We start from the raw sequence: 57,671 nt of genomic DNA, 5'->3' as shown, positions 1-57,671 counted from the left end.
AAGCTGTCCTCGGACATCTCCGCGCCGGAGAACTGCAGGTCGAAACCCTGGATGATCTCGTGATGGGTGGCCTGAGGGGCCAGCACGACCAGATCAACCTTCAGACGAGGGTTCTTGGCCCGTACTTGCTTGGCCACGCGCATTGGCAGGACGGGATCGCCGTTGCGGTCCAGAAGCAGTACGCGGAGGCCGTCAAGCTTGTGGGGATAGGTCGTCAGGTATTCGGTGATGACGCGGACCATCTCATCGATCGCGGTCTCATCGACGCTGGAGAGCCATTCCTTTGACTCGTTGCCGCCATGGCGGACCGGTGCGTACTCTTCGTGTCCGGCTGATTCCCGCATCGGAATGGCGATCGTGCCGCCCGGCCCGACGAGGACCGCCGGTGTTCCGTGTGGGGAGATGCGGTCGATAGCGTCGAAGAAGAGATCCTCGTTCTCCTGGTTGAGGCTCAGACCTCCATCTTTGTTCAGGGCGGTCTCAATGCTGCGGGCGGTCTCCATGTAGTTCCGTGCCAGCCATCGCAGCTTCAGCGGGTGGGTGGCCAGCATCATCATTCGGTGATCGGCCAGCCCGATGACGTCGCTCAGGACGACGGCCTTAAGGTCCTCGTCCGGAGCGTTGTTGGGAACCAGGGTGGTGCGAGCTTCGCGGAGGATGTCTTCCCATTCGCGTACGTAATCGCTGATGTTACCGGCGTCAAGTCCTTCGGAGAGCCGCTCGAAGTGCTTCCGCTTGAGGCGCTCCAGCCTGCCAGCGAAGTGAGGTTCAGGGACAGGTGCAGGCTCCTCAACCTGCCATTGCCGGGGGTCGTTGAACTTCTCGAGGAAGGTGTCGAAGGTCAGATCGCTGGTGTGGCCTGGGGGGTTTCGCCAGCTGTCGATGAGGGCTGCCAGGGCTATCTGCCCGGGGATGCCCAACGGGTCCCAGCGAAAACGTCGCTGGGTGGCGCTGTCCATCTCGACCAGGAAGCGCAAAGGTGCCCACTCGGTGTTCACGTCGAATGGCTCTTGGGTTTCGTGGGCCTCCGGCACGGCCGGCTTCGTCACGTCCAGCAGGCAGCCTTTCACCTCCAGAGTCAGGCGAAGCCCGGTGGATTCCTGGATGTCTCGCAGGGTGCGTGCATACAGGAAAGCGAACAACCAGCGGCTCCACCGCCCGGCTTCCTGGTTGCCTTCAAGCCCGACGACGACGGTGCCTTCCTCTTCGTCGGAGAAGTAGGTCAGCTCGCGCAGCAGAGCACGCAGTGGGTCTTGGACGAACTGAGAGTCCGGGAAGGCAAGCTTCTCAACTTTGCGGCGCGAACGCTTGGACAGCAGGTCGGCCAATGCATCAGCGCCACCGATGGGAGCCTCGTCAAGGAAGCGCTGTGCGGATTCCTGGTCTCCGCGGTCAAGCCCCTCTTCGATCATCATGGCGTCGAAGTCGTCGACGCGGTCTGCGGCCTTCTTCTCGATCTCTTGCCGGACCTGCTGCCCAAGACCGATCTTCTTGGACTTCTGCTCGAAGACCTCGAGCCAGAGGGTCAGGTCGTGCCCACAACGCAGCTGACGAGGATCCTGCAGGTCAGGCCCACTGCGGTCGAGGTTGAGCACGAGGTTGCGCATCCGGGCTTTAACAGTCTCTGAATCTGCTCCGATGTGAGCCAGGGATTCCTCAGTGAACTCAGCCATTGCGATGCGGTCTATCAGGTCTTCCGCGGTGATTTCTTTGCCGTTGGGCTGCTTGAAGGCACTGACGCAGACGTTTTTCTTGATCCGGGCAGGCAGCGCGGCAGGCTTGACGAAGAGGTTTCGGTCCGGGAAGAGACCAAGAGCGGGCAAGGCTGCAGAAATCTTGGCACAGACGACGTCAGGCGTGTGGACCCGAGTGGCTACGACCTTCTGTGCCGTCTCGACCATGAAAGCTGACCAGCGGTGCAAGGAGCGGGAATCTTCATCGGTGACGGCACGCCAGATGGCGGGCAGAGATTCGGCCATAGGGGCCGGAACGGAGCCGCTGCCACCCGCCTCCCGCCATGCGTCGGCCATGAACCTGCCGAATCCTTGCTCGCCGGAGGTGTCATGGTGGTCGCCCAGGATCGCGGCATCGTCAAGGGCGTTCATGGCCGCTAGGCCCTGTTCGTCCGGAGACTGCCCCCACTCGAACAGCAACACCGCCATGCCCTGCAAGGAATTTCGCCATTTGGTCAGCTGGTCCCCCCGATTCAGCAGGAACTCATCAGGTACGCCGTCTATCTGCTCCGAGGTGCCGACCTTGACGACAACCTGAAGTTCCGGGGACTCCGACAGTCTCTGGGCCGTGTGACGGAGGGCCTCGGCTACGGTCGGCTGATCGAACCCGCTGACACGCAGGCCGACACGGGTCCCGCTGGATTCAGCGACCTTGCGCAGTGCTTCATCGGCGACGAACCGGCCGAGCGCTCGGATGCTGCTGTCGGTCACCGGGGCTCCCCTCGAACCATGCTGGTTGCGTCTGAATACTGAGTGAGCAGACCGATGGCGGCCAGCTTCTCTCGGAACGCCTTGCCGTTGCGAGCAAGGACTGATGAGTCGATCTCATGGGCCAGCGGGCTCGCAGACGCGACCTTGTTCTCCGCCACTAGGCCGTAGTTCTTGTACAGCAGGGCACAGAACTGGTCGAACTCCATCTCTGTGCCCTGCGGGACAGTGGCAGATGCCAGTGCCTCAAGCATGGGGGGCTTCATGGTGAAGTGTCGACGCCCGACCGTTGCGTTCAGGGCTCCCACAGCGGCGAGGGTCTCGCTGAAGAATGCTCGGGGCGATGCGACTGCGCTGTCCGTCTCCTTGGTGAATCGCTCGTAGCGGTCCTTCTTAGCCTCGTCGCCTTCGGCTTCGTTGATCATTTCCCGGGCCTGGATGTTGATCGCGTTGCCGATGTCGTTGCGAAAGTTGGTGAGATTCTTCTGCGACTCGCTGCGCAGCGGGGTCGCCTCGTTGCCGAAGTCCAACAGAAGCGACTCGCCATCGGTAAAACCCAGCTTCCTGCGTGCGAGGTGAAGCTGGTGGCGGGCCAAGCAATAGGGGACCCAATGCATAAGACTCTCGGTGCGTTTGGCTCTGGGCGTCGTAGTCCGGGCGACGATGTTACGAGCCCCGTTCCTCAGTAGGCCAGGCCACGGGCTGAGGTTTTCGTACAGGTCAATGTCTCGCTCTGAATCGTCTTCGTAGGGCTCTTCGTCGTAGTCGAAGTCGTGGGCGCTGAGTGCCTTGGCGAGGTTGCCCAGCGGGGTGCCGCTGTCTCGAACGAGGTCGTCCAGGCCCCGTCGCGTAGCCGCCTTGCGGACAGGATCAGGGTCGCTGCGCAGGACCTTGTAGGCCCAGCCCCCACCATCACGGAAAAGATAGCGCTCGATGCTGGGAGCCTTGATCTTGGCAGCTAGCTTGCGGGCTTGTTCACGCTTCTTGGGGGAGGTACCGCGTTGACTGACCTGTCGATCGACTGCGTCGTAGTGGATGAGTTCGCCGACGAACGGATAGATGTGCGCCCCGAACCAGCTGGGCTGACTGCGGCGCCCCGGAATCTCGACCAACAGGGACGAGAACAGGGCATGGAGCGTTTCCAGCGTCTCCGGGGAGTCCAGCTCGACCGCTTTACTGAGTTCCTCGTCGCCTTCAGCGATGGAGGCTTTGGTCGCGATCCGCCGAGCCAAGTCGTGTGAGGTCCTCGTGTAGGCGACTCTGTCTCCGTCGTCCAGGAGTCCTGCGTGCTTCTGTGGCTCTTTCTGATGTGCCAAGTAGACGCCGCGGGCGATCGCGAGCATCTCAAGCGAGACGTAAAAGCCGCGGCCCTGCTGTTCAAGATTCACACCGAAGAGACGACGGACGACCTCCGCCTTGGAGCGATCAGCCATTACGCCCGCACCGACCTGATCTTGTCGCCGACGTCGATCATGAGCTTTCTCATGACGTTGCCCACCAGTACCTGGATCTCGTCGTCCTTGTTCGACGAGTCAGCCAGCTCTGCCAGGGATCCGCTCAGTCCACGGATCTCGGCCTCGTGCTGGACCTCGCTACGCAGGCCTGCGGCCCATCGCGTCAGCAACTCGAAGCGCAGAAGATCTACTTCGACCGAGACTGCAGCCTGGTCGGAGTCGACAGCTGGGATACGGATATAGATGGAGCGGTTGAGCCACTCAACAGCGTTCCGCATCCCTGGGGTGTCGCCCGTGCGTCCTTCCTTCTGCCACTGGGTGACCTGGTCGACCACCTCAACGCCCTTGCTGGACACTCGTCGGGAGATCACGGCTGCGCGGGCGCGATGGGCGAAGAAGGCCGGGTCAAGTACGAGGAAGTCAGGGTTGCTCCCGGCCCGGTGGATACCCTGGACAGCTTCCAGGCCCTTGAGGAAGCGGTCTCGCACTGTGGTGTCTGCCGGGTCCCCATTCTTGTTCTGGACACTGACGAAGTCGTCGCCGGCCTGCAGGCCCATGCGGGCGAACCGGTCCTTGTTGTCGATGCTGTTGAAGAAGTCAGCCCGCCGCAGGAACGTGTACAAGCCCCGCAACTGTTCTGCCTGCTTCTGCGCATCCCGGATCGTACGGGCCTTTTGCAGGAAGCTCTTGGGATCCTCGGGAGGGAAGCGGCCGACTGCGTCTGGGTCAAGGCGGTCGTCGACCTGGCGACGAGAGACCTTGCCCGGGTCTAGCTTGCGCAGCGCGGAAAAGGCAGGCACCCGATGACGCTGTTGCTCGGTCAACGCGTCGCCGAAGAGCGCTTGGTGGTACAGGTGGGGCGCCTGCCACAGTTTGTTCGAGTGTGACCGCTGGTACTTGGTGTGAACGCTCTCGCAAGACAGGCCACCGGTAAGCATGTAGCTGGCCACTGATAGCGCTTGTCGGGTTGTGACTACGGCTCCGGTGCGCTCGGCCGCAGCGAACAGGTCCCGGATCGCAGCCCGGCGCTGGGGCCCGTGGGCGGCATCGTTCAGCTCGTTCCGGTTGGCCAGAATTGGGCAGACATCCTGTGCGTCACAGGTCTCACATGGCTTCCACCGCGACCATTGCGGGGTCGTCCACTGTCTTAGCACCCAAGGGACGAAGCCACCGTTGCCGCTTTCGGCAGCTACGGACTGGTAGTTGAGGTTGATGACAATGACTGTGCCATCGGGGCTGCTGACCTGCCCACGAGCAATGCCGTCCGTGAGGGTCCTCACCAGAACCTTGGCGCATCCCGTGCCGTCCTTGTCGAGGTTGTCGTCTTCGGCGACGCATGCACGTAGCTGGCCCTCGTTTGCGCAGATAATCGCGACGCCCTGGTCCGGAGGGTCGAGTAGCTCGACGAGCTTCTGGGCACCCGCTTGCGCATCAAGCTCACTGAGATCCCTCAGGATGTACAGCGGGCGGTCGCTACGGGTCCGGCCGAGGGAGCGGCTGGCGTCGCCGGCCTCAGTCAGTTCGTTGAAAACCGCTCTTTTGCGGACATCTGATGGGATCGTCTCGCCACCAACCCGCAGCTCAAACAGGAGGCTGGCACACAGGCTTGTCTTGCCATGCCCAGCGTCGCCGGTGAGGACGATGGTCTTTGTGTTCGGTGCCTCTATGGCGCTCAGCAGGTAGTCCAGCGTCGCGACGCGGAACAGTGACTGCGTTCGGTCTGCCCGCTCGTAGATCATCTCCGAGGTGTCGACGTCGAACGGCTGGTAACTACGTATCCGTTGGACGTGTTTGTTGACCTCGAGCGGCATGCGGCTGTCCTTCGTCGACCGGGCAGGGAGCGCTGAAGAATCTTAGCTGGCAGCATTGCTGACGGTAGATCAAATGTGTCGCCAGGGCGCTGAAGTACGCCTGATTCGCCAGCGGGGGACTGCGTCGGGGTCCTCAAGAGTCCCTGATCACTGTGGTTGGCGCTGAGGCACTCGACGCTGACTGCGGTCTCGTCTAGGGCCGGCCGGACGTAGGCCCTGCCGACGCCGCGGTAACAACAGCGCTCCTGGTGATGGCCGATGACGAGATGGTTCAGGGTGCTCGTGATGCCGGAAGGCGGGGCGCAGAAGCGTCGTGATGGGCACGTCAGTGCGACACTTGCCTACCGGTCTGCCGCGCGCGTTCATCCTTGATCGAGTACGATGACCGCTCGTTCCGCCGGTTCTACAAGCAAGGGCAGATGGGGGCGCACGTGGGTAAGCAGTACCCCCTGCAGGCTAAGCGGCGGCCGAAGTTTGAGGAGGGCGTCGGCTCTCTGCGAGTCGTGGACCTCTTCGCTGGCTGCGGTGGCCTCACCCTGGGTATAGCCCAGGCGGCCCACAAGCGTGACGTCTCGCTTGACGTTCGTCTCGCAGTTGACTTCGAGGCAGCTCCCACCAAGGTATTCAAGGCCAACTTTCCCAAGGCCAACGTCCAAGAGGGAAGCGTTGAGTCCTACTTCGACGGTGACCTCGGCGCCTCGTTGACCGCTCGGGAGACTGCGACGCTCTCCACGGTGGGTGAGGTTGGACTCTTGATCGGCGGGCCGCCGTGCCAGGGGCACAGTAACCTCAATAACCACACTCGCCGCGATGATCCCAAGAACCGACTGTACCTGCGCATGGCTCGTGCCACAGAGGTTCTGCGCCCTCGCGTAGTCGTCATTGAGAACGTGCTGGCTGTTGTCAATGACAAGCAGCAGGTGGTCTCCCGCGCCATCGTTCACCTTAAGAAGCTTGGATATGACGTTGCCACCAGTCGTATCGACCTACTCAAGCTCGGGGTCGCCCAGACGCGCAAACGCCACATACTGCTGGCCATCCGCGAAGACGCGCTGCCTTTCGGCTTTTCGGCTGCCGACCTGCTGCAGGTCGAAGACCACAAAGCCACACCCCATGACCTGCGTTGGGCGATCGGCGACCTGCTCGACGTCCGACCGAAGTCATTCTTCGATGAGGGTGCCGTACCCAACGCGGATAACCAGCGGCGTATGAAGTATCTCTTTGAGAACGACGAGCACAACCTGCCGAATGAAGAGCGCCCTGAGTGTCATCAGGGCGAGCACAATTACACCTCGATGTATGGCCGCTTGTGGTGGGACCGTCCGGCTCAGACTATTACCAGCGGTTTCGCTACGATGGGTCGCGGACGCTTTGTCCACCCTGAAGTTCCGCGGTGTCTGACCGCCCATGAGGCCGCGCGCATCCAGGGTTTCCCGGACTATTTCAAGTTCGTCGATGAAAGGGTCAAGCCTCGCTACGAGCTGACTCGCACCGAGGTTCAGGTCATCATTGGCAACGCCGTACCCCCACCACTGACAGAGGCGCTGACCTCCAAGCTCTTTGACGCTGAGGTACTGCTGGTGAAGGACGACGCGTCCCAGCAGCTCGAGGACGACTTCGCTGCCTCTGCTGTTGACCTCGCCTGCTGAGCCACCAACGGGCTGATTCCAATCGAGGTGGGGTACGTGAATCGCCCGCTGGTGGTTTAGCAGTTCCCTTGCCAGAACGGCCTGGCCTTTCCTGTTGTGAACTTGGTGAAAGTTGGGACTGCTGCATGATCGGGTGACAGCGGGGTTTTATGCAGCCAGAGCTGCGGGTGGGGTCATGATGGTCTCGTACTCGACGGGGGTCAATCGGCCCAGGCGTCGTTGCTGTCGGCGCCGGTGGTAGGTCCGCTCGATCCAGGTGACGATCGCGATCCGCAACTCCTGGCGCGTGGCCCAGATGCGGCGGTTGAGGACGTTCTTCTGCAGCAGTGCGAAGAAGCTCTCCATTGCGGCGTTGTCGCCGGCGGCCCCGACCCGGCCCGTTGAGCCGACCAGGCCGTGCCGGGTGAGGACGGATGCGACCTTGCGGGACCGGAATTGCGATCCGCGGTCGGAGTGCACGACGCACCCTGCACCGGGGCTGCGGCGGGCGACGGCGGACTCCAGCGCGGCCACCGCGAGGCGGGACTTCATCTGTGCGTCGATGGAGTAGCCCACGATGCGGCCGGAGTACATGTCCTTGACCGCGCACAGATACAGCTTGCCCTCGCTGGTCGCGTGCTCGGTGATGTCCGTGAGCCACAACCGGTTCCGCCCGTCTGCCGTGAAGTTCCGCCGCACCAAGTCATCGTGGACCGGCGGCCCGGCTTTGGCGTTCTTCTCGCGGCACCTGCGTTTGCCGAAGGCACTACTCCACCAGCCGTTGTCCCTGCAGATCCGCCAGGCGGTCCGCTCGGCCATCGACTCACCGGCGGTGCGGGCCTCGTCGAGGAGGAAGCCGTGACCGAACTCGGGATCGTCGCGGTGCGCGTCGAACAGGGCGTTGGCACGGTATGCCTCGGCCATCTCGGCATCCGTGACCGGCCTGGTCAGCCACCGGTAGTAGGGCTGGCGGGCCAGGCCGAGACCCGGCACGTCACCGCCATCGGCACCCGGTGAGGGGCAGCGGCGGCGGCCAGCTCGCGGACGAGCGGGTACATCATTTTGCTGGCAGGTTCGCCTGCGACAGATACGCCGCAGCTCTCCTGAGCACCTCGTTCTCCTGCTCCAGCAGCCGGATGCGCTTGCGGGCCTCGCGCAGCTCGGCCGACTCACCCGACGTCGTTGCGGGCCTGACGTCCTCATCGGTCTCGGCGCGGCGCAGCCACTTCGACAACGTGATCGGGTGGACCTCGAAGTCGGCGGCGATCTGTTCCAGCGTGACGCCGGGCTCGCGGCTGCACGCGACCTGCACGACGTCCTCGCGGAACTCCTTCGGACACGGCTTGGGCACTGCAACATCCTTCCAGGCCGCTTCTCAGCAAGCCAGGACAGGTGTCACCCAACCCTGCAGCAGTCCCGCCGGCGATCCCGGGCTATGCGTAAACGCGATGGCTCCAGGGGCGGCGTGGACTACCGTGTAGTTATGAGTCGTTGTACAGCCCCGGTCCAGGGTCATCGGACCGCCAGCGGACGTGCGGCGTGTCCCGCGTGCAGCGGTGGAGGCTACGGATACTCATCGTCCCGGTCCTACTACCCGCCTCCGGTTTACACGTCGCAGAGCAGTAGCGGGGGCAGGGCGACCAGTGGGGGCAGCTCCAGTAGCGGCAGAACGCGGGCGCCTTGGTCACCGAGCACCTCCTCCGTGACCTACACGCCTGCCGAGGTGAAGGGGCTGAGTCCTGTTCGCGAAGCCGCCGTGTTGCGCGCGCGTCAACAGCCTGCCCTTCGAGATGTCTTCCTCTGCCACGCATGGGATGACCGGCGCGGTGCTGCCAAGGAGTTGTGCGACCTGCTGGAAGCAGAGGGCGTGTCGGTCTGGTTCAGCGAGAAGGACATTGTGCTCGGCCAACCCTTCATGCGGGAAATCGACAAGGGCCTGGCGAGGTCGCGTACGGGTCTCGTCCTGGTTACCCCTGCGCTACTTACACGCCTTGAGCGCGGTGGCGTCTCTGACAAGGAGCTCTCGGAGCTCCTTGCACGTGACCTGCTGCTCCCTGTCGTGCATGAGACGACCTACGGCGAACTCCGGAACATTAGCCCCTTGCTTGCATCCCGAAATGGGTTGGACTCGGCGGATGATTCGATGGCAGTAATTGCCACCAAGATCGCCGAGCTGGTTGCCGTTGAGGACGACCTGATCGCACCGGCCACACCGGCGAACTAGCCGTCCGGCGGCGTGCCTGGGCGTCGCTCCCCATCGCTGGCGCCAAGCCCAAGGCACGCGAGTCGGTGGGGTGCTCTGCCCAGAGCGCCTCAGACCAAGGTCGGGCCGAGGCCTTTGCGCTGGTGCCCCCGGTAAGATTCGAACCTGCTACACCAGCTTTAGGAGTTCGATCCGGGCCCGCTTCGGCTGAGGTCAGTGACCGGTGCGGCGGCGGGACAGAGACGCTGATGTTCGCCGCCGTCTGGCGTCGTTGATGTCAGCCGTTGATGTCAGCCAGTGAGGAGCTTCGGGTACGGGCACGGTTCCAAACCGCTGTAGAGCCCATCCGACCACCTCCACCAGGTGTGTCGGCTGTCGCAGGCCGAGACCACGCGGCAGAAGCGCTGACCGTCTTCCTCGCGCTTGCTGAGGACCATGGCGCCAACCGTGAGGCGACCATCGCGCTGGGGGCAGGCGGTCATCGTTGGTCGTCCTTGGCCACTGTCGAGCAGCGTCGGACGGCCCAGGGACAGCCCAGCTCTGCAGCAGTCGACTGACGGCCGGCACCCGCGATACGCCCCGTCTGAACCTCAGCCGACGACAGTCAGCCACGACGGCGGGCGAGCCGACCGATCACGCACGCGTATGCCTCGCTGCACCCCCACCCGCCTCAGCCACGCTGCCGGTTCCTTCAACCAGAGCAAGCCACGAAGACCTCCAGCCTAGACGCAACGGATCGGCATCCGTCCAAATCGCGAGACGTTCCTCACAAAGCGTGACCGTTATACGCGCGGAGATTGGCACTCCGTGACACGGAGAAGCGCTTATCGATCTTCTGGTTCTAGGAATGCAGGATTCCACACAAAGTCGAGACACTCAGTGCCATTTCTCTCCGAAGTGCCGTCTCTAGCCGTGCCGTAACCTGACTGACGGCCATTCAGCTTCGAGTAAGCAGAACTTCGATCCCAGGAACGGACATGACCTCCTACGGCTACCGCCTTTTCACCTTCCAGGTATTCCGAGGCTCCAAGCGAACCCCTCTGGACCTCGCTGACTGCAAGGGGGAGCCGTACCAGGAGATAGCTGAGTCTCTTCTGAAGATCCTTTCTGTGGGTACGGCAGTAGGCGACCCCACAGATGACGGCCAAGCCGAGGTGGAGGCAGAAGGGACGTTCGGCAAGCCGGCGCTACGCGTCGAGGAGGTGCGGACCGTTGAAAACACCATCCGAGCCACAGTCTGGGCGGGCAAATTTGGCAGCCACGAGAAGGCGATTGGAGACGCCGCGGGGAGCGACACCGACATCAAGGAAAAAGCTGCAAGCAATCTGTTTCGTGTGATCTTCACCTTCCCCGAGGAAGGTGACATCGGAATTCTTGCTGTCGAGTCGATCGGTCGATCTTGTCCTGTAGCGCCACTCATCAGATGGATGACTAAGAAATCTCGCGACGAGGCCACTCAGGGAAACAATGAAGGCGTCTGGTGGCGAGTCTCTGCATCCCCCCTAGCTGATGAAGACCGTCTTGCCGAGATGATTCGCGAAGGACAGGCCCAGACCCTCGTACTGGTGCGGCATGCTATTACTGCCGGCAGAACCCGCACCGTGAAGGATGTGGAAATAACTGCATCCCTTGCCGTCTCGGGCCGATTGGAAAAGGCCGTACAAGTTGTGCAGGGCTGGTATCGGCGCAATAAGCAGGCAGAAGGTTTTGAAGAGGCCGGCGTCACCAACGAGCAGGGCGCTAGGCAGTTGGCGGCAATCGTCGGTCCACAGATTGCGGACATGGACATGGACGATGGCTGGGTACAGATCGAGGACCCTGACGGCCAGGTCAAGCGTGTGAAGCCCACGCAGATGACCGATGTTTTCACGTACCGCCTGTCCGAGGACCACCCGCCTGTCACACCCAGGTTCTATGCTGCGGTGAGAGAGACGGCATTGGGGATCCAGCCTGCGGCGAAGGTGGGCATCGACTGGCCCGTCTCCTAACCGAGGGGGAGGCGTGAGTTGTTTAGTCGGTTCAACTTCATCCCAGTCCTGCGCGGCCACTGGAAGGGTTTGACAGACGGCAGGTACGCGCCTCCCCGACCTGATATCTTGGCACGCTTGGCACTCCTCATCCCGATAACAGTCTTCCTCCTCATGTGGCTGAGGAAAGGGCATCTTTCTACACCTGGAGCACTGCTGACTGGCGTCGCTCTACTGGCAGGTGGAATGTTGAGTGCATTTACCCACCTGTCTACCCTTAGGCTTAAAGTCAAAGAATGGGTAGGTGCTTCCGAAGTCAGCCGTTATGAAGTAGAAAAAGGGATGCTCGACGAGACGGCGGCACACCTCCTTACGGGTTCTCTCTTGTGCGCGTTTGATGTAGCCTCACTGGTTATCGGGATGAATGTTAGCGTGACCAGACAAGGTCATCTTTACGGATTCTGGGCGGCTCTTTCTGCGGCGATTAGCTCCTACGTCCTCGTGATCTTCATTTTTCTCGTCCCGCGCCTCTACTCGGCGTACGTTGAGATCAATGACGTGGGCCCCAATCTCAATGGGTTCGTAGGTCGAAAGAGGAAAAGGGGGTAATCACCCAGAAGGCTAAGGACGGTGCACGATCATTGGAATTGCTTGGAGCTGCTTTGGTGCGAGTGATCGAGCTATCGATGCTTTCTCCAAAGTGGCTCCGTAAAGCCGTGAGGGCGACCGTCCCAGCGGCGATGTACCATTTTTCTGGCATCAATTGGCTGATTGCTGTGCGCGGCACGGACGGCGGCCGGGCTGGAGCGGGGCGGAGACAGGAGCGCAGGCCCGGCCGGGGGGCGGGCCGCGCGCGGGGAGCGGAGCGAGCCGCCTTGAACCCGTGAAGAAGGTTGTTACTCAGGCGCTACCTGGGATGTGTGTCCCGCGTCGGTTGAATGCGTGACGTAGTGCAGCGTCGAGTTTGGCGGGCTACCTGTAATGCTGGTCTTACGCTGGGTAGCGTTCCCTCATGGGATGGGGAGAGTTGGTCACCGCCGTCGTAGGGGTCTTGGTCGGCGTCGTTGCGACAGAGGCGGTCCATGCTCGGCGTGCCCGCATCGAGAATCCGGCGATCCGCCTCACGGTCCGCGTTGGCGGTAACGAAGCGACGTATGTGCTCAACAACCTTGGGTACGCCAGTGCTCACAAAGTAGGCGTGACGGCCGGTTATCTCCCAGAGCGGTCGCTATCGCCCCACCAGTCCGATCAAGGATTGGACAGAAGTGCCTCCTGGGGCCGAGTTGCAGTTCACGGTGCCTGCGGATCTTGCACGAACCGGCAGCGCCGTCCTCATGGTCGCGTGGCGCGAGGGTAAGGAGCCCACGACTCGCCGCCACAAGCAGCAATGGCCGATCGCGTGAAGGCCTGATGGGTCGGGATAGGCCTGGTCTCGTCAGCTACTGGAAGTACCAGAGTGGTGCCGCGTACTGCTCGGGGTGGCTGCTGATCAAGAGCTGGCGCAGGTCGTCGCGTTGCGCGCCGTTGAGGTTCAGGACCTCTGTGATGTGGCGGAACGTCGTGTGGGTGACCCCGCGGCTTCGGGCCTCGGTCGCGAACTCGTCGAGCTGGGACAGCACGGTGTCGGGATTGAGCTTCACCGCCGGCTGGTCCTTGAGCCATGCGGCCTTGTTGCGTTCGTAGTCGATTTCCGAGTAGCCGCAGACCTCGCGGCTGCGTGCCTCGACGTCGTCCAGGGTGGCAGTCGACAGGATGGCGCGAGCCAGCTGGTTGCGGTTCAGGGCCTCATCCAGGTCGACCTTGTGCACCGTCGGGCCCTCGTCCGTGAGTGGAATGAGGAGTCCCGCGTCTCGTACCTCGCAGCGGCCTCGCACCCCTCGCGCTGTTGCAGCGAGCATCCCGGTTGCTTCGGAGGGGTGCCATTCCAGCACCGAGCTGACCGGCTCCGTGTCCTTCGCGGTGAAGGTGTGGACGAGGGGACCGAACAGGCTGCGCACCTCGTCGAGCGGAAGCTCACCGTCCAAGCCGGGGCCTGCGACCAGTAGCCGTATAGGCGCGTTCACCTGGCAGCACGCGGCCAGGGTCAAGGCGTCGGCAAGTGGGCTCTTGAGCGTTGGTTCGTCGCCTCGCGCCAGAATGTCGCCACCCACGTCCAGGAGGTCGATCGAGATCGGCTCCAAGTGGCTCACCAACTCTTCGAGTTGGCGCGTGACACCTTCGACACCGTGACTCGGGTCGATCAGCGCGAAGGTGTGCGGGAGTTCTGCCGCAAGCCGGGGGAGGGTGGATCCTGCTGGGGAGATCGGGCGGGCCGCGGCCGGCACCGAGCAGACAGACGCCGTGAGTGGTTCGAGTCCGGTGAAGTCGGATGGGCCTCGGGGACCTGGGACCGGGTCGACCAACAGGCGGTCCCACGCGTACGTGAGGATCACCGCCTGGTCGTCGCCGCCGTAGATGGCGGCGTCAAGCATTGCGGCGGCGACTGCGTCGCCCCCTCCTCCTGCTGCGACGATCAACCGCGTCATGTGCTCAACATTACGGGTTCGGCGTCTGGCCACTCACCCTATAGTGGCTAGAGGCCATAGCCACTTGGATGAGGAGGGGACATGCCTCAGATCGAAGAGGCGCAGCCGAAGTATCTCCAGATCGCTCACTACATCCGCGATCAGATCCTTCGGGGCGACCTGAGGCCGGGGGATGAGGTCCCTTCGGAGCGGCAACTGGCGGCGAACTGGAAGGTGTCCAGGCCGACGGCAGCGCGGTCGTTGGAAGCGCTGAGCCACCAGGGGCTCGTCGAGAAGCGGCAGGGGTCGGGCACATATGTGCGCAGCCTCGAAGTCAACCGTCGGGCCCGGGAGTTGTACGGCCGAGCGAGGCAGACCGGGAAGATCTACACGCCTGGCGAGTACGCCGTGATCACCTCGGCTGGTTGGCTGGATGCTCCGGATCACGTTGCCGAAGCGCTGGGCCTGGTGAAGGACCGTCGGGCGGTGCACCGCCGGCGCGTGACCAACAACCAGGACGGGCCCATCACGCTCTCTACCTCGTGGTTCGCGCCGGACATCGGGCAGCGGGCGCCCAGGCTTCTGGAGCCGGAACGGATTCAAGAGGGCACGCTGATGTACGTCGAGACCATGACGGGACGGCAGGGGAGTTACGCCGAAGACCGCATGTGTGCCCGGCAGGCGACTGGCGAGGAGGCGGAAGATCTTCAACTGGATGCCGGATCCGCGGTGTTGATCGTGCACCGCGTCGTGTTCGACCTCCAGGACCGGCCGCTGGAGTTCGCCGAAGCCACCTACCCGCCGCACCGTTGGGCGTTCGAGCAGGGGTACCCCCTCGCTTGATGGTTCGTCATTTCGGCGAACCGCTTGCACAGCGTGAGTGGCTAATGCCACTATCCATTAAGTGGCTAAGGCCACTCGAAGAAGGGGGCGCGGTGTGACGAGTCAGCGGCCGGAACAGGGCGGGCACTTACCTTGTCGAGGATGCCGCGGGCGGGGCTGGAAACGAGTCGGCTCGCGTACAGCGCTGGCGCTCTCCGCCGTCAACGACCGTGCCCGTGCCGCATCGAAACGGCGCTGCCTCGACTGCGACGGCAGCGGCAAGGAGTGAGCACGGATGGCCTACAGCATCGACCGGTATCCCTCTGAGGACTCGCCGCGACTCGGGGCGATGACCTTGTATCCCGTCGCGGAGTCTGTGTCTCTGTCCCGACGGTGGTTCCGGAAGTTCATCGCCCCGTACAACCCGGCCTGCTCGGTCGATGACTGCGTGCTGATGATCTCGGAGTTGGTGACCAATGCAATTGTCTACGGTCAGTCCGACGAGGTCTGGCGTGTTCGGGTGGAGTGGTTCCGGGAAGGGGCCTCGCTCAAGGTTGACGTGCACAACGCCGGGTTTCCGGCGAGGGTGAAGCTGCGGCGGCCCGACGCTGTCGACGCGCACGGGCGCGGTCTGCTCCTCGTCGACTCCATCGCCGACACCTGGCATTGCGGACCCAGCCGTTTCGGCGGGACCGTCGTTTCCTTCGTGATGGCCGATGCCTGGCCGGCCTGAAGGGGTACCCAGGTTCTCTTCTATATGCACTGCCGCTAGTCTGGTTGACCAGTTGACTTGGCCAATCTCTGCGGGCGGCACTCATGGCGTATGAAGTGGAGGCACCTAAGTACGTACGCCTCGCCCAGACGATCCAGCACCGCATCGAGGATGGCACGTACCCACCGGGCTCCAAGGTCCCCAGTGAGAATCAGCTGGTCCAGGCATTCGGAATGTCCCGCCCGACCGTCGTGCGAGCCCTTGAGCTGCTGAAGCGGGATGGCTGGCTGGAGTCCCGGCAGGGGTACGGAACGATCGTGCGCGGGCGTCCCGCGGTCGTCGAGCGGAAGGACCGCCGGGGGAGCGAGGTGCTCGCGCGGGACGAGTCACAGACACCGGGGCGGCTGGTCGAGGTCGGCAGTGTGCCCGTGCCTCCGCGCGTTGCCTCCGTGCTTGGTCTGCCGAAGCGCGCCAAGGTGCTCATGCGTCGGTTCCTGGTCGAGGAGGATGGCGAACCCGTCGAGCTGGTCTCGTCGTACTTCCCCGCCGGCCTGGTCGAGGGCACTGAGTTGGAGAGCGCTGACCCCTTGAACGGCGGTACCCGTGCCCACCTTGAGGTACGGAAGAAGGTCCGCTTCGACTATGTGACGGAACGGGTCTCGGCTCGGCTGCCCGAGCGTGATGAGTCCGAACTTCTGGAGCTCCCGAACGGCGTGCCCGTCCTCAGTGTGCTGGTCGTTGCCTGCGATGCCTCCGGTCAAGCCCTGCAAGTCTCCGACGTACTGCTCCCCGCTGATCGGCAGGAACTCGAAGACACCTACCGGCTCAGCTGAATCTATGGGCCGGCCCGCTGCACGCCTCCCGTAGCTCGCCTCAAGCGCGTCGGTTGGCGAGCCGGTAGACCACGTATGTAAAGCCAAGAATGACGTCGACCGCCGCCCACAGAGCGACGACGAGTCCCACGCCGATGGTGGTTCCGACGTCGCTCGCGTCCTCGCAGAGCTTCAGGCTGTCGCCTGTCCGCCCTCGGCACTCTTCGGGCGTGCCGCTGGCGGTCGCGGCGCCCGCGATCACCCAGATCAGGAACAAGATCTGGACGGTCAGGAAGAGCCACAGGTAGACGCGGCGTCGCTTCTTCGGCTGGGGCGTCGTGCCGCCCTGTCTGAGGCCGCTTGGCGGGGGGCCTTGCGGCGGTGTCGGCCAGGTCTCCGGCGGTGGTGTGGACCCTTGTGAGCTGCGTGGACCCCATGACTGCGGCTCTTGAGCGCGGTGCTGTCTGCCCATGTCGCGCCCTCCTCTGGGCTGCTGACTTCATGGTGCGCGTGCGGTGTCGGTTGCGCTTGTTGGTCCAGCAACCAAGCGCCACTTGACAAGTCAACCTGGCATCCCTAACTTCGAACTTGCTAAGTCAACTTGTCAGGTGGCGAGTTGATCGATCTCAGAAGGAGAAATCTCTGTGCGTGTGATCCGAGTTGACGCCTCGACCGCGACGATCCTGCTCACCGAAGCGCCGGCACCGAAGGTGCGTGACCGGCAGACCGGTGAGATCGCCAAGGACGCCGTGAGCGGTGAGGCGCTGATGACCGTCGGCGTCGTCTTCATCGACGAGGGGGACTCGTCGCTCATCCAGGTCACCGTTCCCGAAAGCGGTGTGACGGACGGCTTGACCGTCGGTGCTCCGGTGTCCCTGCCGGGGCTCATCGCCCGGCCGTGGGAGAGCGTGTTCAACGGCCAGCAGCGGCACGGCATCGCCTACCGCGCCACCGCGATCGCGCCGGGTGCCTTCCCGGTCTCGGTCGCTCAGGCGGGCTGATCGTCGTGACCGTGACGGACCTGATCACGTTGGCCGAGCTGGGCGCGCCGCTCGCCGCGATAGGTGGCGCGGCCTACGTCCGGCACACCGACCCGGCGGCGTACTGGTCCACGGTCGGGCTGCCGGTCTCGGTGGCCCGACTGCTGGCCTCGTACTCCTCGACCATGGACTCGTGCGGCCTGACCGTTGCGCCGTCCCGGTTGCGGGTCTTGGCGATCAAGGCGACCAGCCGTCGGGAGATCCGTCCCGTTCCGCCCCGACGGGGCATCATCCGGCCCACGACGACCGGCCTGCGCGTCCGGCTCCGCCTGGCACCTGGCCAGGAACCCGCGGACGTCGCCGCCTCGGCGGAACGGCTTCGCCACGCCTGGGGCGTGCACGCCGTGTACGTGAAGGACGTGAAGCCCGGTGTCGTCGAACTGCGGCTCATCGGCTTCGACGTCCTGCGCAAGGTCCGGATGCCTCGGCGGAGCGAGGGCGAGTTCCTCCAAGTGCCGGTGGCGCTGCGGGAGGACGCGACGGCGTTCTTACGGGACTACCGCGCCGTACCGCATGAACTCGTCCTCGGCGCAACGCTGTCGGGCAAGTCCATGTACCTGCGCAACCTGATCACTAGGCTCGCCCGACAGCCCGTCGCCCTGGTCGGCATCGACTGCAAGCGGGGCGTCGAGCTGGCGCCGTTCGCCTCCCGCTTTGCCGCGCTGGCGACCGACCCGGACGAGGCCGCCGAGCTGCTGCCGGTCCTGGTCAACGAAATGGAGGACCGCTACGACCTGATCAAGGCCCGGCAGGGCATCGCGCCCGGCACACCCGACGAGGAGATCACCTCGGACATCTGGGGCCTGCCTGAGAGCGAACGCCCCGTGCCCGTCGTGCTGTTCGTCGACGAGGTGGCCGAACTCTTCCTCGTCGCCACGCGCAAGGACGAGGAACGGCGGGACGAGATGGTCACCCACCTCATCCGGCTCGCCCAGCTCGGCCGCGCGGCCGGCATCTACCTGGAAGTCTGCGGGCAGCGCTTCGGCGCCGAGCTGGGCAAGGGCGCGACCATGCTCAGGGCCCAGCTCACCGGCCGCGTCTGCCACCGCGTCAACGACGAAGCCTCGGCCAAGATGGCACTGGGCGACATCGCCCCCGAAGCGGTCTACGCCTCCTGCACCATCGCCGCCGAGCTGCCGGGCCTTGCCGTGGCCGGTGACACGTCCGGCGGCTGGTCCCGCATCCGCACTCCCCACCTGTCCCTCGCCGCCGCTGCGGCCACCTGCCGCGACACGGCCCACCTCGCCCCGGACGTTCCGGCGCTCGCGCCCTTCCGGCCATACGTCCCGCCCGTCGCCCTCGACACCCCTAACCCGGTGCCCACCGCGCGCCTGGCCCGCGAAACAGCGGGGGAGTGAGCGATGCGCACCCACCGGATCCGAGTCGACCCGGTTCTGGTCCAAGCGGCCATCGCCGCGGCGCTCTCCTTCGCCCACCTGCACGACCTCGCCGCGGCGGCCGGACAGGACGGATGGAAGGCGTGGGCCTACCCGGTCAGCGTCGACCTGCTCCTCGTCGCAGCCTGGCGACGGCTGCGGTCCGGTACGGCGAAAGCCTCGGGCTGGTGCTGGTTCACCGTCGCCCTGGCCGCGTCACTCGGGGCCAACGTCGCCACCGCCGGACTGCTCGACCTCGGCGACGTACCGGCCTGGCTGCGCATCCTCGTCGCCGGCTGGCCCGCGGTCGCCTTCCTCGGCGGAACGCTCCTCGCCCACGGCACCCCGGACCGCGACCAGGTGCCGGAACCGGAACAGGACGAGGCACCCGCCCCGCCGGTCATGTCCACCGCACCTGAGCTACCCGCCGCCGACCCGTGGCCGTCCGCATCGCCGGCCGCCGCGCCTGTCCCACCCGCTCTCGTCGCCCTCGCTCGCAAGGTCGCAGACGACCACCGAGCCCGGACCGGGACGGACATCGATACGCCGACCCTTCGCGCCCGGCTGGGCGTCCCGCTCCCGCTCGCCGAAGCCATCGCCACTCAACTCACCTGACCCCGGAGGATTTTCCACCTTGCGTCCGTCCACGCTCCGCGCGCTCAAGCGTGCTGCCGAGCTGACACGTCAGAACCGCCTCACCGAAGCCGTGCTCATCGCCGAACCGGTGATCCTCGCCGCCGACACCTACGAGGGCGACGAGATCTTGCGCTGGCTCGCCGACCACGCCGCCGACTTCACCGGCGAGAACCACAACGACCCGAAGGAGCTGCCCTGATGCCCGCCAACCGCCGCTTCCGCAACGTCGTCCGCATCGGCCCCGTCCAGGTCGGCACCGCCTACGACGGCCGTGGACGCGAGAAGCACACCGCCGTGTGCACCGCCCCGCGCTGCGACTTCTCCAACGACTACGACACCCGCGCCGCCGCCGAACTCGCCGCCCGCACCCACCGCTGCCGCGTCCGCTGAGGAGAACCGGTGACCGTCTCGCTCCCGCTCGTCTTCGTCCTGGGCGTCATCGCCTGGGCCGCGATCAAGTTCCTCGGCGTCCGCATGTGGGTCGCCGTCGTGATCGCCCTGTTCGGCTTCTGGCTCTCCCACACCTTCCTCGCCCCCGCCATCGAGTCCGGCACCCGCTCCGGGGTCGGCGTCGTCAACGGCGACAACCGCTGAGAGGAGCTCCGCGATGTTCCGCCCCAAGCTGCCCGACGTCCCCACTCCGCCGTCGACCCTCGTTCCGCATCAGCATCACAGCCCGACGCCGATGACCGGCCGCTCGCTGAGCCCCTACGCGGGCCCGGTCGCGGTCGCCCTGGTCGGCGGGGTCGTCCTCACCGCGCTCCTCGCGGCCGTCGCCATCACGGCCATCTCGGTGGCCATTGCCGCCGTGGTTCTGCGCTCCCTCGTCAGCAGCTCAAACAAGCACTGACCGGCCGCCGGGGCGGCAAACGCCGCCAAGCATCCCGCCGCCCCGGAGCCGTCCCTCCCAACCGCGAAAACAGCCGAAAGGAACTCCCATCATCACCCGGCAGACTCCGCCTCCGCTGGCGGAACTCTCCATGCTGGCCTCCCTCGGCACCATGCCCGAGCTGGCCCGGCAACTCTCCGGACTGGGCGGCTGCACGCATCCCGTCCGCCTCGACGGCCACCGCACCGAGTACGCCGTAGACACGGCAACCGGCGAGATTGGCCGTACCGTGCACCACCTCGACTCGACCGCTCTCCCGGCCGGCCAACTCCTCGTCCGCTGTAACAACCGCCGCGCCACCCGCTGCGCGGCCTGCGCCGAGACCTACCGCCGGGACACGTACCACCTGATCACCGCGGGACTGCGTGGCGGCAAGGGCACCTCGGACCAGGTCGCCACTCACCCCCGCGTCTTCGCCACCTTCACCGCCCCCGGCTTCGGCCCGGTCCACAACCGCCGCACCGACGGGCGACCTTGCCGCTGCGGCACCCAGCACGCTGAGGGAGAGAGCGCGCTGGGCACACCCCTGGACCCGGACCGGTACGACTACGAAGCGGCCGTCCTCTGGAACGCCCACGCAGGGCACCTCTGGCGACGCTTCTCCATCTACCTCCGCCGCGAGATCGCCAAGCGCGTCGGTCTCACCCAACGCACTTTCCGCGACCACGCACGCGTCTCCTTCGCGAAGGTCGCCGAGTACCAGAAGCGCGGTGCCGTGCACTTCCACGCGGTCATCCGCATCGACGGCCCGGGCGGCGTCGACGCCCCACCCCCGGCCTGGGCCACGGCCGAGCTGCTCACCGAAGCGATCCGCGCTGCCGTGATCGCCTCCCGCGTCGAGGGTCCGGTGATCGACGGCCGGGCTCACACGTTCGTCTTCGGGCGTCAGCTCGACGTACGGCCGATCCGTTCCGCCGATTTCGACGGCGGCCAGGAGCTGACCGAGCGGGCCGTAGCGGCGTACATCGCGAAGTACGCGACCAAGGGTGCCGAGACGGCGACCGGCACCCTCGACCGGCCGCTCAAGTTTCTCGCCGAACTCGCCCAAGCACGCGTCTCAGAACACGCCCGACGCATGATCCGTATCGCCTGGGCCCTCGGCGCACGCCCCGAACTCGCCGAGCTTCGCTTACGTGCCTGGGCTCACATGCTCGGCTTCCGCGGCCACTTCTCCACCAAGTCCCGCCGCTACTCCACCACCCTCGGCGCCCTCCGCGACGCTCGCGCCGAATGGCGTCGATCCCAAGCGGCTGTCCCTGCGAAGGAGCCGGCCCCGGAAACGACCCTCGTCCTCTCGCACTGGGTCTTCGCCGGAACCGGCCTGAGCAGTGCCGAAGCCTGGCTCGCTGCGTCCCTCGAACCCGCACCCGGAACGGAAGGAGAACCGACGTGGACGCCCGTCGCGACGAGCTGATGACCGTTCGCCAAGTCCTGGACGAGCTGGGCGGAGTCTCTCGCCGCACCTTCTACCGCTGGCGGGAGCTGGGGCACGGGCCGGCCGCCTTCAAACTTCCCAACGGAGAGCTCCGGGTGTGGCGGAGCGACTTCACCACGTGGCTGCGACAGATGGAGGCGGCGGCGTGAAGTCTCTCGACGTGAAGGTCTGGGGCGTCCGCAAGCGGGACACTAAAACGCCCTCGTACGGTGTCCGGTGGTCCGTCGCGGGCAACGTGTTCTCGGAGTCCTTCCGCACGAAGGCGCTCGCCGACCACTACCGCACGAAGCTCATGCGAGCGATGCGCGATGGTGAGGAGTTCGACGCGGAGTCAGGGCTTCCGGCCTCGATGGAAGAGAAGAAGTCGGCCGTGTCGTGGTACGCCTTCGCCCTCCGATACGTCGCCATGAAATGGCCCCATGCCGCCCCCAATACGAGAGATGGCATCAACGAATCCCTCACCAGCGTGACGCTGGAGCTCCTCGACGAGCGAGTTGGACGGCCGTCCGACGAGGTGATTCGCAAAGTGCTGCGCAACTGGGCCTTCGTGTTGCCGGGGCCCGACGATCGGGAAGTCCCGGACGACGTGCGGAACGTTCTGCACTGGGTGTCCAAGACCTCCCGACCGCTCGCCGATCTTGCTGAGCCCGCCACGGCCCGCGCGGTCCTCGACTCGCTGAAGCTCAAGCTCGACGGCACGGCGGCAGCGGCAGAGACCGTGCGGCGCAAGCGTCGGACGCTCGTCAATGCCGCGAACTACGCGGTCGACCTGGGGGAGCTGCGCGAGAACCCCATCACTGCGGTTCGCTGGCAGAAACCGAAGGTGTCCAATCAGGTGGACCCGCGCGTAGTCGCCAACCCGGAGCAGGCTCGCAATCTCCTGGCGGCCGTCTCCTACGTGGGCGGATACCGACGTGCCCGCGGCCGTCGTCTCGTGGGTCTGTTCGCCGCGATGTACTTCGGTGGCCTTCGGCCGGCTGAAGCGGTCGGTCTCGCCGAGATGGACCTGATCCTCCCCGAACAGGGCTGGGGCTCTGCGGTGCTCCACCGAACGCGCCCGTCGGTCGGCAAGCAGTGGACCGACTCGGGGGAGACCCACGATGACCGCGGGCTGAAGAACCGGCCGACCGAGGACGTCCGGCGGGTTCCCATTCCGCCTCACCTCGTCGCCGTGTTCCGTGAGCACCTGGCCACCTTTGGCACGGCGGACGACGGGCGCCTGTTCTTCAGCGAGAAGGGCTCGGTCGTCCCGTCCTCCACCTACTACCGCGTCTGGCAAGAGGCCCGGCTCCTCGCGCTCCCGCCGGCCGCCGCCTCCTCGCCGCTCGCGATTCGGCCGTACGACCTCCGTCACTCCGCACTGTCCACGTGGCTCAACGCCGGCGTCGACCCGACCGAGGTCGCCGAGCGCGCCGGCAACAGCGTCGAGGTGCTGCTGACCCGCTACGCGAAGTGCCTCGACGGACGGCAGGACGTCGCCAACCGGCGTATCGAGGATCTGCTCCGCGAATACGAGTGAAACACGCTGCACCCCACCGAGGCCCCGGGCAACTTGTCCGGGGCCTCTCTCGTCTTGAGCCCTGCCTGCTGCGACGCTTCGAACCGAGAGCGGACGAGGGGGGACTCGTGGAGCTGAAGGTCACGCGCTGGAAGCGGTACGGACATGATCGCCTGTACGCGAACCTGCCTGAAGGCACGGCGGTCGGTTGGGCGGATGTGAAGACGGGGGACATCACGGTCCTGATCGCAGAGTATCGCGACGACGTGATCGCCGTGCTGACTGATCACTTACGGAACAACCCCGAACCGGTCGCGCCGCAGAAGACGCCTAGGACGCCCAAGGCTGAGGGGCCCCCGCTGCTGCCGCCTCTGACGGCGGCCGACGACCTGTCCGCCAACCGTCCCGGTGAGTCTCTGCTCGACAAATCCGGGCCAGGCCTGATCAAGCGAGTCGTCTTACAGCTCCTGCGGCGCCCCGCCGAGTGGGACTCCTGGCGGAAGGGCCTGGCGGGGGAGCGGCGGGTGGGAGCCGAGCTGAACCGCTTGGAGCGGCACGGCTGGCGCGTCCTCCATTCCATCCTCTTGGCCGACAAGGTGGACGTGGACCACCTGCTGATCGGGCCCGGTGGCGTGTTCAGCATCAATACGAAACACCATCACAAGAGGGCTGTATGGGTCGGCGACGACTCCGTGAAGGTGGCTCACGGAAAGCCGGCGCCCTATGCGCGTAAGAGCAGGGCTGAGGCCAAGCGGGTAGCCCGAGTGCTTGAGCGCTACTGCGGTTTTCCCGTACCAGTGCAGCCGGTGCTCGTTTTCGTGGGCGTGACTGATTTGAAGGTGGTTGCCACGCAGCTCAGCGTGCGCGTGTACCGGGAGCGTGAGGTGGCGGCACTGGCGCCGCTCTCAGGGGTGCTGACAGTCGAGCAGGTCGAGCAGGTATACGGCGTCGCACGCCATCGCCAGGCTTGGAGCCAGGTCCCGCCGGCGGCGACATGACCTTGCTCGTGTTTGAGGGCTGTGGCGTGATGCTCAGAGGCCTCGTCGTTTCCTTGGCCCGTCAAGCAGGCCGGGTCGCCCGCGCCTGTTCGGAGGAGAGCAGACGTTCAAGGTTCCTTCGCTCGGCATCGAGCGCGGCGAGTATTCGTGTGCAGGTGCGTTCGAAGTCGGGTTCGACCTCGACACCGAGGTCATGGCGCAGAGTGACCCGAAGCAGATACACCCCGTCGGACATTGGGCCGCTGAACCAAGCTTTGGCACGGCTGTACGACTCGTCCGGGTCAGGACTGTTCGGCAACTGCTTGACTACGGAATACCCGACTCCGAGCGCCCTGTTGAGGATCGAAACAATCTCGTGGACATACTTCGGCAGCGCCATCTGCGCCGAAGAGTATTGCTCCAACCAAGCGTCCCTGGCGGTGTCAAGGACTGCTGGCTCGACGGTTTCACCACGCTCGGCAGCTCGGACGGAGTCTCGGGCAGCAACCCGGTAAGCGCGAGCCGTGGTGTTCAGGCGAGCATAGAGATCCCGTCTGGCTTCCTGCGCTCGGTCGTGACGGTCCTCTGCTCGTTCACGATCCGCGCGCTGGTTCTGCTCCCGGGTGACGCGCTGGCTGAGCAGGGCTCCGCCCAGAGTTCCGCCGAGCGTTCCTCCGACACCGATGAGCGCAACTGCAAGCGTGGTCACGTCCACGAGATCCCCCACCTCGTCCGATCTTTTGCCCGCCGGCAGCGGTCGTCAGTCTTCCCACCCTCGACGCCGTCCACTACCGGGACGACGATAGCGAGCCGCGCGGCTGCTCGACTTCGATGCGCTGCGCCACCTGCGGGAATGCCTCAAGGTCCCGTCCACGCCTCGTCCACAGACGCCGACATACGGCCGCTCCGGGCTGCATCCGCCTGCACATACGCGAAGACCCCGGCCTCAGCGTTTCCGCTGGTGACGGGGTCTTTGGACACCGTATGAAGGGTGCCCCCGGCAGGATTCGAACCTGCGCACACGGCTCCGGAGGCCGTTGCTCTATCCCCTGAGCTACGGGGGCGTGTCGGTCGGGAGGGTGTTGCTCGCGGCGACGGGTAGAACACTACCAGCTTGGTCGGGGTGGTCAGGAACGGGTTTCCGGGGGTGGTCGCCCGCACGGGGTGGAAGTGGGGAAAACCCGGACGCGGTGGCCGGTGCGGACCTACTCTCGAGTTGTGCCAGGCGCGTCGGGTCGGGTGCTTGTTGTGGACGACAACAAGGTCATCCGGCAGCTGATCAGGGTCAATCTCGAGCTGGAGGGTCTCGAGGTCGTGACCGCGTCCGATGGTGCCGAGTGTCTGGAAGTCGTTCATCAGGTGCGACCGGATGTCGTCACCCTTGATGTCGTCATGCCTCGACTGGACGGTCTGCGGACCGCCGCTCGGCTGCGTTCCGATCCGAGGACGCGTGATCTTCCCCTCGCCATCATCAGTGCGTGTACGCAGTACGAGGTCGAGACCGGGCTCGAGGTCGGTGTCGACGCCTTTCTCGCCAAGCCGTTCGAGCCCCACGAACTCGTCACCCTCGTACGGCAGTTGCTTGAGCGGGAGCGGGAGCGGGAGCGGGAGCGGCCGGGTGGCGACCCCGATGCCGGGAGGGATGGCGTGGGGCTCGGTCTCGGGCTGGGCACCGTGCTCGGCGCTGGGCAGGGGAGCGGGGCCACCGGAGGGCAGGGAGGGGAGTAGGGGACCGGCCGACCTCGTGCGCGGTCCCGCCGCGATCCCGCCATCCCCTTGTCGCCACCCGCACCGCCGTTGTCGCCATCCGCACTCCCGCCGTCCCTCGGCCGCTTTACCTGCCCGCCTTACCGCACCCCCGCCGTCCCTCGGCCGCCTTGCCTGCCCGCCTTACCGCACCCCCGCCGTCCCTCGGCCGCCTTGCCTGCCCGCCCTCCCGCACCCCCGCCCTCCCTCGGCCGCTATACCTGCTCGCCCTACCGCACCCCCGCCACCCCCGCCCCCCACCGTCCACATCCCGGGACCTCGCCCAAACCGGCTCGCCTACCCACCCCCCTCCTCCCATACGCTTGTCCCGTGACCCCCGTCGAGCTCTCCCGTACCGTGCTGTGCGCGGTGCGTCGTGCTGTCGACGCGGGGGAGCTGAGTGTCGTCGTGCCCGAGCGGGCCGTTGTCACGCCGCCGGGGCCGGGTGGTTCGGGGGACTACGCGACCAACATCGCTCTCCAACTGGCCAAGCCCGCCGGACAACCCCCGTTGCGCGTCGCCGAGGTGCTCCGGCCGTACCTCGCCCGCGCCGAGGGCGTCACCGGCGTCGAGATCACCGGGCCCGGCTTCCTCAACATCAGCCTCGACCACGCCGCCGTTTCCACCGCCCTCGTCCGGCGGATCCGCCGAGAGGGGACGCGGTACGGGCACACCGACGCCCTCGCCGGTCAGGTCTACGTGCTGCGGGTGCCCTACGAGGTCCGTGCCGAGGTCGTCGCCGACGTGCTCGCGCGGATGGTCGGCTCGCAGGGCGGGCGGGTCGAGGTCGAGCATCGGGAACCCGCCAATGTCCGGCCCGTCCCGGCTTCCGAGGATCCCACCCCGCTCGGCCCCGACGCCGCGCGCTGGGCCCTGTTGCACCCCGCTCCGCACGACCGGCCCCGGGTCACCGCCGATCACCTGGTCCAGCGGGAGGGCAACCCCCTCTTCCGGGTCCGTTACGCCCACGCCCGCACCCGGGCCGTGAGCCGTAATGCCACCGCCCTCGGGTTCGCCGCCGAGCCCGGCACCGGACTCCTTCCCCTCCTCCCTCCCCTCCTCCCTCCCCTCCTGCTTCACCCCCTTCTCCCTCTTCTCACCGACTACCCCCGCATCCTCGCCACCGCCGCCCCCCTCCCCCGTCCCGACGGCATCGGCGCCCCCGCCCGGCTCGCCCGGCATCTGGTCGCCGTCGCCGACGCCACGCTCGAGCTGCTGCCCGCGACCCTCCCCCGTGGTGAGGAGAAACCCACGGCCGCCCACCGGGCCCGGCTCGCGCTCGCCGAAGCCGCCGGGACGGTGCTGGCCGGCGGTCTGTCCCTGCTCGGCATCGACGCACCCGACCACCTCTGAACCATCTCTGAGAGAGCACGCCGAAGATGAGCCGATCCGCCCACCCCGCCGGGCCCCGTCACGCCGATGTCCTCCCCGAGGGCCACTACTCAGGCCCGCCCACCGACCTCAACGCCCTTGACGCCAAGGTGTGGGCGCAGACGGTCGCGCGCGACGGCGACGGTGTCCTCACCGTCGGCGGTGTCGACGTCAAGGCGCTCGCCGAGGAGCACGGCACCCCCGCCTACGTCCTCGACGAGGCCGACTTCCGGGCCCGTGCCCGTGCGTGGCGCACCGCGTTCGGGGCCGACGCCGACGTCTTCTACGCCGGCAAGGCGTTCCTGTCCCGCGCGGTCGTGCGGTGGCTGCACGAGGAGGGGCTCAACCTCGACGTCTGCTCGGGCGGCGAACTCGCCACCGCCCTGTCCGCCGGGATGCCCGCCGACCGCATCGCCCTGCACGGCAACAACAAGTCCGTGGCAGAGATCGAGAGGGCCATCCACGCCGGTGTCGGGCGGATCGTCCTCGACTCCTTCCAGGAGATCGTGCGGGTCGCGCACATCGCGCAGTCCCTGGGGAAGCGGCAGCGGGTGCAGATCCGGATCACCGTCGGGGTCGAGGCGCACACGCACGAGTTCATCGCCACCGCCCACGAGGACCAGAAGTTCGGGATCCCGCTGGCCGGCGGACAGGCCGCCGAGGCCGTACGGCGGGCCCTTCAGCTCGACGGTCTTGAGCTGATCGGGATCCACAGCCACATCGGCTCGCAGATCTTCGACATGTCGGGCTTCGAGGTCGCCGCGCACCGGGTCGTCGGCCTGCTCAAGGACATCCGCGACGAGCACGGCGTCGAGCTGCCCGAGATCGACCTCGGCGGCGGGCTCGGGATCGCGTACACCAGCGCCGACGACCCGCGCGAACCGCACGAGATCGCCAAGGCGCTCACCGAGATCGTCACCCGTGAGTGTGAGGCGGCGCGGCTGCGCACGCCGCGTATCTCCGTCGAGCCGGGGCGCGCCATCGTCGGGCCCACCGCCTTCACGCTCTACGAGGTCGGCACCATCAAGCCACTGGACGGCCTGCGGACGTACGTCTCCGTCGACGGCGGGATGTCGGACAACATCCGCACCGCGCTGTACGACGCGGAGTACAGCGTCTCCCTCGTCTCCCGCACCTCCGACGCCGAGCCGATGCTCGCCCGAGTCGTCGGCAAGCACTGCGAGAGCGGGGACATCGTGGTCAAGGACGCGTTCCTGCCGGGCGACCTGGCACCGGGTGACCTGATCGCCGTACCGGCGACGGGTGCGTACTGCCGGTCCATGGCGAGCAACTACAACCACGTGCCGCGGCCGCCGGTCGTCGCCGTGGCCGACGGCGCGTCGCGGGTCATCGTCCGCCGGGAGACGGAGGAGGACCTGCTGCGGCTCGACGTCGGGTAGGCAGGAGTTCCGTGAGAGCGGAAAAGATGAAGAAACAGGGGCGGGAGAATCTTCGGTCCGCCGCCCCTGTGAAAATGAAATACATGTCTCACGATCCGGACCAGGGGCAGAAACTCCGGTCCGGTGAGTGAGACTGGTGCAACCGTAGACGGTATGAGGAAACGAGGTCGGATGATGCGTACGCGTCCGCTGAAGGTGGCGCTGCTGGGCTGTGGAGTGGTCGGCTCAGAGGTGGCGCGCATCATGACGACGCACGCCGACGACCTCGCCGCGAGGATCGGCGCCCCCGTGGAGCTGGCCGGTGTGGCCGTACGGCGGCCCTCCAGGGTCCGCGACGGGATCGACCCGGCCCTCGTCACCACCGACGCCACCGCCCTGGTCAAACGCGGGGACATCGACGTCGTCGTCGAGGTCATCGGCGGGATCGAGCCCGCCCGCACCCTCATCACCACCGCCTTCGAGCACGGAGCCTCGGTCGTCTCCGCCAACAAGGCGCTCCTCGCCCAGGACGGCGCCGCGCTGCACGCGGTGGCCGGCGAGCACGGCAAGGACCTCTACTACGAGGCCGCCGTCGCCGGCGCCATCCCGCTGATCCGGCCGCTGCGCGAGTCCCTCGCCGGCGACAAGATCAACCGGGTGATGGGCATCGTCAACGGGACGACCAACTTCATCCTCGACAAGATGGACTCCACGGGCGCCGGCTACCAGGAGGCCCTCGACGAGGCCACCGCCCTCGGATACGCGGAGGCCGACCCGACCGCCGACGTCGAGGGCTTCGACGCCGCCGCCAAGGCCGCCATCCTCGCCGGGATCGCCTTCCACACGCGCGTGCGTCTCGACGACGTCTACCGCGAGGGCATGACCGAGGTCACCGCGGCCGACTTCGCCTCCGCCAAGGAGATGGGCTGCACCATCAAGCTGCTCGCCATCTGTGAGCGGGCCGCCGACGGGGGGTCCGTGACCGCGCGGGTGCACCCCGCCATGATTCCGTTGAGCCACCCGCTCGCCTCGGTGCGCGGCGCCTACAACGCCGTGTTCGTCGAGTCGGACGCGGCCGGGCAGCTCATGTTCTACGGCCCCGGCGCCGGCGGTGCCCCCACCGCCTCCGCCGTGCTCGGCGACCTCGTCGCCGTGTGCCGCAACCGGCTCAGCGGGGCGACGGGGCCCGGCGAGTCGGCGTACGCCGCCCTGACGGTGTCGCCCATGGGCGAGGTCGTCACGCGCTACCACATCAGTCTGGACGTGGCCGACAAACCGGGTGTTCTCGCCCAGGTGGCCACCGTGTTCGCGGAGCACGGCGTGTCCATCGATACGGTGCGCCAGCAAGGACGGCAGGACGGAGGCGGCGAGGCCTCTCTCGTCGTCGTCACCCACCGCGCGTCCGACGCCTCCCTCACCGGGACCGTCGAGGCGTTGCGCAAGCTCGACACCGTGCGGGGTGTCGCCAGCATCATGCGGGTTGAAGGAGAGTAACCAGCAATGACCCACCAGTGGCGCGGAATCATCGAGGAGTACCGGGACCGGCTGCCGGTATCCGACAGCACGCCCGTCGTGACGCTCCGTGAGGGCGGCACGCCCCTCGTGCCCGCGCAGGTGCTCTCCGAGCGCACGGGCTGCGAGGTCCACCTGAAGGTGGAGGGCGCCAACCCCACCGGCTCCTTCAAGGACCGCGGTATGACCATGGCCATCAGCCGGGCCAAGGAGGAGGGCGCGAAGGCGGTCATCTGCGCCTCCACCGGCAACACCTCAGCCTCCGCCGCCGCGTACGCGGTGCGCGCCGGGATGGTCTCCGCCGTGCTCGTGCCGCAGGGGAAGATCGCGCTCGGCAAGATGGGCCAGGCCCTCGTCCACGGCGCGAAGATCCTCCAGGTCGACGGCAACTTCGACGACTGCCTCACCCTCGCCCGCAAGCTGAGCGACAACTACCCGGTGGCGCTGGTCAATTCGGTCAACCCGGTGCGTATCGAGGGGCAGAAGACGGCCGCGTTCGAGATCGTGGACATGCTGGGCGACGCCCCGGACATCCATGTCCTGCCGGTCGGCAACGCGGGCAACATCACCGCGTACTGGAAGGGCTACCGGGAGTACGCCGCCGACGGTGTCGCCGCGCAGACGCCCCGTATGTGGGGTTTCCAGGCGTCCGGCAGCGCCCCGATCGTGCGCGGCGAGGTCGTCAAGGACCCGTCGACCATCGCCACCGCCATCCGTATCGGCAACCCGGCGTCCTGGCAGCTCGCGCTGGCCGCGCGGGACGAGTCCGGCGGGTTCATCGACGAGGTGACGGACCGTGAGATCCTGCGCGCCTACCGGCTGTTGGCCGCTCAGGAGGGCGTCTTCGTCGAGCCCGCGTCCGCCGCGTCCGTGGCCGGTCTGCTGAAGGCGGCCGAGCAGGGCAAGGTCGACCCGGGCCAGCGGATCGTCTGCACGGTCACCGGCAACGGTCTGAAGGACCCCGACTGGGCCGTCGCCGGCGCACCGCAGCCGGTCACCGTCCCGGTCGACGCGGCGACGGCGGCCGAGCGCCTCGGACTCGCGTAACTCTCGCGTAACCGGTGTACTTCGCGTAACTGGCGACGTCGCGTACCTCGCGCAAGCGGTCCGGGCGGCTCCTGACGCCGCCCGGCTGCGACCCGCGCGTGACCCGGCAGGGAGGTTTCCCTGCCGGGGGTGCACAGGGGGCTTACGACACGCATCGTGCGCCTCCTGTGCGCCCTATGTCGCCGCAGAACCTTCCTTCGATAGGCTGTACTGAACCCGCCTGCCGCATATGCCGCAGTGCCGCGCAGCGATCGTGTCGTCGACGTGGTCGCCGCGCCGCCTCGCGGCCCCAGGGTTTCCACGTACGTATCGAATGTCATTCGACAATCACGCAGCTCAAGGAGAGTCATCGCGAGATGGCCGGTCCCGCCTTCCGCGCCGCCGCAGTACGGGTGCGCGTTCCCGCCACCAGCGCCAACCTCGGCCCGGGCTTCGACGCCTTCGGCCTCTCGCTGGGGCTCTACGACGACGTCGTCGTCCGGGTGGCCGACGCCGGGCTGCACATCGACATCGCGGGGGAGGGCAGCGAGACGCTGCCGCGTGACGAGAAGCACCTTCTCGTCCGTTCCCTGCGCACCGCCTTCGACGTCCTGGGCGGCCAGCCGCGCGGCCTGGAGATCGTCTGCGCCAACCGCATCCCGCACGGCCGCGGCCTCGGTTCCTCCTCCGCCGCGATCTGCGCCGGCATCGTCGCCGCGCGCGCGGTGACCATAGGCGGCGAGAGCAAGCTCGACGACGCGGCCCTGCTGGAGCTGGCGACCGAGATCGAGGGCCACCCCGACAACGTCGCGGCCTGTCTGCTCGGCGGATTCACCCTGTCCTGGATGGAGTCCGGCGCCGCGCGGGCGATCAGGATGGAGCCTGCCGATTCCATCGTTCCGGTGGTTTTCGTGCCCGGAAAGCCGGTACTGACCGAGACGGCGCGCGGACTGCTCCCGCGCACCGTGCCGCACGTCGACGCCGCCGCCAACGCGGGCCGTGCCGCCCTGCTCGTCGAGGCGCTGACCAGGCGCCCCGAGCTGCTGCTGCCCGCCACCGAGGACCGGCTGCACCAGGAGTACCGCGCTCCCGCGATGCCGGACAGCGCCGCCCTGGTGGAGCGGCTGCGCGCCGACGGGATCCCCGCGGTGATCTCCGGCGCCGGACCCACCGTGATGGCGCTGGCCGACGCGGGGACGGCCGACAAGGTCGAGGCTCTGGCGGGCACGGACTGGGCCGCGAACCGGCTGGCCCTGGACCTGCAGGGCGCGATCGTGCTGCCGCTCGCACCGGCGGGTGACACGCATTCCGGCGACATTTAGCGCACCGTCGCCGGATTTCGAGAGGGGGAATGTTTGTTGGATCCGGTAGTGTTAACCTCAAGTCTGCACCCGACCCCACCATGGCGAGGTGCTTCGTGTCCCCGTCCGGGACAGACATTCTTCCGGGAGCTCCCCAAGCCGCACTGCGTTCCGTATGTCGTATCTGGGCAGTACGCCGTACACCGACGCTGAGCGGTCCGCAGGGCACGCTCCGGAATCGGTGCTACCACGCCACGTGACACTGGGTGCCACGGATCGTCGGGGAAGCGCCATCACCAGCAAATTTTCCTCCGCCGCTTTGGGCGGACCACCGCCCCGGCTTCGCCTCAGCAAGGACCGAAGTCGGACAGCACAACCGGTCGCCGAGCCAGACAGGCCGACGTCCGCTCCAGGGAAGGACCCTTCGTGAGCGACACCACCGATCTGATGGGCGCACGTGTCGAGGAGACCGCTGCCGCGCCCGCCACGGACGCCTCCGCGCCTGCCACCGGTGCCGGCTCCCGGCGGCGCCGCGGTACCGGCCTCGAGGGCATGGTGCTGGCCGAGCTTCAGCAGGTCGCATCCGGCCTCGGCATCAGGGGCACCGCGCGGATGCGCAAGAGCCAGCTGATCGAGGTCATCAAGGAGGCGCAGGCCGGAGGCGGCGCCGCCGCGCCGGCGAAGGCCGACGCCCCGGCCGCCGAGACCAAGCCCAAGCGCCGCGCCACCTCCAAGGCCCGGACCGGCGACGTCGCGGCCGAGAAGAAGGCGGACGCCGCCAAGGCCGCCGAGGCCCCCGCCGAGAAGGCCGTGGCCCAGCAGCAGATCGAGATCCCCGGCCAGCCGGCCAGCAACGACGCCCCCGTCGAGCGCCGTCGTCGCCGCGCCACCGCCGAGGCGGGCAGCCCCGAGACGGTCGTCGCCGAGGCGAAGAGCGAGCCCAAGGCCGAGACGGCCGCGCAGCCGCAGGCCGAGGCCAAGACCGTCGACGCCGGTGAGGCCGACGGCCGCCGCCGTGACCGCCGTGAGCGCGGCCGGGACCGCGACCGCGGTGACCGTGGTGACCGTGGTGACCGCGGGGACCGCCGCGGCAAGGGCGACGAGCAGCAGGGCGGCCAGCAGCAGCGCGGCCAGCAGACCCAGCAGCAGACCCGCCAGGACCGTAACGCCGGTCCGCAGGACGACGACGACTTCGGCGACGGCCGTCGCGGGCGTCGCGGCCGCTACCGCGACCGCCGCGGCCGCCGTGGGCGTGACGAGATCGGCGCCGCCGAGCCGCAGCTCGCCGACGACGACGTCCTGATCCCCGTCGCGGGCATCCTGGACATCCTCGACAACTACGCCTTCATCCGGACCTCCGGCTACCTGCCGGGCCCGAACGACGTGTACGTCTCCCTCGCCCAGGTCCGCAAGAACGGCCTGCGCAAGGGCGACCACATCACCGGCGCGGTCCGGCAGCCCAAGGAAGGCGAGCGGCGCGAGAAGTTCAACGCGCTGGTCCGCCTGGACTCCGTCAACGGCATGGCGCCCGAACACGGCCGCGGCCGCCCGGAGTTCAACAAGCTCACCCCGCTCTACCCGCAGGACCGCCTCCGTCTGGAGACGGACCCGGGCGTGCTGACGACCCGCATCATCGACCTCGTGTCGCCGATCGGTAAGGGCCAGCGCGGTCTGATCGTGGCCCCGCCGAAGACCGGCAAGACCATGATCATGCAGGCGATCGCCAACGCGATCACGCACAACAACCCCGAGTGCCACCTGATGGTCGTCCTGGTCGACGAGCGTCCGGAAGAGGTCACCGACATGCAGCGGTCGGTCAAGGGCGAGGTCATCTCCTCGACCTTCGACCGCCCGGCCGAGGACCACACCACGGTCGCCGAGCTCGCCATCGAGCGCGCCAAGCGCCTGGTGGAGCTGGGTCACGACGTCGTCGTGCTGCTCGACTCGATCACGCGTCTGGGCCGTGCGTACAACCTCGCCGCCCCGGCCTCCGGCCGCATCCTGTCCGGTGGTGTCGACTCGACGGCCCTGTACCCGCCGAAGCGCTTCTTCGGTGCGGCCCGCAACATCGAGGACGGCGGCTCGCTCACCATCCTCGCCACCGCCCTGGTGGACACCGGGTCCCGCATGGACGAGGTGATCTTCGAGGAGTTCAAGGGCACCGGCAACATGGAGCTCAAGCTCGACCGGAAGCTCGCCGACAAGCGCATCTTCCCGGCGGTGGACGTCGACGCGTCCGGCACCCGCAAGGAGGAGATCCTGCTCGGTGCCGAGGAGCTGGGCATCGTGTGGAAGCTGCGCCGTGTGCTGCACGCGCTCGACCAGCAGCAGGCGATCGAGCTGCTTCTCGACAAGATGAAGCAGACGAAGTCGAACGCCGAGTTCCTGATGCAGATCCAGAAGACGACGCCGTCGCCGGGCAACGACTGATCCAGCGCCGCACGCCGTAGCAGAGGGCCGCTCCCGCAACCGGGGGCGGCCCTCCGCGTTGTCCGTGGCCGTTGTTAGGATCACGCCCCTCGGTCGGCTCGTCGAGCCGGGACCGATCCCGAACTTCCTGATCCCGAGGGGGGACACGAGTGGGTACACGTATGTCCGGGGGCCGGCACAGACGCCGGATACGTTTCGCTCTGCCGGTCGCGGCGGCCACGCTGGCCGCGGCCGTCGGCGGAGTGCTCCTGACGACGACGGCCGACGCGGCCACGGCGGCACCGACGCCGGTGCGCACCTCGCCGTCGACCGCCGAGATCGACGCCCGCCTGGCGATCGCCCTCGCCGGTGACGACACCGCGGGGGAGACGTCCTCGAAGGCGTCGCTGAGCGCGAGCACCGGCTCCGGCTCCGCCTCCGTGGACCCGAAGATCATCGGCGGCTCCACGACGACGATCGCCAACGCGCCCTGGATGGCCCAGCTCTGGTACGGCGACGACCGCGGCACCAGCACCATCAGCGACGACATCGGCTTCTTCTGCGGTGGCGCCGTCGTCGCCCCGACGAAGATCCTCACCGCCGCGCACTGCGTCAAGGGCTACAACTGGAAGGCCCACGGCGTCGTCGTCACCGGCACCGCGCAGCTGCTGTCGGAGGACTCCAGCGGCAACCTCGACCTGCACGGCGGCACCGCGCGCGGTGTCTGGCGCCAGTGGAACCACCCGTCGTACAGCGACGTGACGATCGACAACGACATCGCCCTGCTGACCCTGCCGACCCCGGTCAAGGCGAAGCCGATCCCGATGACGACGGCCGGCGACACCGCGTCGTACACGGCCGGTACCACGGCCAAGGTCTTCGGCTGGGGGCGCACCACCTCCACCAACCAGGACATCTCGGATCTGCTGAAGACGGCCGAGCTGCCGATCCAGTCCAACGCCACCTGCTCGGGCGCCTACGGCACCGACTTCATCGCGGGGCACATGGTGTGCGCGGGCAACCCCGCCACCGGCTCCGACACCGGCACCACCTCCGCCTGCAACGGCGACTCCGGCGGCCCGCTCGTGGTCGGCGACAGGATCGTGGGTGTCGTGTCGTGGGGCGTGAAGGACTGCGTCGCGCAGGGCGCGTACAGCGTCTTCTCCAAGGTCACCACCTACGTCGGCGCGACCTACCCGCGCATCGACGACAGCAACCTCACCGGTGACCACTACGCCGACGTGTGGGTGCGCAACTCCTCCACCAAGACCGGCTACCAGCTGCCTTCCAAGGCCACCTCGCTGGGTTCCCGGGTGTCCTGGGGCTCGTACTCGGCCTGGAACCTGGTGGTGCAGACGGACCTCGACCGGGACGGCTTCCAGGACCTGATCCAGCGCCGCGCGTCCGACGGTGACGTCTACTGGCGGCACTACGTGCCGTCCACCGACACCTGGGTCAGCAGCCTGCTCGCCGACAACTGGAAGACCCGCCTGGCGATCGTCGCTCCCGGTGACGTCACCGGCGACACCCTGCCGGACGTGCTCTCCGTCGACTCCGCGGGCGTGCTGTGGATCCACCCGGGCCTGGGCAACGGCAAGATCGGGACGGCCGTGAAGGTCGGCACCGGCTGGAACCAGTACAACGTCGTGCGCGGGCACGGCGACTTCAACAACGACGGCCGCGCGGACCTGCTGGCCCGCAACAAGAGCACCGGTGTCGTGTACCTCTTCAAGGGCACCGGCAAGGCCGGCACGGGCGCCTTCGCGGCCCGCGTGAAGGTCGCCACCTGGTCCAGCACGACGTACAACGTCTTCGCCACCGTCGGGGACGTCAGCGGCGACGGCAAGGCCGACCTGCTGGCCCGTACGCCCGCCGGCACGCTGTACCTCTACAAGGGCACCGGAAAGACGACCAGCGAGATCTTTGCCACAAGGGTGTCGCTCGGTACCGGTTTCAAGCAGTACGACCTGTTCGGCTGAGTTCGGCCGTAAGCGCAGGTGAGCGGGGGTTCGCCCCGGCCTCTGGACACGCTCTGTGCACGAACCCCCGCGGTTCGGGCACAGAGCGTCGTGCAACCCTGTCCCGAGTTTCCCCGTCTGACCGGGCGGAGTGACGATGGTGAGGTTGCACGAGAACAGAGGAGCACATGTCCGCCGAGAGCACGCCGGAGCCCGGCATACCGGGTGACACCAGCAGCAGCGTCCCGCGCCACCGCAAAGAGCGGGGCAGGCGCAAGGGACTGCTGATCATGGCCTGGACGGCCGCGGGGATCGTGGTCCTGGGCGGCACGGGCGCGGGCTATCTGTACTTCAAGCTCAACGGCAACATCAAGACCGTCGACATCGACCAGGCACTGGGTACCGACCGGCCGGCCAAGGTCGACAACGGCTCCGAGAACATCCTGGTCCTCGGCTCGGACACCCGCTCCGGCGCCAACAAGAAGCTCGGCGGCGGCACCGACGACGGCAGCGCCCGCTCCGACACGGCGATGATCGTCCACGTGTACGAGGGCCACGAGAAGGCCAGCGTGGTCTCCATTCCGCGCGACACCCTGATCGACCGGCCGGAGTGCACCGACACCCGGGGCGTCACGCACGACGCGGCGAGCGGCGTGATGTTCAACTCGGCGTACTCGACGGGCGGCGCGGCCTGTGCGGTGAAGACCGTCGAGTCGATCAGCGGCATCCGCATGGACCACTACCTCGAGGTCGACTTCTCCGGCTTCGAGAAGCTCATCGACGAGCTGGGCGGCGTCGAGGTCACCACCACCAAGGCCATCGACGACCCCGACAGCCATCTGAAGCTCGAGGCCGGCACGCACACGCTCACCGGCGAGCAGGCCCTCGGCCTGGTCCGCACCCGGCACGGCGTCGGCGACGGCTCCGACCTCGGCCGCATCCAGCTCCAGCAGGCCTTCATCAAGGCGCTGGTCCAGCAGGTGCGCCAGGTCGGCCTCTTCACCAACCCGAAGAAGCTGTACGGCCTCGCCGACAGCGCGACGAAGGCGGTCACCACCGACTCCGACCTCGGCACGGTCAACTCCCTCATGGCCTGGGCGAACGGCCTCAAGGGCATCAAGGCGTCGAACATGCACATGGTCACGATGCCGGTCCAGTACGACCCCGCCGACCCCAACCGGGTCGTCGTCCTGGAGTCCAAGGCCGAGCAGGTATGGACGGCCCTGAAGAACGACCGGCCGATCCCGAAGGCGGCGACGACGGGCAACGCGACGGGGGAGGCGGCGGGGGTCGTGACGTCGTAGAGGTGCCCGGGAATAGATCGCGGCAACCCCCGGTTTTGGGGGATGGCGCCAGTCCTGGCAGACTGGTACGTCGGCTCCGGTTCACGCTCCCGTATCCCGCGGTGGCGACCCGGCGCCCTCCCGAAACTAGGAGACACCTTGAAGCGCGAGATCCACCCCGAGTACGTCGAGACGCAGGTCAGCTGCACCTGTGGCGCGTCGTTCACCACCCGTAGCACCATCGAGAGCGGCACCATCCGCGCCGACGTGTGCTCCGAGTGCCACCCGTTCTACACGGGCAAGCAGAAGATCCTCGACACCGGTGGCCGTGTGGCCCGCTTCGAGGCCCGCTTCGGCAAGGCTGCCGCCGGCTCCAAGAAGTAGCGAGCCCCTTTTCGCCGGTCCACGGCCGTGCCCCCTGCCCGGGGTGCGCCGGGACCGGCGTTTTTGGTCGCCCGCCTTCCCCTTCCCGCGCAGCACAGCAGTACAGGAGCCCAAGATGTTCGAGGCCGTCGAGGACCTCCTCGGTGAACACGCCGACCTGGAGAAGAAGCTCGCAGACCCGTCGGTCTTCGCCGACCAGGCCAACGCGCGCAAGCTCAACAAGCGGTACGCCGAGCTCACCCCGATCGTCGCCACCTACCGCTCCTGGAAGCAGACCGGCGACGACATCGAGACCGCCCGCGAGTTCGCCGCCGACGACCCCGACTTCGCCGCCGAGGTCAAGGTGCTGGACAAGCAGCGCGAGGAACTGACGGAGAAGCTGCGGCTGCTCCTCGTCCCGCGCGACCCGAGTGACGACAAGGACGTCATTCTGGAGATCAAGGCGGGCGCGGGCGGCGACGAGTCGGCGCTGTTCGCCGGCGACCTGCTGCGCATGTACCTGCGCTACGCCGAGCGCGTCGGCTGGAAGACCGAGATCATCGACGCCACCGAGTCCGAGCTGGGCGGCTACAAGGACGTCCAGGTCGCGGTGAAGACAAAGGGCGGCCAGGGTGCCACCGAGCCCGGCCAGGGTGTCTGGGCGCGGATGAAGTACGAGGGCGGGGTGCACCGGGTGCAGCGCGTCCCGGCGACCGAGTCGCAGGGCCGGATCCACACCTCCGCCGCCGGCGTGCTCGTCACCCCCGAGGCGGAGGAGGTCGACGTCGAGATCAACCCGAACGACCTCCGCATCGACGTCTACCGGTCCTCCGGGCCCGGCGGGCAGTCCGTCAACACCACCGACTCCGCCGTGCGCATCACGCACATTCCCACCGGAGTCGTCGCCTCCTGCCAGAACGAGAAGAGCCAGCTGCAGAACAAGGAGCAGGCGATGCGTATCCTGCGCTCCAGGCTGCTCGCGGCGGCGCAGGAGGAAGCGGAGCGGGAGGCCGCCGACGCCCGCCGCAGCCAGGTCCGCACCGTCGACCGCTCCGAGAAGATCCGCACCTACAACTTCCCGGAGAACCGCATCTCGGACCACCGTGTCGGCTTCAAGTCGTACAACCTGGACCAGGTCCTGGACGGCGACCTCGACGCGGTGATCCAGGCCTGCGTCGACGCGGACTCGGCCGCGAAGCTCGCAGCCGCGTAAGGCTACGCACGCACGAGTACGACACGGAGGACTTGCGTGAACCTGCTGCTCGCAGAGGTGGCCCAGGCCACCCAGCGGCTGGCCGACGCCGGCGTGCCCTCGCCGCGCAACGACGCGGAGGAGCTCGCCGCGTTCGTGCACGGCGTGAAGCGCGGTGAACTCCATTCCGTGAAGGACTCCGACTTCGACGCCCGGTACTGGGAGGTCATCGCCCGGCGCGAACAGCGTGAGCCGCTTCAGCACATCACCGGGCGGGCCTACTTCCGGTACCTGGAGCTCCAGGTCGGCCCCGGCGTCTTCGTGCCGCGTCCCGAGACCGAGTCGGTCGTCGGCTGGGCCATAGACGCCGTACGCGCCATGGACGTCGTGGAACCGTGCATCGTCGACCTGTGCACCGGCTCCGGCGCCATCGCGCTCGCCCTCGCCCAAGAGGTCCCGCGCTCGCGCGTGCACGCCGTGGAGCTGTCCGAGGACGCCCTGGTGTGGACCCGCAAGAACATGGAGGGGTCCCGCGTCGACCTGCGCCAGGGCAACGCCCTGGACGCCTTCCGGGACCTTGACGGCCAGGTCGACCTGGTCGTCTCCAACCCGCCGTACATCCCGCTCACCGAGTGGGAGTACGTCGCTCCCGAGGCGCGGGACTACGACCCCGAACTGGCCCTGTTCTCCGGCGAGGACGGCCTGGATCTGATCCGGGGCCTGGAACGCACCGCACACCGCCTGCTCCGTCCCGGCGGTGTCGTCGTCATCGAGCACGCCGACACCCAGGGCGGCCAGGTGCCGTGGATCTTCACCGAGGAGCTGGGCTGGGCCGACGCGGCCGACCACCCGGACCTCAACAACCGCCCCCGCTTCGCGACCGCCCGCAGGGCCATGCCGTGAACACCCATCTGACTTCCGTCCAGCAGTACGTGCACGAGGAGGCCCGCTAGACATGGCTCGGCGATACGACACCAACGACGCGACCGACCGTGTGACCGGTCTGCGCGAGGCCGCGTCCGCCGTCCGCCGTGGCGAACTCGTGGTCCTTCCGACCGACACGGTGTACGGCATCGGCGCCGACGCGTTCACCAAGGAGGCCGTCGGCGACCTGCTGGAGGCCAAGGGCCGGGGCCGCAACATGCCCACGCCCGTCCTCATCGGTTCGCCGAACACGCTGCACGGCCTGGTCACGGACTTCTCCGAGCTGGCCTGGGAGCTGGTCGACGCCTTCTGGCCGGGCGCGCTCACGCTCGTCGCCAAGCACCAGCCGTCCCTCCAGTGGGACCTGGGCGACACCCGCGGCACGGTTGCCGTGCGCATGCCACTGCACCCGGTCGCCATCGAGCTGCTCACCGAGGTCGGCCCGATGGCCGTCTCCTCGGCGAACCTGACCGGCCACCCGGCGCCGGAGAACTGCGATTACGCCCAGGAGATGCTCGGCGACTCGGTCTCCGTCTACCTCGACGGCGGCCCGACCCCCGGCAACGTCCCGTCCTCGATCGTCGACGTCAGCCGCGAGGTGCCGCTGCTGCTGCGCGAGGGGGCGATCACCGCGGACGAGCTGAGGAAGGTCGTACCCGACCTCGAGGTGGCGAATTGACAGCCCCTGACGCGGGGCGTGGCATAGGCAACCGGGAACGGGCCGCGGAGCAGACGACGACGTTCGGGTTTCCGCGCGACACCTTCCGCATCCTCCACGTCAGCACCGGCAACGTCTGCCGCTCGCCGATCACCGAGCGGCTGACCCGGCATTTCGTGTCGCAGCGGCTCGGGGTGCTGGGCGGCGGGCTGATCGTGGAGAGCGCGGGCACCTGGGGCCACGAGGGCGCGCCGATGGAGAGCAACGCGGAGACCGTGCTGGCCGACTTCGGCGCGGACGCCACCGGCTTCACCGGCCGTGAGCTGCTTGACGAGCACGTCATCATGGCCGACCTGGTGCTCACCGCGACCCGCGACCACCGCGCCCAGGTCATCTCCATGGGCCACTCGGCGGGCCTGCGCACCTTCACCCTGAAGGAGTTCACCCGCCTGGTGAACGCGATAGACCCCGCCACCCTCCCTCCGTTGGAGGAGGGTGTGGTCATGCGTGCGCGCGCGCTGGTGCGTGCGGCTGCTGCGCTGCGGGGGTGGCTGCTGGCGCCGACGCTGGAGGCGGACGAGGTGTACGACCCGTACGGGGCGCCGTTGCCGTTCTTCCGGTCGATCGGGGACGAGATACATGAGGCGCTGGATCCGGTGGTGACGGCGTTGACGGGTGTGCCGGCCAGGATGTGACCGGGACGGGGTGGGCCGGCGGGCGGAGTCCGCCGCGGCGGCCCGCTGCCCGGGAGGCCCGCCAGGGCCGAGCGGTGCGAGGGGCGCGTTGGGGAAGGGGTCCCCGCCACCCTTCCTCCGTTGGAGGAGGGTGTGGTCATGCGTGCGCGCGCGCTGGTGCGTGCGGCTGCTGCGCTGCGGGGGTGGCTGCTGGCGCCGACGCTGGAGGCGGACGAGGTGTACGACCCGTACGGGGCGCCGTTGCCGTTCTTCCGGTCGATCGGGGACGAGATACATGAGGCGCTGGATCCGGTGGTGACGGCGTTGACGGGTGTGCCGGCCAGGATGTGACGAGGAGGGCGTGGTCCTGCCGGCGCCGTCAGGCGCTGGATCCCGTCGTCACGGCGCTCACCGGGGTGCCGGCGCGGATGTAGGTGGTGGCGGGCGTGCCGTGCGTCCCGGGCCTACATTGGACGTACGTCATCGTCGACGCCCCGGAGTCCACCATGTCGGTCGTCCACGTTCCCGAGGCCGATGTCCTGCGCCGGCAGGATCCCGAGCTGGCGGAGATCCTGCTCGGGGAACGGGAGCGGCAGGCGTCGACGCTCCAGCTGATCGCCGCCGAGAACTTCACCTCACCGGCCGTGCTGGCCGCGCTGGGCTCGCCACTGACCAACAAGTACGCGGAGGGCTATCCGGGCGCCCGCCACCACGGCGGCTGCGAGATCGTCGATGTCGCCGAGCGGATCGCCGTGGACCGCGCGAAGGCCCTGTTCGGGGCCGACCACGCCAACGTACAGGCACATTCGGGCTCGTCGGCCGTGCTGGCCGCGTACGCGGCGCTGCTGCGGCCAGGGGACACCGTCCTCGCCCTCGGGCTGCCCTACGGCGGGCATCTGACCCACGGGTCGCCGGCGAACTTCTCCGGGCGCTGGTTCGACTTCGTCCCCTACGGGGTGGACGCGGAGACCGGGCTGATCGACCACGAGCAGGTCCGCACGCTGGCCCGTACCCACCGGCCCAAGGCGATCGTGTGCGGGTCCATCGCCTACCCGCGCCACATCGACTACGCCTTCTTCCGCGAGGTCGCCGACGAGGTGGGCGCCCATCTGATCGCCGACGCCGCCCACCCGATCGGGCTGGTGGCCGGGGGAGCGGCGCCCAGTCCGGTGCCGTACGCCGATGTGGTGTGCGCCACCACGCACAAGGTGCTGCGGGGGCCGCGCGGCGGGATGATCCTGTGCGGGAGCGAGCTGGCCGAGCGGGTGGACCGGGCGGTCTTCCCGTTCACCCAGGGCGGCGCGCAGATGCACACCATCGCCGCGAAGGCGGTGGCGTTCGGGGAGGCGGCAACACCGGCGTTCACGGTGTACGCCCATCAGGTGGTCGCCAACGCGAGGGTTCTCGCGGCCGGGCTGGCGGCCGAAGGGCTCCATGTCACGACGGGCGGGACCGACACCCATCTGATCACCGCGGACCCCGCCCCGCTCGGCGTCGACGGGCGGACCGCGCGCGGTCTGCTGGCCGCCGCCGGAATCGTGCTGGACTGCTGCGCGCTGCCGCACGCCCACGACCGCGGGCTGCGGCTGGGCACGGCGGCGGTGACCACCCAGGGTATGCGCGAGGAGGAGATGGCCCGTGTCGCGGCGCTGATGGCGGAGGTGCTGCGGGAGCAGACCGAGGCCCAGAAGGCCCGATCGGAGGTACGCGAGCTGACCGGCGCGTTTCCGCCGTATCCGGAGTGAAACGGGGTAGGCGCGGTGTTGGACGTGCCCCCGTGCGCCCGAACTCACAGCCGCACGTGCAACCATCGTCGCTACCCGGAAGTCCCCACACATATGCGCCGCGTGTGAGTCGATCGCTAGGGTGTGGGGCTGAGATGGCCAGCGAGACCTGTGGGGAAGCCCGTGCGTGAATACCTGCTGACGCTCTGCGTCACGGCCGCGGTGACGTATCTGCTGACAGGGCCGGTACGGAAGTTCGCGATCGTGGCCGGAGCGATGCCGGAGATCAGGGCCCGTGACGTGCACCGGGAACCGACTCCGCGGCTCGGCGGGATCGCCATGTTCTTCGGGCTGTGCGCGGGGTTGCTGGTCGCCGACCACCTCACGAACCTCAACGAGGTCTTCGAGAAGTCGAACGAGCCGCGTGCCCTGCTCTCCGGGGCCGCGCTGATCTGGCTGATCGGCGTCCTGGACGACAAGTTCGAGATCGACGCCCTGATCAAGCTGGGCGGGCAGATGATCGCCGCCGGCGTGATGGTCATGCAGGGTCTGACGATCCTGTGGCTGCCCATCCCGGGTGTGGGCACGGTCGCGCTCACCCAGTGGCAGGGCACCCTGCTGACCGTGGCGCTGGTCGTGATCACCATCAACGCGGTCAACTTCGTGGACGGCCTCGACGGCCTCGCCGCCGGCATGGTGTGCATCGCTTCGGCCGCGTTCTTCATGTACGCCTACCGCATCTGGTACTCGTACGGCATCGAGGCGGCCGCCCCGGCGACGCTGTTCGCGGCGATCCTGATGGGCATGTGCCTGGGCTTCCTGCCGCACAACATGCACCCGGCGCGGATCTTCATGGGTGACTCGGGCTCGATGCTGATCGGACTGGTGCTGGCCGCGGGCGCGATCTCGGTCACGGGACAGGTCGACCCGGACCTGATGAACCTGTACACGAACTCCGAGCGCAGCGCGGTCCACCAGATGGTGCCGGTCTACATCCCGCTGCTGATGCCGCTGACGATCATCGCGATCCCGGCCGCCGACCTGATCCTGGCGATCGTGCGCCGGACCTGGCGCGGTCAGTCGCCGTTCGCCGCCGACCGCGGGCATCTGCACCACCGGCTGCTGGAGATCGGCCACTCGCACAGCCGCGCGGTGCTGATCATGTACTTCTGGTCGGCGCTGATCGCGTTCGGCACGCTCGCCTACTCGGTCAACGCGGGCGCCATGTGGATCGTCCTCGGTGTCGTGTTCCTCAGCGCGCTCGGCCTGGTGCTGCTTCTGCTGCCGCGCTTCACGCCGCGGGCCCCGCGCTGGGCGGAGGCGTTCCTTCCGCCGCGCTACCGCCGCCGCAGGGCCGCTGCGGCCCTGGAGAGGTCCGCTCCGGCCGTCGCCGGGGAGTCCGGGGAGCCGGCGGAGGGGTCCGAGGAGTCGGAGGACGCCCAGGTGCCGCGTACGCCGGTCGCCGCGGGGGTCTCCGGGGTCAACGGAGCGACCGCGATCGGCGCTCGTTCCCGCTCGGCAAGGTAAGAATCTGACTAGAGCATTGCCAAGTCGTGGGGAAGTGGGGGCAGGGCAAAGGTCCCCAATACCGGACATCCCGGCCCGTTTTTTGCACAGACGCGCACTGTCAGTCTCATGTGTGACACCAAGCACACCATCCAGGTAAAGACCTCATCAAATAGTTTGTGATACGGTTCACGAGAACCCGGGATGGAACCGAGGGACCGTAGTGCGACGGTCCTCTGGAGCGAGGACGGCGTGAGGTCATTCGCCCCTCGAACCGGGACTACGCTCGTCCATGACGACACCCTGCCCCCTTTGAAAGCGGAGTTGCCGCCATGCCGTCCAACGACGTCCGGATCCTGGCCCAGGCCGCCGTGCCCACAGCCGCCGTCGGCGCGATCGCCGCCGTCATCAGCGGTGTGGTCGCGGGCGGCAAGGGAGCCATCGGAGCCGCCGTCGCCACGGTCGTGGTGATCGCCTTCATGGGGCTGGGGATGTACGTCCTGAACCGCACCGCCAAATCGCTTCCGCACCTCTTCCAGGCGATGGGTCTCATGCTGTACGCGGCGCAGATCCTGCTGCTGTTCATCTTCCTCGCCGCGTTCAAGGACACCACGCTCTTCAACCCCCGGGCCTTCGCCGTCACGCTCGTCGCGGGCACTCTCGTGTGGATCGCCGCACAGACGCGTGCCCACATGAAGGCCAAGATCCTTTACGTCGAACCCGATTCGGGCTCCTCCACGACCTCCTCGAAGGGCGAGAAGCCCGAAAACTCGGGGCACTCGTCGTGAGGGGTAGGGCCGGTATAAAGACGCCTGAGAGATCCTGCTATCGTCCGGTGCCAACTGCGGCATCGCGGGCGCGGGCATCCGAGCTGACGCCTGCTCAATCGCGAGGCGAGATGCCCCCAAGCCGCCCCCACATCAGAAACACCAGTCCCGTGCCGAAACGCGGCCACGCGCCGCGCCGACACAACGAGGTTGCCGTACCTATGCGCCACGACGAAGGAGCCCGCGGTGAGTGCTGACCCGACGCAGGTGCTCGCTTTCGAGACCGACTGCCACCTGTTCGACGGTTGTGGCTTCCCGGCTCCGGGCCTGCACTCGTTCCTGTTCGAGCCGCTCTGGGGCGACGCCGACGGTAACGGCCTCTACTTCAACAAGCCGATGCTGCTGGCCCTGCTGGGCTCCATCATCGTCGTGGGCTTCTTCTGGGCCGCCTTCGCGAAGCCGAAGCTGGTCCCGGGCAAGCTCCAGATGGTCGCCGAGGCCGGCTACGACTTCGTCCGCCGCGGCATCGTCTACGAGACGATCGGCAAGAGGGAGGGCGAGAAGTACGTCCCCTTCGCCGTCTCGCTGTTCTTCTTCATCTGGATGATGAACATCTGGTCGATCATCCCCGTCGCCGCCTTCCCGGTGACGTCGATCATCGCCTACCCGGCGATCCTGGCCCTGCTGGTCTACATCACCTGGGTCTCGCTCACCTTCAAGCGCCACGGCTTCGTCGGTGCCTTCAAGAACTTCACCGGCTACGACAAGTCGCTGGGCCCGGTGCTCCCGCTGGCCATGACCATCGAGTTCTTCTCGAACCTGCTGGTCCGCCCGTTCACGCACGCGGTGCGACTCTTCGCGAACATGTTCGCCGGTCACACGCTGCTGCTGCTGTTCACGATCGCCACCTGGTACATGCTCAACGGCATCGGCATCGCGTACTCCGCCGTCTCGTTCACGATGGTCATCGTGATGACGGCCTTCGAGCTCTTCATCCAGGCCGTTCAGGCGTACGTCTTCGTCCTCCTGACCTGCACCTTCATTCAGGGCGCGCTCGCCGAGCACCACTGAGCGTCCCCGCTTCCACACCCCCGCACTCGTCCGGTGGCCAACCCCCACCGGTCCGTAAAGAGAAGGAAGAACTGGCATGTCCAACCTTGCTGCTGTCACCGGTGACCTCGGTTCCGTCGGTTACGGTCTTGCGGCCATCGGCCCCGGCGTCGGCGTTGGCATCATCTTCGGCAACGGCACCCAGGCCCTCGCCCGCCAGCCCGAGGCTGCCGGTCTGATCCGCGCCAACCAGATCCTCGGCTTCGCCTTCTGTGAGGCGCTGGCCCTCATCGGTCTCGTCATGCCGTTCGTCTACTAAGACGAGCCCTGACGACCGACCCTTTCGACGAAAGGCACTGATGTGACATCCGCCCTGGTTTTCCTGGCGGCTGAGGGTGAGAAGGAGAACCCCCTCATCCCGCCGTGGCCGGAAGTTGTCATCGGCCTCATCGCTTTCGTCATCGTCTTCGGCTTCCTCGCCAAGAAGCTCCTCCCGACCATCAACAAGGTTCTGGAAGAGCGTCGCGAGGCCATCGAGGGCGGTATCGAGAAGGCCGAGGCCGCACAGACCGAGGCCCAGAGCGTTCTTGAGCAGTACAAGGCTCAGCTCGCCGAGGCCCGGCACGAGGCCGCGCGTCTGCGCCAGGAGGCGCAGGAGCAGGGTGCGACGCTCATCGCCGAGATGCGCGCCGAGGGCCAGCGACAGCGCGAGGAGATCGTCGCCGCCGGTCACACCCAGATCGAGGCCGACCGCAAGGCCGCCTCGTCCGCGCTGCGCCAGGACGTCGGCAAGCTCGCCACCGAACTGGCCGGCAAGCTCGTCGGCGAGTCCCTCGAGGACCACGCCCGCCAGAGCCGCGTCATCGACCGCTTCCTCGACGAGCTCGAGGAGAAGGCCGAGGCGTCGCGATGAACGGAGCGAGCCGCGAGGCCCTGGCAGCCGCACGTGAGCGTCTCGACGCGCTGACGGACTCCACGTCCGTGGACGCCGCGCAGCTCGCCGGCGAGCTGGCGGCCGTCACCGCGCTGCTCGACCGCGAGGTGTCGCTGCGTCGGGTCCTCACCGACCCGGCGCAGGCCGGTGAGGGCAAGGCCGAGCTGGCCCAGCGTCTGCTCAGCGGCCAGGTCAGCGGCACCGCCGCCGACCTGGTGTCCGGCCTGGTGCGTTCCCGCTGGTCGCAGTCGCGTGACCTGGTGGACGCGCTGGAGGTCCTGGCGGACATCGCCGACCTCACCGCCGCGCAGCAGGCCGGCGCGCTCGACGACGTCGAGGACGAGCTGTTCCGCTTCGGGCGGATCGTCTCCTCCAGCACGGAGCTGCGCGCCGCACTGACCGACCGGAAGGCCACCGCCTCGGCCAAGAGCGAGCTGCTGCGCAGCCTGCTCGGCGGCCGTGCCGACGCGGCCACCGAGCGTCTGGTGACGCGCCTTGTGACCGCGCCGCGAGGACGTAGCCTGGAAGCGGGACTCGACTCCCTGTCCAAGCTGGCCGCCGAGCGCCGCGACCGTGTCGTGGCCGTGGTCACGTCGGCCGTGCCGCTGAGCGACCCGCAGAAGCGACGCCTCGGTGCCGCCCTCGCGAAGCTCTACGGCCGCCAGATGCACCTCAACCTCGACGTGGACCCCGAGGTCCTCGGCGGGATCCGGGTGCAGGTCGGTGACGAGGTGATCAACGGCTCCCTCGCGGACCGTATCGAGGACGTCGCCCGCCGCATGGCGAGCTAGCAGCAACTCAAGACCGCAGTACGTACACGACGGCCCTGGTTGGGCCGTGCAGAAGAATCCTGGGGGTCGCCCCCAGACCCCCTAAGAAACTTCGGGCCCAACAAGGAGAGCAGGGAACCCAGATGGCGGAGCTCACGATCCGGCCGGAGGAGATCCGGGATGCGCTGGAGAACTTTGTCCAGTCGTACAAGCCGGACGCGGCCTCGCGCGAGGAGGTCGGTACGGTCACCCTTGCCGGCGACGGCATCGCGAAGGTCGAGGGCCTGCCCTCGGCCATGGCCAACGAACTGCTGAAGTTCGAGGACGGCACCCTCGGCCTCGCGCTCAACCTGGAAGAGCGCGAGATCGGTGCCATCGTCCTCGGTGAGTTCAGCGGCATCGAGGAGGGACAGCCGGTCACGCGTACCGGCGAGGTGCTCTCCGTGGCCGTCGGCGAGGGCTACCTCGGCCGCGTCGTCGACCCGCTCGGCAACCCGATCGACGGCCTCGGCGAGATCGAGACGTCCGGGCGCCGTGCCCTGGAGCTGCAGGCTCCGGGTGTCATGGCCCGTAAGTCGGTGCACGAGCCGATGGAGACCGGCTACAAGGCCGTCGACGCGATGACCCCGGTCGGCCGTGGTCAGCGTCAGCTGATCATCGGTGACCGCCAGACCGGCAAGACCGCCCTGGCCGTCGACACGATCATCAACCAGCGCGACAACTGGCGCTCCGGTGACGTGAAGAAGCAGGTCCGCTGCGTCTACGTCGCCATCGGTCAGAAGGGCTCGACCATCGCCTCCGTGCGTGGCGCCCTCGAAGAGGCCGGCGCACTGGAGTACACGACCATCGTCGCCGCCCCGGCGTCCGACCCGGCCGGCTTCAAGTACCTGGCGCCGTACACCGGCTCGGCCATCGGCCAGCACTGGATGTACGAGGGCAAGCACGTCCTGATCATCTTCGACGACCTGTCGAAGCAGGCCGACGCCTACCGCGCCGTGTCGCTGCTGCTGCGCCGCCCGCCGGGCCGCGAGGCCTACCCGGGTGACGTCTTCTACCTGCACTCCCGTCTGCTGGAGCGCTGCGCGAAGCTCTCCGACGACCTGGGCGCCGGCTCGATGACCGGTCTGCCGATCGTCGAGACGAAGGCCAATGACGTCTCGGCGTTCATCCCGACCAACGTCATCTCCATCACCGACGGCCAGTGCTTCCTGGAGTCGGACCTGTTCAACGCCGGTCAGCGCCCCGCGCTGAACGTCGGTATCTCCGTCTCCCGAGTCGGTGGTTCCGCGCAGCACAAGGCGATGAAGCAGGTCTCCGGCCGCCTCCGCCTCGACCTCGCCCAGTACCGTGAGCTGGAGGCGTTCGCCGCCTTCGGTTCCGACCTGGACGCCGCGTCGAAGTCCCAGCTGGAGCGCGGTCAGCGCCTGGTCGAGCTGCTCAAGCAGGCTCAGTACCAGCCGATGCCGACCGAGGACCAGGTCGTCTCCGTGTGGGCCGGTACCACCGGCAAGATGGACGACGTTCCGGTCGCCGACATCCGCCGCTTCGAGAAGGAGCTCCTGGAGTACCTGCACCGCAAGGAGCAGGGCCTCATGACCTCCATCAAGGAGGGCGGCAAGATGTCGGACGACACCCTCACCGCTGTTGCCGACGCGATCGCCGAGTTCAAGAAGCAGTTCGAGACCGCGGACGGCAAGCTTCTCGGCGAGGACGCCCCGTCCGCCGCCAAGTGACGTAAGGAAGGGACCTGACTCATGGGAGCCCAGCTCCGGGTCTACAAGCGTCGCATCCGATCCGTCACCGCGACCAAGAAGATCACCAAGGCGATGGAGATGATCGCCGCCTCGCGCGTCGTCAAGGCGCAGCGCAAGGTGGCGGCCTCCGCGCCGTACGCGACCGAGCTGACGCGCGCGGTCACGGCGGTCGGTACCGGCTCGAACACGAAGCACCCGCTGACCACGCAGGCCGAGACGGTCGTGCGGTCCGCGGTGCTGCTCCTGACGAGCGACCGTGGTCTCGCCGGTGCCTTCAACTCCAACGCCATCAAGGCCGCGGAGCAGCTGACGGCGCGCCTCGAGGCCGAGGGCAAGCAGGTCGACACGTACATCGTCGGCCGGCGTGGTCTCGCGCACTACAACTTCCGTGAGCGCAAGGTCGCGGAGTCGTGGTCGGGCTTCACGGACGAGCCGACGTACGCGGACGCCAAGAAGGTCGCGGCCCCCCTGATCGAGGCCATCGAGAAGGAGACGGCGGAGGGCGGCGTGGACGAGATCCACATCGTCTTCACCGAGTTCGTCTCGATGATGACGCAGACGGCGCTCGGCGACCGTCTGCTGCCGCTCAGCCTCGACGAGGTTGCCGAGGAGTCGGCGACGAAGGGCGAGATCCTTCCGCTGTACGACTTCGAGCCCTCGGCGGAGGACGTCCTCGACGCCCTTCTGCCGCGCTATGTGGAGAGCCGCGTCTACAACGCTCTCCTCCAGTCGGCAGCCTCGAAGCACGCCGCCACGCGGCGCGCGATGAAGTCGGCGACCGACAACGCCGGAGAGCTCATCGAGACGCTCTCCCGCCTTGCCAACGCGGCCCGCCAGGCCGAAATCACCCAGGAAATCAGCGAGATCGTCGGTGGCTCCGCAGCCCTGGCCGACGCGACCGCGGGGAGTGACAGGTAATGACGACGACAGTTGAGACGGCCGTTGCCACGGGCCGCGTCGCCCGGGTCATCGGCCCGGTCGTCGACGTGGAATTCCCCGTCGACGCCATGCCGGAGATCTACAACGCCCTTCACGTCGAGGTGGCCGACCCGGCCCAGGACGGCGCGAAGAAGACGCTGACCCTGGAGGTCGCCCAGCACCTGGGTGACGGCCTGGTCCGCACCATCTCCATGCAGCCCACCGACGGTCTGGTCCGCCAGGCCCCGGTCACCGACACCGGCACGGGCATCACCGTCCCGGTCGGCGACTTCACCAAGGGCAAGGTGTTCAACACCCTCGGTGACGTGCTGAACGTCGACGAGAAGTACGAGGGCGAGCGCTGGTCCATCCACCGCAAGGCCCCCAACTTCGACGAGCTCGAGTCGAAGACCGAGATGTTCGAGACCGGCGTCAAGGTCATCGACCTGCTGACCCCGTACGTCAAGGGCGGCAAGATCGGTCTGTTCGGCGGTGCCGGTGTCGGCAAGACGGTGCTCATCCAGGAGATGATCTACCGCGTCGCCAACAACCACGACGGTGTCTCCGTGTTCGCCGGCGTCGGCGAGCGCACCCGTGAGGGCAACGACCTCATCGAGGAGATGGCGGAGTCGGGCGTCATCGACAAGACCGCGCTGGTCTTCGGTCAGATGGACGAGCCCCCGGGCACCCGTCTGCGCGTGGCCCTCGCGGGTCTGACCATGGCGGAGTACTTCCGCGATGTGCAGAAGCAGGACGTGCTGTTCTTCATCGACAACATCTTCCGCTTCACGCAGGCCGGTTCCGAGGTCTCGACCCTGCTCGGCCGCATGCCCTCCGCGGTGGGCTACCAGCCGAACCTGGCCGACGAGATGGGTCTCCTCCAGGAGCGCATCACCTCGACCCGTGGTCACTCGATCACCTCGATGCAGGCGATCTACGTCCCCGCGGACGACCTGACCGACCCGGCCCCGGCCACCACCTTCGCCCACCTCGACGCGACGACGGTTCTCTCCCGTCCGATCTCCGAGAAGGGCATCTACCCGGCCGTGGACCCGCTGGACTCCACGTCCCGCATCCTGGACCCGCGCTACATCGCGGCGGATCACTACGCCACGGCGATGCGCGTCAAGACGGTCCTGCAGAAGTACAAGGACCTCCAGGACATCATCGCGATCCTCGGTATCGACGAGCTGGGCGAGGAGGACAAGCTCACCGTCCACCGTGCCCGTCGCGTGGAGCGCTTCCTGTCCCAGAACACCCACGTCGCCAAGCAGTTCACCGGCGTCGACGGGTCGGACGTGCCGCTGGACGAGTCGATCACCGCGTTCAACGCGATCATCGACGGCGAGTACGACCACTTCCCGGAGCAGGCGTTCTTCCTGTGCGGTGGTATCGAGGACCTGAAGGCCAACGCCAAGGAGCTGGGCGTCTCCTGATCTCGGAACTCTCCGAGTTCGTGTGGTGAGGGGGCGGGCGCGTCCCGCCCCCTCTGCCACGCCCACTAGACTTAGTAACCAACACCCGGCAGACCCGCCGGGTGGTGACCCGAGGAGCCATCTTGGCTGCTGAGCTGCACGTCGCGCTGGTCGCGGCCGACCGAGAGGTCTGGTCCGGCGAGGCCACCCTGGTCGTCGCGCGCACCACGTCCGGCGACATCGGCGTCATGCCCGGTCACCAGCCGCTGCTCGGTGTGCTGGAGTCGGGCCCGGTGACCATCCGTACGAGTGATGGTGGAACGGTCGTCGCCGCGGTGCACGGCGGTTTCATCTCGTTCGCGGACAACAAGCTGTCGCTGCTGGCCGAGATCGCCGAGCTGTCGGACGAGATCGACGTCCAGCGCGCGGAGCGCGAGCTGGAGCGCGCGAAGGCGGAGGGCGACGCCCTCGCCGAGCGTCGCGCGGACGTACGCCTGCGTGCGGCGGCGTCGCGCTGACCCAGCGCGGAGCTGCATGACGTCACTCAGCCGCGGCCGGCACCGGGAGTCTCCGGAGCCGACCGCGGCTGAGGCAGATCTGGATGTTTTTTCCGTTCCGTTACCTATTTTCGGTACCTAGGAGACGAGGAGGTCGGTGTCGATGGTCCTCGCTCTGACTGTGTGCGGAATCGTCGTGGCCCTGGTGGTGGTGGGGCTGTTCGTCTTCGGTCTGCGCCGCAGACTCATCCAGCGCTCCGGCGGCACGTTCGACTGTTCCCTGCGCTGGGACGTCCCCGAGAAAACGGACACCAGCGGCAAGGGCTGGAGCTACGGCGTCGCCCGCTACAACGGCGACCGCATCGAGTGGTACCGCGTCTTCTCGTACGCCTACCGGCCCCGGCGGGTGCTGGAGCGCGCCTCGATCGAGGTGGTCGGCCGGCGGCTGCCCGAAGGCGAGGAGGAGCTGGCGCTGCTCTCCGACGCGGTGGTCCTCGCCTGCGTTCATCAGGGCACGCGTCTCGAACTCGCGATGAGCGAAGACGCGCTGACCGGATTTCTCGCGTGGCTGGAGGCGGCCCCGCCCGGACAGCGGGTGAACGTGGCCTGACGGGGTCGTGGGTGCTGCCGAATCAGCCGGCACCGCGAACGGCACCGGCTGATCGGGATCCAGTTCGCCACCGGGGGTGCCCATCGCGGCTTGTCGGCACGATTACCCAGGCCTTCTGCAGAAACGCCAAAGGTGGTCCGACTTCCGCTCCCCCAGTGGGAAGGGCGGCCCACCGGCTGGATCCATTCCAGTAACCCACCTTCGGCCCGGCATCCGCCGGGCATATTGCATATGCCACCCGAATGGCCCAGTGTGCGGCCCGCCCCTCGTGGCGTCACATCCGCGCCGCCGCGGGCGAGTTGGCACGCCCCCAGGAGTTGTCGTCGACTGTTCCGCCCGCATCAGGAGCGATGCGAGGGTGACGGCTGCCTGGTAGGACTCGGTGGTCTTGTCGTAGCGGGTGGCGATGCCGCGCCGTCTGAGACGAACTCCCACTCGGCATCGGACAGTTCATGGCGGCGTATCACCCGATCGTGATCCACTGCTCGAGATCTTTTGAAGACGTGACCTAGGCCCCCCGTACCACGGCCCCTGTACCACGGCCCCTGTACCACGGCCCCTGTACCACGGCCCCCGTACGACGGCACCCCCGTACGACGGCGCGCCGTGCCGCACGGCCTTACGGGCCTCACCCGTTCAGGTCTCTCTGGATGCCGACGGCCCACGCTCCCGATCAAGTTGGAGAACAACGACCAAAGGGAGCCCAAGTGCTGACCGTGAAGAAAGTGCGCGCCCTCGCCGCGGCCGCACTCGTGAGTGTCTCCGTGCCGGGACTCGCCCTGTCGACCACCGCCCAGGCCCTGCCCGCACGGCAGGCGACGGTGGTGCCCTGCGGGGACGTCGCTGCGTTGATCGAACAGATCACCGAGGCGAACGCCCGTGGAGTCGGTTCGATCCTGCTGGCCCCGGGATGCACCTACGTGCTCGACGCTCCGGCCGGGCCCGGGGGTGCCAACGGGGCCAGCGGACTGCCGACCATCAGCGGACAACTCACCGTCATCGGCATCGGATCCACGATCAGCCGTGGGGGAACCACCGCCTTCCGTATCGCCGAAGTCGCCGGGCAGGGCTCCCTCACCCTCAACGGGATCACCGTGTCGGGCGGCAGCGCGACCGAGGGCTCCGGCACCGTCGGCGGCGGCATCCTGACCGAGGGGACGTTGGTCCTGGTCAACAGCCGGATCACCCACAACACCGCTTCCGGGTCCGGGGGCGGGATCGAGGTCGCGTCCGGTGCGACCGCGAGTCTCAGCGGCAGCACCGTGTCGGACAACCACGGTGGCGACGGCGGCGGAATCCACGTGGCCGAGTCAGCCCGGCTGACCGTGGCCGGAGGGGCCATCGAGCGGAACAAGGCGGACTTCACGGGTGGAGGTCTGGCCACGTTCGGCGCGACGGTCCTCAGCGGCACAGGGGTCGTGGCCAACAGCACGACGAACTTCGAGGGTGGCGGCGTCGTCACGGGGTTCGGAGTCCTCACCGTCAGCGGTGGTCGGCTGGCGGAGAACGTGGCCGCCTCGTCCGGCGGCGGCATCGCCAACTTCGGCAGCACCCTGCGACTGCGGGGGGTGAACGTGGACCAGAACCGTGCCGGACTCGACGGCGGCGGCCTGTACCAGCAGGCCGGCAGTTCCACGCTCGTCGGTGGCAGGGTCTCCGCCAACCGGGCAGGCGGTCAGGGCGGCGGCATCTTCCGCGTCGGCACCGGCGGCCCGGTCCTCCTGGTCGGGGCGCCAGTCTTCGCCAACCAGCCCGACAACTGCGCGCCCTCCGGAGCCGTCCTCGGCTGTACGCCGTAGCCGCTGATGGAACCGGGCCCCGGGGATGTTCCCGGGGCCTGGCCACGTCCTCACTACTCCATTCGGGTGATTAGAAGCCGCGATGTCTTGTCACCCAATTGGATGCATGGGTCACTAAGAGTGTTGAACCGGCGGGCTGCCCATCCCCGAGCCGGGGGAACGTTCGGACAGGCAGCGCTCGCCGGTTTTTTCCTTGCCCGGGACGGATGGCAGACGCAGCTTCACGGAACACCCGTGTCGGTTCGTTCACCTGGCGCGGCAGCACTGTGACGGTGCGGCCGCATCGGAAGAGTCGGGAAAAGACTGACGTACGCAGCCGGCCGACGGCGGTCGTTCTCCCTGACGTGGCAGCCAGTGGCTGGCCCATTCCTGCCGGTTCCTCGCATGTCCCCATCAGCGAGCGAGGACGAGGAGTCCCCACATGCCTATCTCTCCGAATCAGGGTTCCACCGGGGGCGGGACCCTGGTGACCATCACGGGCACGAACCTGACCAACACCAGCGCGGTGAAGTTCGGCACCAAGTCGGCCACGAGCTTCACCGTCGTCAACGCGACCACGGTCACCGCCGTATCCCCTTCGGGGACCGGCACGGTCGGGGTCACCGTGACCACCCCGGGCGGTACGAGCAACCCGGTGTCGTTCTTCTACGTCGGCGCCCCGTTCAAGTCCTCTCTGGGCGCCACCTCAGGGCCGCTGGCCGGCGGCAACACCATCACCATCACCGGCACGGGCCTGTCGACGGCCACCAGCGTGTCGTTCGGTGCCAACACCGCCACTCCGACGGTCAGCAGCGACGGCTTGCTGAGCGTCACCGTTCCGGCGGGCGCGGCGGCCGGGTCGGTGTCGGTGAGCGTGACCACCGCCGGCGGCACCAACAACGGCCTGAGCTACACCTACGTCGACCTTCCCACGATCGGGACCATCAGCCCGGCGTCGGGGTCGACCTCGGGTGGCACGGCGGTGACCATCACCGGCACCAACCTGGCCAGCACGGAGTCGGTCACCATCGACGGCACCGCCGCCCCGTTCGCGGTGATCAACGCGACCACCCTGTCCGTGGTCACCCCGCCCGGTACGGCGGGAGCGGTCGACGTGATCGTGACCAACCCCGCCGGATCGGACACCGAGGTCGGCGGGTTCACCTACGTCGAAGGCCCCGGTATCTGACCGGTCCGATCGCCTCCGCCTGAGGAGGTGACGAAATCCCCCGTCCGGGCGGTGGCCCCCCTCCGCCCGGGCGGGCTCGGTCCCGCAGCCGCGCCCCCAGGTGGCCGCACGTGTTGTGATGCCCAGTTCTCTCTTAAGGAGTACAGCCATGGCTGCCCCTGTGGTCTCTTCGGTCAGTCCCAACCAGGGGCCGGAATCGGGTGGTACCACCGTCATCATCACCGGCACCGGTTTCACGTCGGTGCTCACCGTCCGCTTCGGCACCAGGACCGCCACGTCGTTCACCGTCAACAGCAGTACCCAGATCACGGCGGTGACTCCCTCGGGAACCGGCGGCGTGAACGTCACCGTCAGCACGACTCAGGGGACGAGCACCCAGTCCGTGCCGTTCACCTATGCCGGAGCTCCCTCCCTCTCGGGTGTGTCGCCGAATCAGGGTCCGGTCTCCGGTGGGACGACGGTCACGTTGACGGGTGCGAACCTCTCCGGTGCGACGGTGGTGTCGTTCGGCGGGGTTGCGGCGTCCTCGTTCACCGTCAACAGCGCTACCCAGATCACGGCGGTCAGTCCGCCCCGCGCGGCCGGTGCCGCGGCGGTCACGGTCACCACCCCCAGCGGCACCACCAACGCCGTCACCTTCACCTACGTCGCCGCTCCCGCCCTCTCGGGTGTGTCGCCGAATCAGGGTCCGGTCTCCGGTGGGACGACGGTCACGTTGACGGGTGCGAACCTCTCCGGTGCGACGGTGGTGTCGTTCG

The 57,671-nt window shown here is 67.6% G+C and carries 53 protein-coding genes, 1 tRNA gene and 2 pseudogenes (1 of these 56 running past the window's edge); 48 read left to right on the top strand and 8 right to left on the bottom strand.

Going from position 1 to position 57,671, the window contains the following annotated elements; all coding sequences use genetic code 11:
• The 3 genes in view from ACZ6D7_RS09710 to ACZ6D7_RS09700 are tightly spaced (each overlapping or abutting the next) and all read right to left on the bottom strand, a layout consistent with a single transcriptional unit that may run on beyond the window.
• A protein-coding gene (locus tag ACZ6D7_RS09710) for an FtsK/SpoIIIE domain-containing protein (RefSeq protein ID WP_469486270.1) crosses the window boundary here: on the bottom strand, positions 1 to 2,444 show its beginning. It extends 2,605 nt beyond the left edge of the window; 2,444 of the gene's 5,049 nt are visible here — the first part of the coding sequence; the start codon lies at positions 2,442 to 2,444; its stop codon lies beyond the left edge, outside the window.
• Positions 2,441 to 3,874 carry a hypothetical protein gene (locus tag ACZ6D7_RS09705; RefSeq protein ID WP_469486267.1) on the bottom strand — a complete coding sequence of 478 codons (1,434 nt, stop codon included), beginning with the start codon at positions 3,872 to 3,874 and terminating at the stop codon, positions 2,441 to 2,443. Before ACZ6D7_RS09705 ends, ACZ6D7_RS09710 begins: the two co-directional genes overlap by 4 nt.
• Positions 3,874 to 5,706 carry a hypothetical protein gene (locus ACZ6D7_RS09700; protein WP_469486265.1) on the bottom strand — a complete coding sequence of 611 codons (1,833 nt, stop codon included), beginning with the start codon at positions 5,704 to 5,706 and terminating at the stop codon, positions 3,874 to 3,876. Before ACZ6D7_RS09700 ends, ACZ6D7_RS09705 begins: the two co-directional genes overlap by 1 nt.
• A 368-nt stretch (positions 5,707 to 6,074) precedes the next feature.
• On the opposite strand from ACZ6D7_RS09700, the gene ACZ6D7_RS09695 reads away from it, so the two are divergent.
• A complete protein-coding gene (locus tag ACZ6D7_RS09695; protein ID WP_469486260.1) occupies positions 6,075 to 7,355 on the top strand; it encodes a DNA cytosine methyltransferase in 1,281 nt (426 codons plus the stop codon).
• A 147-nt stretch (positions 7,356 to 7,502) separates the two neighbouring features.
• Here ACZ6D7_RS09695 and ACZ6D7_RS09690 read toward each other — a convergent pair.
• A pseudogene (locus ACZ6D7_RS09690) lies at positions 7,503 to 8,685 on the bottom strand (IS3 family transposase).
• 351 nt (positions 8,686 to 9,036) lie between these two features.
• Here ACZ6D7_RS09690 and ACZ6D7_RS09685 point away from each other — a divergent pair.
• The 3 genes from ACZ6D7_RS09685 to ACZ6D7_RS09675 all read left to right on the top strand — a co-directional run bounded on the left by ACZ6D7_RS09685 (position 9,037) and on the right by ACZ6D7_RS09675 (position 12,113).
• Complete coding sequence (locus ACZ6D7_RS09685) at positions 9,037 to 9,558, top strand: toll/interleukin-1 receptor domain-containing protein (RefSeq protein WP_469486254.1); 522 nt, start codon at positions 9,037 to 9,039, stop codon at positions 9,556 to 9,558.
• A 956-nt stretch (positions 9,559 to 10,514) separates the two neighbouring features.
• Complete coding sequence (locus tag ACZ6D7_RS09680) at positions 10,515 to 11,525, top strand: hypothetical protein (protein ID WP_469486251.1); 1,011 nt, start codon at positions 10,515 to 10,517, stop codon at positions 11,523 to 11,525.
• A 117-nt stretch (positions 11,526 to 11,642) separates the two neighbouring features.
• A complete protein-coding gene (locus ACZ6D7_RS09675; RefSeq protein ID WP_469486248.1) occupies positions 11,643 to 12,113 on the top strand; it encodes a hypothetical protein in 471 nt (156 codons plus the stop codon).
• An 830-nt stretch (positions 12,114 to 12,943) separates the two neighbouring features.
• Here ACZ6D7_RS09675 and ACZ6D7_RS09670 read toward each other — a convergent pair.
• Positions 12,944 to 14,029: a DUF1152 domain-containing protein gene (locus ACZ6D7_RS09670; protein WP_469486240.1), complete on the bottom strand. Its 1,086-nt coding sequence runs from the start codon at positions 14,027 to 14,029 to the stop codon at positions 12,944 to 12,946.
• An 81-nt stretch (positions 14,030 to 14,110) separates the two neighbouring features.
• On the opposite strand from ACZ6D7_RS09670, the gene ACZ6D7_RS09665 reads away from it, so the two are divergent.
• From ACZ6D7_RS09665 to ACZ6D7_RS09655, 3 genes are all read left to right on the top strand, one after another.
• The gene (locus tag ACZ6D7_RS09665) at positions 14,111 to 14,851 is read left to right on the top strand and encodes a GntR family transcriptional regulator (RefSeq protein ID WP_469486233.1); all 741 of its coding nucleotides are present in this window, start codon (positions 14,111 to 14,113) and stop codon (positions 14,849 to 14,851) included.
• A gap of 274 nt (positions 14,852 to 15,125) precedes the next feature.
• Entirely contained in the window at positions 15,126 to 15,563 is a 438-nt protein-coding gene (locus tag ACZ6D7_RS09660; RefSeq protein WP_469486231.1) for an ATP-binding protein, read from the top strand.
• Positions 15,564 to 15,646: 83 nt separating this feature from the next.
• Entirely contained in the window at positions 15,647 to 16,375 is a 729-nt protein-coding gene (locus ACZ6D7_RS09655) for a GntR family transcriptional regulator (protein WP_469486228.1), read from the top strand.
• 40 nt (positions 16,376 to 16,415) lie between these two features.
• On the opposite strand, the gene ACZ6D7_RS09650 is transcribed toward ACZ6D7_RS09655, so the two are convergent.
• Positions 16,416 to 16,631 (bottom strand): hypothetical protein, encoded by a 216-nt coding sequence (locus tag ACZ6D7_RS09650; protein ID WP_469486222.1) that lies wholly within the window; start codon positions 16,629 to 16,631, stop codon positions 16,416 to 16,418.
• 367 nt (positions 16,632 to 16,998) lie between these two features.
• On the opposite strand from ACZ6D7_RS09650, the gene ACZ6D7_RS09645 reads away from it, so the two are divergent.
• From ACZ6D7_RS09645 to ACZ6D7_RS09595, 11 genes are all read left to right on the top strand, one after another.
• Complete coding sequence (locus tag ACZ6D7_RS09645; protein ID WP_469486217.1) at positions 16,999 to 17,355, top strand: SCO3933 family regulatory protein; 357 nt, start codon at positions 16,999 to 17,001, stop codon at positions 17,353 to 17,355.
• Positions 17,356 to 17,366: 11 nt separating this feature from the next.
• Positions 17,367 to 18,752: an FtsK/SpoIIIE domain-containing protein gene (locus ACZ6D7_RS09640; RefSeq protein WP_469486214.1), complete on the top strand. Its 1,386-nt coding sequence runs from the start codon at positions 17,367 to 17,369 to the stop codon at positions 18,750 to 18,752.
• 3 nt (positions 18,753 to 18,755) lie between these two features.
• Complete coding sequence (locus tag ACZ6D7_RS09635) at positions 18,756 to 19,385, top strand: DUF2637 domain-containing protein (protein ID WP_469486211.1); 630 nt, start codon at positions 18,756 to 18,758, stop codon at positions 19,383 to 19,385.
• Positions 19,386 to 19,404: 19 nt separating this feature from the next.
• Positions 19,405 to 19,605, top strand: coding sequence for a hypothetical protein (locus tag ACZ6D7_RS09630; RefSeq protein ID WP_469486206.1), 201 nt, complete (start codon positions 19,405 to 19,407; stop codon positions 19,603 to 19,605).
• Positions 19,605 to 19,796, top strand: a complete 192-nt coding sequence (locus ACZ6D7_RS09625) for a mobile element transfer protein (protein ID WP_079660807.1) — start codon at positions 19,605 to 19,607, stop codon at positions 19,794 to 19,796. The genes ACZ6D7_RS09630 and ACZ6D7_RS09625 overlap by 1 nt, the downstream gene beginning before the upstream one ends.
• Before the next feature lie 9 nt (positions 19,797 to 19,805).
• On the top strand, positions 19,806 to 20,000 hold the full coding sequence (locus ACZ6D7_RS09620) for a hypothetical protein (RefSeq protein WP_037680541.1): 195 nt from the start codon (positions 19,806 to 19,808) through the stop codon (positions 19,998 to 20,000).
• 13 nt (positions 20,001 to 20,013) lie between these two features.
• Complete coding sequence (locus tag ACZ6D7_RS09615; protein ID WP_469486197.1) at positions 20,014 to 20,256, top strand: SpdD protein; 243 nt, start codon at positions 20,014 to 20,016, stop codon at positions 20,254 to 20,256.
• Positions 20,257 to 20,386: 130 nt separating this feature from the next.
• Positions 20,387 to 21,709 carry a replication initiator gene (locus ACZ6D7_RS09610; RefSeq protein ID WP_469486194.1) on the top strand — a complete coding sequence of 441 codons (1,323 nt, stop codon included), beginning with the start codon at positions 20,387 to 20,389 and terminating at the stop codon, positions 21,707 to 21,709.
• On the top strand, positions 21,709 to 21,879 hold the full coding sequence (locus ACZ6D7_RS09605) for a helix-turn-helix transcriptional regulator (protein WP_469487894.1): 171 nt from the start codon (positions 21,709 to 21,711) through the stop codon (positions 21,877 to 21,879). Before ACZ6D7_RS09610 ends, ACZ6D7_RS09605 begins: the two co-directional genes overlap by 1 nt.
• Positions 21,876 to 23,249 carry a tyrosine-type recombinase/integrase gene (locus ACZ6D7_RS09600; RefSeq protein WP_469486191.1) on the top strand — a complete coding sequence of 458 codons (1,374 nt, stop codon included), beginning with the start codon at positions 21,876 to 21,878 and terminating at the stop codon, positions 23,247 to 23,249. Before ACZ6D7_RS09605 ends, ACZ6D7_RS09600 begins: the two co-directional genes overlap by 4 nt.
• A gap of 107 nt (positions 23,250 to 23,356) precedes the next feature.
• Positions 23,357 to 24,226: a nuclease-related domain-containing protein gene (locus ACZ6D7_RS09595; protein WP_469486187.1), complete on the top strand. Its 870-nt coding sequence runs from the start codon at positions 23,357 to 23,359 to the stop codon at positions 24,224 to 24,226.
• Between the two features lie 61 nt (positions 24,227 to 24,287).
• Here ACZ6D7_RS09595 and ACZ6D7_RS09590 read toward each other — a convergent pair whose 3' ends face one another.
• Positions 24,288 to 24,920 carry a hypothetical protein gene (locus tag ACZ6D7_RS09590; RefSeq protein WP_469486184.1) on the bottom strand — a complete coding sequence of 211 codons (633 nt, stop codon included), beginning with the start codon at positions 24,918 to 24,920 and terminating at the stop codon, positions 24,288 to 24,290.
• Positions 24,921 to 25,197: 277 nt separating this feature from the next.
• Positions 25,198 to 25,269 (bottom strand) — tRNA-Arg (locus ACZ6D7_RS09585).
• Between the two features lie 184 nt (positions 25,270 to 25,453).
• Between ACZ6D7_RS09585 and ACZ6D7_RS09580 the strand changes: the two genes are divergently transcribed.
• The 30 genes and pseudogenes from ACZ6D7_RS09580 to ACZ6D7_RS09435 all read left to right on the top strand — a co-directional run.
• Complete coding sequence (locus ACZ6D7_RS09580) at positions 25,454 to 25,933, top strand: response regulator (RefSeq protein WP_469486180.1); 480 nt, start codon at positions 25,454 to 25,456, stop codon at positions 25,931 to 25,933.
• A 348-nt stretch (positions 25,934 to 26,281) separates the two neighbouring features.
• The gene (gene nrtL / locus ACZ6D7_RS09575) at positions 26,282 to 27,304 is read left to right on the top strand and encodes an ArgS-related anticodon-binding protein NrtL (RefSeq protein WP_469486177.1); all 1,023 of its coding nucleotides are present in this window, start codon (positions 26,282 to 26,284) and stop codon (positions 27,302 to 27,304) included.
• Positions 27,305 to 27,330: 26 nt separating this feature from the next.
• Positions 27,331 to 28,722, top strand: coding sequence for a diaminopimelate decarboxylase (lysA, locus tag ACZ6D7_RS09570; protein WP_469486174.1), 1,392 nt, complete (start codon positions 27,331 to 27,333; stop codon positions 28,720 to 28,722).
• 174 nt (positions 28,723 to 28,896) lie between these two features.
• On the top strand, positions 28,897 to 30,195 hold the full coding sequence (locus ACZ6D7_RS09565) for a homoserine dehydrogenase (RefSeq protein WP_469487889.1): 1,299 nt from the start codon (positions 28,897 to 28,899) through the stop codon (positions 30,193 to 30,195).
• A gap of 6 nt (positions 30,196 to 30,201) precedes the next feature.
• Entirely contained in the window at positions 30,202 to 31,260 is a 1,059-nt protein-coding gene (gene thrC / locus ACZ6D7_RS09560; protein ID WP_469486170.1) for a threonine synthase, read from the top strand.
• Between the two features lie 356 nt (positions 31,261 to 31,616).
• Positions 31,617 to 32,561 carry a homoserine kinase gene (gene thrB, locus ACZ6D7_RS09555; RefSeq protein ID WP_469486167.1) on the top strand — a complete coding sequence of 315 codons (945 nt, stop codon included), beginning with the start codon at positions 31,617 to 31,619 and terminating at the stop codon, positions 32,559 to 32,561.
• Between the two features lie 405 nt (positions 32,562 to 32,966).
• Positions 32,967 to 34,970, top strand: a complete 2,004-nt coding sequence (gene rho / locus ACZ6D7_RS09550; protein ID WP_469486165.1) for a transcription termination factor Rho — start codon at positions 32,967 to 32,969, stop codon at positions 34,968 to 34,970.
• Positions 34,971 to 35,131: 161 nt separating this feature from the next.
• Positions 35,132 to 36,928 (top strand): trypsin-like serine protease, encoded by a 1,797-nt coding sequence (locus ACZ6D7_RS09545; RefSeq protein WP_469487886.1) that lies wholly within the window; start codon positions 35,132 to 35,134, stop codon positions 36,926 to 36,928.
• A gap of 167 nt (positions 36,929 to 37,095) precedes the next feature.
• Positions 37,096 to 38,211, top strand: a complete 1,116-nt coding sequence (locus ACZ6D7_RS09540; RefSeq protein ID WP_469486160.1) for an LCP family protein — start codon at positions 37,096 to 37,098, stop codon at positions 38,209 to 38,211.
• A 138-nt stretch (positions 38,212 to 38,349) separates the two neighbouring features.
• Positions 38,350 to 38,574 carry a 50S ribosomal protein L31 gene (gene rpmE / locus ACZ6D7_RS09535; protein WP_403835155.1) on the top strand — a complete coding sequence of 75 codons (225 nt, stop codon included), beginning with the start codon at positions 38,350 to 38,352 and terminating at the stop codon, positions 38,572 to 38,574.
• A 115-nt stretch (positions 38,575 to 38,689) separates the two neighbouring features.
• Positions 38,690 to 39,766 carry a peptide chain release factor 1 gene (gene prfA, locus ACZ6D7_RS09530; protein ID WP_469486156.1) on the top strand — a complete coding sequence of 359 codons (1,077 nt, stop codon included), beginning with the start codon at positions 38,690 to 38,692 and terminating at the stop codon, positions 39,764 to 39,766.
• 36 nt (positions 39,767 to 39,802) lie between these two features.
• Positions 39,803 to 40,648: a peptide chain release factor N(5)-glutamine methyltransferase gene (gene prmC / locus ACZ6D7_RS09525; protein WP_469486151.1), complete on the top strand. Its 846-nt coding sequence runs from the start codon at positions 39,803 to 39,805 to the stop codon at positions 40,646 to 40,648.
• 52 nt (positions 40,649 to 40,700) lie between these two features.
• A complete protein-coding gene (locus tag ACZ6D7_RS09520) occupies positions 40,701 to 41,348 on the top strand; it encodes an L-threonylcarbamoyladenylate synthase (RefSeq protein ID WP_469486148.1) in 648 nt (215 codons plus the stop codon).
• Positions 41,345 to 42,022 carry an arsenate reductase/protein-tyrosine-phosphatase family protein gene (locus tag ACZ6D7_RS09515; protein ID WP_469486143.1) on the top strand — a complete coding sequence of 226 codons (678 nt, stop codon included), beginning with the start codon at positions 41,345 to 41,347 and terminating at the stop codon, positions 42,020 to 42,022. The genes ACZ6D7_RS09520 and ACZ6D7_RS09515 overlap by 4 nt, the downstream gene beginning before the upstream one ends.
• A 102-nt stretch (positions 42,023 to 42,124) precedes the next feature.
• Positions 42,125 to 42,352 (top strand): annotated as a pseudogene (locus ACZ6D7_RS09510) (protein-tyrosine-phosphatase); the annotation flags it as partial.
• 155 nt (positions 42,353 to 42,507) lie between these two features.
• On the top strand, positions 42,508 to 43,746 hold the full coding sequence (locus tag ACZ6D7_RS09505) for a serine hydroxymethyltransferase (RefSeq protein ID WP_469486141.1): 1,239 nt from the start codon (positions 42,508 to 42,510) through the stop codon (positions 43,744 to 43,746).
• 162 nt (positions 43,747 to 43,908) lie between these two features.
• Positions 43,909 to 45,252: an MraY family glycosyltransferase gene (locus tag ACZ6D7_RS09500; RefSeq protein WP_469486138.1), complete on the top strand. Its 1,344-nt coding sequence runs from the start codon at positions 43,909 to 43,911 to the stop codon at positions 45,250 to 45,252.
• Between the two features lie 311 nt (positions 45,253 to 45,563).
• On the top strand, positions 45,564 to 46,019 hold the full coding sequence (locus ACZ6D7_RS09495; protein WP_469486134.1) for a hypothetical protein: 456 nt from the start codon (positions 45,564 to 45,566) through the stop codon (positions 46,017 to 46,019).
• A 225-nt stretch (positions 46,020 to 46,244) separates the two neighbouring features.
• Complete coding sequence (gene atpB, locus ACZ6D7_RS09490; RefSeq protein ID WP_469486129.1) at positions 46,245 to 47,069, top strand: F0F1 ATP synthase subunit A; 825 nt, start codon at positions 46,245 to 46,247, stop codon at positions 47,067 to 47,069.
• A 76-nt stretch (positions 47,070 to 47,145) separates the two neighbouring features.
• On the top strand, positions 47,146 to 47,367 hold the full coding sequence (gene atpE, locus ACZ6D7_RS09485) for an ATP synthase F0 subunit C (protein WP_004925497.1): 222 nt from the start codon (positions 47,146 to 47,148) through the stop codon (positions 47,365 to 47,367).
• 42 nt (positions 47,368 to 47,409) lie between these two features.
• Positions 47,410 to 47,961, top strand: coding sequence for a F0F1 ATP synthase subunit B (locus ACZ6D7_RS09480; RefSeq protein WP_469486124.1), 552 nt, complete (start codon positions 47,410 to 47,412; stop codon positions 47,959 to 47,961).
• Positions 47,958 to 48,773, top strand: a complete 816-nt coding sequence (locus ACZ6D7_RS09475; protein ID WP_469486120.1) for a F0F1 ATP synthase subunit delta — start codon at positions 47,958 to 47,960, stop codon at positions 48,771 to 48,773. Before ACZ6D7_RS09480 ends, ACZ6D7_RS09475 begins: the two co-directional genes overlap by 4 nt.
• A gap of 122 nt (positions 48,774 to 48,895) precedes the next feature.
• Entirely contained in the window at positions 48,896 to 50,485 is a 1,590-nt protein-coding gene (gene atpA / locus ACZ6D7_RS09470; RefSeq protein ID WP_469486115.1) for a F0F1 ATP synthase subunit alpha, read from the top strand.
• A 21-nt stretch (positions 50,486 to 50,506) separates the two neighbouring features.
• Positions 50,507 to 51,424: a F0F1 ATP synthase subunit gamma gene (locus ACZ6D7_RS09465; protein ID WP_469486112.1), complete on the top strand. Its 918-nt coding sequence runs from the start codon at positions 50,507 to 50,509 to the stop codon at positions 51,422 to 51,424.
• Positions 51,424 to 52,860, top strand: coding sequence for a F0F1 ATP synthase subunit beta (gene atpD / locus ACZ6D7_RS09460; protein WP_469486109.1), 1,437 nt, complete (start codon positions 51,424 to 51,426; stop codon positions 52,858 to 52,860). Before ACZ6D7_RS09465 ends, atpD begins: the two co-directional genes overlap by 1 nt.
• Before the next feature lie 122 nt (positions 52,861 to 52,982).
• Positions 52,983 to 53,357: a F0F1 ATP synthase subunit epsilon gene (locus ACZ6D7_RS09455; RefSeq protein ID WP_469486106.1), complete on the top strand. Its 375-nt coding sequence runs from the start codon at positions 52,983 to 52,985 to the stop codon at positions 53,355 to 53,357.
• Positions 53,358 to 53,499: 142 nt separating this feature from the next.
• On the top strand, positions 53,500 to 53,946 hold the full coding sequence (locus ACZ6D7_RS09450) for a DUF2550 domain-containing protein (RefSeq protein ID WP_469486103.1): 447 nt from the start codon (positions 53,500 to 53,502) through the stop codon (positions 53,944 to 53,946).
• 707 nt (positions 53,947 to 54,653) lie between these two features.
• A complete protein-coding gene (locus ACZ6D7_RS09445) occupies positions 54,654 to 55,745 on the top strand; it encodes a right-handed parallel beta-helix repeat-containing protein (RefSeq protein WP_469486100.1) in 1,092 nt (363 codons plus the stop codon).
• A gap of 421 nt (positions 55,746 to 56,166) precedes the next feature.
• Positions 56,167 to 56,913, top strand: coding sequence for an IPT/TIG domain-containing protein (locus ACZ6D7_RS09440; RefSeq protein WP_469486096.1), 747 nt, complete (start codon positions 56,167 to 56,169; stop codon positions 56,911 to 56,913).
• Positions 56,914 to 57,061: 148 nt separating this feature from the next.
• A partial coding sequence (locus ACZ6D7_RS09435; protein WP_469486094.1) for an IPT/TIG domain-containing protein occupies positions 57,062 to 57,671 on the top strand: 610 nt, incomplete at its 3' end.

The organism is Streptomyces sp. NPDC041784, assembly GCF_055591025.1.
This window is presented reverse-complemented; position numbering and strand designations above follow the sequence as displayed.

Bases quoted from the DNA above. Each gene is read 5' to 3' on its own strand.
- ACZ6D7_RS09605 (WP_469487894.1), top strand. From the start codon at position 21,709: ATGACCGTTCGCCAAGTCCTGGACGAGCTGGGCGGAGTCTCTCGCCGC.
- ACZ6D7_RS09520 (WP_469486148.1), top strand. From the start codon at position 40,701: ATGGCTCGGCGATACGACACCAACGACGCGACCGACCGTGTGACCGGT.
- ACZ6D7_RS09660 (WP_469486231.1), top strand. From the start codon at position 15,126: ATGGCCTACAGCATCGACCGGTATCCCTCTGAGGACTCGCCGCGACTC.
- ACZ6D7_RS09540 (WP_469486160.1), top strand. From the start codon at position 37,096: ATGTCCGCCGAGAGCACGCCGGAGCCCGGCATACCGGGTGACACCAGC.
- ACZ6D7_RS09610 (WP_469486194.1), top strand. From the start codon at position 20,387: ATGCTGGCCTCCCTCGGCACCATGCCCGAGCTGGCCCGGCAACTCTCC.
- ACZ6D7_RS09670 (WP_469486240.1), bottom strand. From the start codon at position 14,029: ATGACGCGGTTGATCGTCGCAGCAGGAGGAGGGGGCGACGCAGTCGCC.
- ACZ6D7_RS09665 (WP_469486233.1), top strand. From the start codon at position 14,111: ATGCCTCAGATCGAAGAGGCGCAGCCGAAGTATCTCCAGATCGCTCAC.
- ACZ6D7_RS09635 (WP_469486211.1), top strand. From the start codon at position 18,756: ATGCGCACCCACCGGATCCGAGTCGACCCGGTTCTGGTCCAAGCGGCC.
- lysA (WP_469486174.1), top strand. From the start codon at position 27,331: ATGAGCCGATCCGCCCACCCCGCCGGGCCCCGTCACGCCGATGTCCTC.
- ACZ6D7_RS09475 (WP_469486120.1), top strand. From the start codon at position 47,958: ATGAACGGAGCGAGCCGCGAGGCCCTGGCAGCCGCACGTGAGCGTCTC.
- atpE (WP_004925497.1), top strand. From the start codon at position 47,146: ATGTCCAACCTTGCTGCTGTCACCGGTGACCTCGGTTCCGTCGGTTAC.
- prfA (WP_469486156.1), top strand. From the start codon at position 38,690: ATGTTCGAGGCCGTCGAGGACCTCCTCGGTGAACACGCCGACCTGGAG.
- ACZ6D7_RS09450 (WP_469486103.1), top strand. From the start codon at position 53,500: ATGGTCCTCGCTCTGACTGTGTGCGGAATCGTCGTGGCCCTGGTGGTG.
- atpA (WP_469486115.1), top strand. From the start codon at position 48,896: ATGGCGGAGCTCACGATCCGGCCGGAGGAGATCCGGGATGCGCTGGAG.
- ACZ6D7_RS09615 (WP_469486197.1), top strand. From the start codon at position 20,014: ATGTTCCGCCCCAAGCTGCCCGACGTCCCCACTCCGCCGTCGACCCTC.
- ACZ6D7_RS09505 (WP_469486141.1), top strand. From the start codon at position 42,508: ATGTCGGTCGTCCACGTTCCCGAGGCCGATGTCCTGCGCCGGCAGGAT.
- thrB (WP_469486167.1), top strand. From the start codon at position 31,617: ATGGCCGGTCCCGCCTTCCGCGCCGCCGCAGTACGGGTGCGCGTTCCC.
- ACZ6D7_RS09545 (WP_469487886.1), top strand. From the start codon at position 35,132: ATGTCCGGGGGCCGGCACAGACGCCGGATACGTTTCGCTCTGCCGGTC.
- ACZ6D7_RS09465 (WP_469486112.1), top strand. From the start codon at position 50,507: ATGGGAGCCCAGCTCCGGGTCTACAAGCGTCGCATCCGATCCGTCACC.
- ACZ6D7_RS09705 (WP_469486267.1), bottom strand. From the start codon at position 3,874: ATGGCTGATCGCTCCAAGGCGGAGGTCGTCCGTCGTCTCTTCGGTGTG.
- ACZ6D7_RS09495 (WP_469486134.1), top strand. From the start codon at position 45,564: ATGCCGTCCAACGACGTCCGGATCCTGGCCCAGGCCGCCGTGCCCACA.
- atpD (WP_469486109.1), top strand. From the start codon at position 51,424: ATGACGACGACAGTTGAGACGGCCGTTGCCACGGGCCGCGTCGCCCGG.
- ACZ6D7_RS09655 (WP_469486228.1), top strand. From the start codon at position 15,647: ATGGCGTATGAAGTGGAGGCACCTAAGTACGTACGCCTCGCCCAGACG.
- ACZ6D7_RS09565 (WP_469487889.1), top strand. From the start codon at position 28,897: ATGCGTACGCGTCCGCTGAAGGTGGCGCTGCTGGGCTGTGGAGTGGTC.
- thrC (WP_469486170.1), top strand. From the start codon at position 30,202: ATGACCCACCAGTGGCGCGGAATCATCGAGGAGTACCGGGACCGGCTG.
- ACZ6D7_RS09625 (WP_079660807.1), top strand. From the start codon at position 19,605: ATGCCCGCCAACCGCCGCTTCCGCAACGTCGTCCGCATCGGCCCCGTC.
- ACZ6D7_RS09680 (WP_469486251.1), top strand. From the start codon at position 10,515: ATGACCTCCTACGGCTACCGCCTTTTCACCTTCCAGGTATTCCGAGGC.
- ACZ6D7_RS09700 (WP_469486265.1), bottom strand. From the start codon at position 5,706: ATGCCGCTCGAGGTCAACAAACACGTCCAACGGATACGTAGTTACCAG.
- ACZ6D7_RS09440 (WP_469486096.1), top strand. From the start codon at position 56,167: ATGCCTATCTCTCCGAATCAGGGTTCCACCGGGGGCGGGACCCTGGTG.